General features: G+C 44.4%; 62 protein-coding genes. 43 read left to right on the forward strand and 19 right to left on the reverse strand.

Annotation, left to right across the window (positions count from 1 at the left end; all coding sequences use genetic code 11):
- Positions 1–80 precede the first annotated feature (80 nt).
- From AB4138_RS17690 to AB4138_RS17730, 9 genes are all read right to left on the reverse strand, one after another.
- Positions 81–1394, reverse strand: coding sequence for an HlyD family type I secretion periplasmic adaptor subunit (locus tag AB4138_RS17690; RefSeq protein ID WP_017061737.1), 1314 nt, complete (start codon positions 1392–1394; stop codon positions 81–83).
- Positions 1387–3639, reverse strand: a complete 2253-nt coding sequence (locus AB4138_RS17695; RefSeq protein ID WP_372307048.1) for an ABC transporter transmembrane domain-containing protein — start codon at positions 3637–3639, stop codon at positions 1387–1389. Before AB4138_RS17695 ends, AB4138_RS17690 begins: the two co-directional genes overlap by 8 nt.
- Positions 3636–5282: an ABC transporter ATP-binding protein gene (locus AB4138_RS17700; RefSeq protein ID WP_017066510.1), complete on the reverse strand. Its 1647-nt coding sequence runs from the start codon at positions 5280–5282 to the stop codon at positions 3636–3638. Before AB4138_RS17700 ends, AB4138_RS17695 begins: the two co-directional genes overlap by 4 nt.
- Positions 5283–5473: 191 nt before the next feature.
- Positions 5474–6109, reverse strand: a complete 636-nt coding sequence (locus AB4138_RS17705; RefSeq protein ID WP_017061734.1) for a CatB-related O-acetyltransferase — start codon at positions 6107–6109, stop codon at positions 5474–5476.
- A gap of 419 nt (positions 6110–6528) precedes the next feature.
- On the reverse strand, positions 6529–7641 hold the full coding sequence (locus tag AB4138_RS17710) for an NADH:flavin oxidoreductase (RefSeq protein ID WP_136982818.1): 1113 nt from the start codon (positions 7639–7641) through the stop codon (positions 6529–6531).
- A 287-nt stretch (positions 7642–7928) separates the two neighbouring features.
- Positions 7929–8618 (reverse strand): hypothetical protein, encoded by a 690-nt coding sequence (locus AB4138_RS17715; protein WP_017066672.1) that lies wholly within the window; start codon positions 8616–8618, stop codon positions 7929–7931.
- Positions 8618–9808, reverse strand: coding sequence for an OmpP1/FadL family transporter (locus AB4138_RS17720; protein ID WP_372307050.1), 1191 nt, complete (start codon positions 9806–9808; stop codon positions 8618–8620). The genes AB4138_RS17715 and AB4138_RS17720 overlap by 1 nt, the downstream gene beginning before the upstream one ends.
- Positions 9809–9901: 93 nt before the next feature.
- The gene (locus AB4138_RS17725) at positions 9902–10714 is read right to left on the reverse strand and encodes a crotonase/enoyl-CoA hydratase family protein (protein WP_017061730.1); all 813 of its coding nucleotides are present in this window, start codon (positions 10712–10714) and stop codon (positions 9902–9904) included.
- Between the two features lie 478 nt (positions 10715–11192).
- Entirely contained in the window at positions 11193–12386 is a 1194-nt protein-coding gene (locus tag AB4138_RS17730; protein ID WP_136976044.1) for a multidrug effflux MFS transporter, read from the reverse strand.
- 270 nt (positions 12387–12656) lie between these two features.
- On the opposite strand from AB4138_RS17730, the gene AB4138_RS17735 reads away from it, so the two are divergent.
- The 3 genes from AB4138_RS17735 (at position 12657) to AB4138_RS17745 (ending at position 15782) form a co-directional block, all read left to right on the forward strand.
- Positions 12657–13742 carry a PQQ-dependent sugar dehydrogenase gene (locus AB4138_RS17735; RefSeq protein ID WP_017061728.1) on the forward strand — a complete coding sequence of 362 codons (1086 nt, stop codon included), beginning with the start codon at positions 12657–12659 and terminating at the stop codon, positions 13740–13742.
- A gap of 448 nt (positions 13743–14190) precedes the next feature.
- On the forward strand, positions 14191–14400 hold the full coding sequence (locus AB4138_RS17740) for a cold-shock protein (protein WP_010430417.1): 210 nt from the start codon (positions 14191–14193) through the stop codon (positions 14398–14400).
- A 326-nt stretch (positions 14401–14726) separates the two neighbouring features.
- A complete protein-coding gene (locus AB4138_RS17745; RefSeq protein ID WP_372307053.1) occupies positions 14727–15782 on the forward strand; it encodes a tyrosine-type recombinase/integrase in 1056 nt (351 codons plus the stop codon).
- 190 nt (positions 15783–15972) lie between these two features.
- On the opposite strand, the gene AB4138_RS17750 is transcribed toward AB4138_RS17745, so the two are convergent.
- From AB4138_RS17750 to AB4138_RS17760, 3 genes are all read right to left on the reverse strand, one after another.
- Positions 15973–18453, reverse strand: a complete 2481-nt coding sequence (locus AB4138_RS17750; RefSeq protein WP_372307057.1) for a DEAD/DEAH box helicase family protein — start codon at positions 18451–18453, stop codon at positions 15973–15975.
- Between the two features lie 273 nt (positions 18454–18726).
- Positions 18727–18999, reverse strand: coding sequence for a hypothetical protein (locus AB4138_RS17755; RefSeq protein WP_017109438.1), 273 nt, complete (start codon positions 18997–18999; stop codon positions 18727–18729).
- 322 nt (positions 19000–19321) lie between these two features.
- Positions 19322–20146, reverse strand: coding sequence for a S24 family peptidase (locus AB4138_RS17760; RefSeq protein WP_029223346.1), 825 nt, complete (start codon positions 20144–20146; stop codon positions 19322–19324).
- A gap of 182 nt (positions 20147–20328) precedes the next feature.
- Between AB4138_RS17760 and AB4138_RS17765 the strand changes: the two genes are divergently transcribed.
- From AB4138_RS17765 to AB4138_RS17875, 23 genes are all read left to right on the forward strand, one after another.
- Positions 20329–20616 carry a pyocin activator PrtN family protein gene (locus AB4138_RS17765; protein WP_017109436.1) on the forward strand — a complete coding sequence of 96 codons (288 nt, stop codon included), beginning with the start codon at positions 20329–20331 and terminating at the stop codon, positions 20614–20616.
- A 50-nt stretch (positions 20617–20666) separates the two neighbouring features.
- The gene (locus tag AB4138_RS17770) at positions 20667–21209 is read left to right on the forward strand and encodes a phage regulatory CII family protein (RefSeq protein ID WP_017109435.1); all 543 of its coding nucleotides are present in this window, start codon (positions 20667–20669) and stop codon (positions 21207–21209) included.
- Between the two features lie 15 nt (positions 21210–21224).
- Complete coding sequence (locus tag AB4138_RS17775; RefSeq protein ID WP_017109434.1) at positions 21225–21440, forward strand: hypothetical protein; 216 nt, start codon at positions 21225–21227, stop codon at positions 21438–21440.
- On the forward strand, positions 21437–21694 hold the full coding sequence (locus AB4138_RS17780) for a hypothetical protein (RefSeq protein ID WP_372307062.1): 258 nt from the start codon (positions 21437–21439) through the stop codon (positions 21692–21694). Before AB4138_RS17775 ends, AB4138_RS17780 begins: the two co-directional genes overlap by 4 nt.
- Positions 21695–21715: 21 nt before the next feature.
- The gene (locus tag AB4138_RS17785) at positions 21716–22123 is read left to right on the forward strand and encodes a hypothetical protein (RefSeq protein ID WP_372307064.1); all 408 of its coding nucleotides are present in this window, start codon (positions 21716–21718) and stop codon (positions 22121–22123) included.
- Positions 22123–22353 carry a hypothetical protein gene (locus AB4138_RS17790; RefSeq protein ID WP_017109431.1) on the forward strand — a complete coding sequence of 77 codons (231 nt, stop codon included), beginning with the start codon at positions 22123–22125 and terminating at the stop codon, positions 22351–22353. Before AB4138_RS17785 ends, AB4138_RS17790 begins: the two co-directional genes overlap by 1 nt.
- Positions 22350–22628, forward strand: coding sequence for a hypothetical protein (locus AB4138_RS17795; RefSeq protein WP_016785360.1), 279 nt, complete (start codon positions 22350–22352; stop codon positions 22626–22628). Before AB4138_RS17790 ends, AB4138_RS17795 begins: the two co-directional genes overlap by 4 nt.
- A 3-nt stretch (positions 22629–22631) precedes the next feature.
- The gene (locus AB4138_RS17800; RefSeq protein WP_372307066.1) at positions 22632–24551 is read left to right on the forward strand and encodes a hypothetical protein; all 1920 of its coding nucleotides are present in this window, start codon (positions 22632–22634) and stop codon (positions 24549–24551) included.
- A complete protein-coding gene (locus AB4138_RS17805; RefSeq protein WP_372307068.1) occupies positions 24551–24802 on the forward strand; it encodes an ogr/Delta-like zinc finger family protein in 252 nt (83 codons plus the stop codon). The genes AB4138_RS17800 and AB4138_RS17805 overlap by 1 nt, the downstream gene beginning before the upstream one ends.
- A gap of 34 nt (positions 24803–24836) precedes the next feature.
- Positions 24837–25058, forward strand: coding sequence for a hypothetical protein (locus tag AB4138_RS17810; RefSeq protein ID WP_372307071.1), 222 nt, complete (start codon positions 24837–24839; stop codon positions 25056–25058).
- A gap of 17 nt (positions 25059–25075) precedes the next feature.
- Positions 25076–25417: a terminase large subunit domain-containing protein gene (locus tag AB4138_RS17815; protein ID WP_102499818.1), complete on the forward strand. Its 342-nt coding sequence runs from the start codon at positions 25076–25078 to the stop codon at positions 25415–25417.
- A gap of 37 nt (positions 25418–25454) precedes the next feature.
- Positions 25455–25955, forward strand: coding sequence for a hypothetical protein (locus AB4138_RS17820; protein WP_372307074.1), 501 nt, complete (start codon positions 25455–25457; stop codon positions 25953–25955).
- Positions 25956–26777: 822 nt separating this feature from the next.
- Entirely contained in the window at positions 26778–27968 is a 1191-nt protein-coding gene (locus AB4138_RS17825; RefSeq protein WP_136974500.1) for a DNA circularization N-terminal domain-containing protein, read from the forward strand.
- A complete protein-coding gene (locus AB4138_RS17830; protein WP_372307077.1) occupies positions 27965–28903 on the forward strand; it encodes a phage tail protein in 939 nt (312 codons plus the stop codon). Before AB4138_RS17825 ends, AB4138_RS17830 begins: the two co-directional genes overlap by 4 nt.
- Positions 28896–29495 (forward strand): phage baseplate assembly protein V, encoded by a 600-nt coding sequence (locus AB4138_RS17835; protein WP_372307079.1) that lies wholly within the window; start codon positions 28896–28898, stop codon positions 29493–29495. Before AB4138_RS17830 ends, AB4138_RS17835 begins: the two co-directional genes overlap by 8 nt.
- Positions 29492–29893: a phage GP46 family protein gene (locus AB4138_RS17840; RefSeq protein WP_102371038.1), complete on the forward strand. Its 402-nt coding sequence runs from the start codon at positions 29492–29494 to the stop codon at positions 29891–29893. Before AB4138_RS17835 ends, AB4138_RS17840 begins: the two co-directional genes overlap by 4 nt.
- Positions 29890–30933, forward strand: a complete 1044-nt coding sequence (locus AB4138_RS17845; RefSeq protein ID WP_108086271.1) for a baseplate J/gp47 family protein — start codon at positions 29890–29892, stop codon at positions 30931–30933. The genes AB4138_RS17840 and AB4138_RS17845 overlap by 4 nt, the downstream gene beginning before the upstream one ends.
- Positions 30915–31394 carry a hypothetical protein gene (locus AB4138_RS17850; RefSeq protein WP_372307082.1) on the forward strand — a complete coding sequence of 160 codons (480 nt, stop codon included), beginning with the start codon at positions 30915–30917 and terminating at the stop codon, positions 31392–31394. Before AB4138_RS17845 ends, AB4138_RS17850 begins: the two co-directional genes overlap by 19 nt.
- On the forward strand, positions 31391–32476 hold the full coding sequence (locus AB4138_RS17855; protein WP_372307085.1) for a tail fiber protein: 1086 nt from the start codon (positions 31391–31393) through the stop codon (positions 32474–32476). The genes AB4138_RS17850 and AB4138_RS17855 overlap by 4 nt, the downstream gene beginning before the upstream one ends.
- Positions 32476–33411, forward strand: a complete 936-nt coding sequence (locus AB4138_RS17860) for a hypothetical protein (protein ID WP_372307088.1) — start codon at positions 32476–32478, stop codon at positions 33409–33411. The genes AB4138_RS17855 and AB4138_RS17860 overlap by 1 nt, the downstream gene beginning before the upstream one ends.
- A 151-nt stretch (positions 33412–33562) precedes the next feature.
- Positions 33563–33805, forward strand: coding sequence for a hypothetical protein (locus AB4138_RS17865; protein ID WP_102371042.1), 243 nt, complete (start codon positions 33563–33565; stop codon positions 33803–33805).
- Entirely contained in the window at positions 33802–34338 is a 537-nt protein-coding gene (locus AB4138_RS17870) for a lysozyme (protein WP_372307091.1), read from the forward strand. Before AB4138_RS17865 ends, AB4138_RS17870 begins: the two co-directional genes overlap by 4 nt.
- A gap of 2 nt (positions 34339–34340) precedes the next feature.
- Positions 34341–34862, forward strand: a complete 522-nt coding sequence (locus tag AB4138_RS17875; RefSeq protein ID WP_102371044.1) for a hypothetical protein — start codon at positions 34341–34343, stop codon at positions 34860–34862.
- Positions 34863–34886: 24 nt separating this feature from the next.
- Here AB4138_RS17875 and AB4138_RS17880 read toward each other — a convergent pair whose 3' ends face one another.
- Both AB4138_RS17880 and AB4138_RS17885 read right to left on the reverse strand, forming a co-directional pair.
- The gene (locus tag AB4138_RS17880; protein WP_372307094.1) at positions 34887–35855 is read right to left on the reverse strand and encodes a phage portal protein; all 969 of its coding nucleotides are present in this window, start codon (positions 35853–35855) and stop codon (positions 34887–34889) included.
- Between the two features lie 20 nt (positions 35856–35875).
- Positions 35876–37627 (reverse strand): terminase large subunit domain-containing protein, encoded by a 1752-nt coding sequence (locus AB4138_RS17885; RefSeq protein WP_372307096.1) that lies wholly within the window; start codon positions 37625–37627, stop codon positions 35876–35878.
- A gap of 134 nt (positions 37628–37761) precedes the next feature.
- On the opposite strand from AB4138_RS17885, the gene AB4138_RS17890 reads away from it, so the two are divergent.
- From AB4138_RS17890 to AB4138_RS17945, 12 genes are all read left to right on the forward strand, one after another.
- Positions 37762–38595: a GPO family capsid scaffolding protein gene (locus AB4138_RS17890; RefSeq protein ID WP_372307098.1), complete on the forward strand. Its 834-nt coding sequence runs from the start codon at positions 37762–37764 to the stop codon at positions 38593–38595.
- Positions 38596–38641: 46 nt separating this feature from the next.
- On the forward strand, positions 38642–39679 hold the full coding sequence (locus AB4138_RS17895; RefSeq protein WP_372307101.1) for a phage major capsid protein, P2 family: 1038 nt from the start codon (positions 38642–38644) through the stop codon (positions 39677–39679).
- A gap of 121 nt (positions 39680–39800) precedes the next feature.
- Positions 39801–40250 carry a head completion/stabilization protein gene (locus AB4138_RS17900; protein WP_372307104.1) on the forward strand — a complete coding sequence of 150 codons (450 nt, stop codon included), beginning with the start codon at positions 39801–39803 and terminating at the stop codon, positions 40248–40250.
- A complete protein-coding gene (locus AB4138_RS17905; protein WP_108086261.1) occupies positions 40250–40714 on the forward strand; it encodes a phage tail protein in 465 nt (154 codons plus the stop codon). The genes AB4138_RS17900 and AB4138_RS17905 overlap by 1 nt, the downstream gene beginning before the upstream one ends.
- A complete protein-coding gene (locus AB4138_RS17910; protein WP_372307107.1) occupies positions 40711–41250 on the forward strand; it encodes a phage virion morphogenesis protein in 540 nt (179 codons plus the stop codon). The genes AB4138_RS17905 and AB4138_RS17910 overlap by 4 nt, the downstream gene beginning before the upstream one ends.
- Positions 41250–41468, forward strand: a complete 219-nt coding sequence (locus tag AB4138_RS17915) for a DUF2635 domain-containing protein (RefSeq protein ID WP_372307110.1) — start codon at positions 41250–41252, stop codon at positions 41466–41468. Before AB4138_RS17910 ends, AB4138_RS17915 begins: the two co-directional genes overlap by 1 nt.
- Entirely contained in the window at positions 41468–42604 is a 1137-nt protein-coding gene (locus AB4138_RS17920; RefSeq protein WP_372307113.1) for a phage tail sheath subtilisin-like domain-containing protein, read from the forward strand. The genes AB4138_RS17915 and AB4138_RS17920 overlap by 1 nt, the downstream gene beginning before the upstream one ends.
- 3 nt (positions 42605–42607) lie before the next feature.
- Entirely contained in the window at positions 42608–42973 is a 366-nt protein-coding gene (locus AB4138_RS17925) for a phage tail tube protein (RefSeq protein WP_372307116.1), read from the forward strand.
- 11 nt (positions 42974–42984) lie between these two features.
- Positions 42985–43710, forward strand: coding sequence for a phage terminase small subunit (gene gpM, locus AB4138_RS17930; RefSeq protein ID WP_372307119.1), 726 nt, complete (start codon positions 42985–42987; stop codon positions 43708–43710).
- A complete protein-coding gene (locus AB4138_RS17935) occupies positions 43694–43978 on the forward strand; it encodes a phage tail assembly protein (RefSeq protein ID WP_102550667.1) in 285 nt (94 codons plus the stop codon). Before gpM ends, AB4138_RS17935 begins: the two co-directional genes overlap by 17 nt.
- Positions 43979–44010: 32 nt before the next feature.
- On the forward strand, positions 44011–44130 hold the full coding sequence (locus AB4138_RS17940) for a GpE family phage tail protein (protein ID WP_258185419.1): 120 nt from the start codon (positions 44011–44013) through the stop codon (positions 44128–44130).
- Positions 44131–44166: 36 nt separating this feature from the next.
- Positions 44167–46062: a hypothetical protein gene (locus AB4138_RS17945; RefSeq protein ID WP_372307122.1), complete on the forward strand. Its 1896-nt coding sequence runs from the start codon at positions 44167–44169 to the stop codon at positions 46060–46062.
- 196 nt (positions 46063–46258) lie between these two features.
- Here AB4138_RS17945 and AB4138_RS17950 read toward each other — a convergent pair whose 3' ends face one another.
- Both AB4138_RS17950 and AB4138_RS17955 read right to left on the reverse strand, forming a co-directional pair.
- Complete coding sequence (locus AB4138_RS17950; RefSeq protein WP_372307125.1) at positions 46259–47764, reverse strand: P-loop ATPase, Sll1717 family; 1506 nt, start codon at positions 47762–47764, stop codon at positions 46259–46261.
- Between the two features lie 425 nt (positions 47765–48189).
- Positions 48190–48558, reverse strand: a complete 369-nt coding sequence (locus AB4138_RS17955; protein WP_372307128.1) for a regulator — start codon at positions 48556–48558, stop codon at positions 48190–48192.
- A gap of 188 nt (positions 48559–48746) precedes the next feature.
- Between AB4138_RS17955 and AB4138_RS17960 the strand changes: the two genes are divergently transcribed.
- From AB4138_RS17960 to AB4138_RS17970, 3 genes are all read left to right on the forward strand, one after another.
- On the forward strand, positions 48747–49031 hold the full coding sequence (locus tag AB4138_RS17960; RefSeq protein ID WP_372307131.1) for a hypothetical protein: 285 nt from the start codon (positions 48747–48749) through the stop codon (positions 49029–49031).
- 181 nt (positions 49032–49212) lie between these two features.
- The gene (locus AB4138_RS17965) at positions 49213–49752 is read left to right on the forward strand and encodes a YaeQ family protein (RefSeq protein WP_017061727.1); all 540 of its coding nucleotides are present in this window, start codon (positions 49213–49215) and stop codon (positions 49750–49752) included.
- Positions 49745–50398 carry a hypothetical protein gene (locus AB4138_RS17970; protein ID WP_229648331.1) on the forward strand — a complete coding sequence of 218 codons (654 nt, stop codon included), beginning with the start codon at positions 49745–49747 and terminating at the stop codon, positions 50396–50398. Before AB4138_RS17965 ends, AB4138_RS17970 begins: the two co-directional genes overlap by 8 nt.
- A 301-nt stretch (positions 50399–50699) precedes the next feature.
- On the opposite strand, the gene folE is transcribed toward AB4138_RS17970, so the two are convergent.
- Positions 50700–51353: a GTP cyclohydrolase I FolE gene (gene folE / locus AB4138_RS17975; protein WP_017061725.1), complete on the reverse strand. Its 654-nt coding sequence runs from the start codon at positions 51351–51353 to the stop codon at positions 50700–50702.
- Between the two features lie 215 nt (positions 51354–51568).
- Between folE and moeA the strand changes: the two genes are divergently transcribed.
- Complete coding sequence (gene moeA, locus AB4138_RS17980) at positions 51569–52804, forward strand: molybdopterin molybdotransferase MoeA (RefSeq protein ID WP_017061724.1); 1236 nt, start codon at positions 51569–51571, stop codon at positions 52802–52804.
- 12 nt (positions 52805–52816) lie between these two features.
- Positions 52817–53569: a molybdopterin-synthase adenylyltransferase MoeB gene (gene moeB / locus AB4138_RS17985; RefSeq protein WP_065583719.1), complete on the forward strand. Its 753-nt coding sequence runs from the start codon at positions 52817–52819 to the stop codon at positions 53567–53569.
- A 54-nt stretch (positions 53570–53623) separates the two neighbouring features.
- On the opposite strand, the gene AB4138_RS17990 is transcribed toward moeB, so the two are convergent.
- Positions 53624–54826 (reverse strand): EAL domain-containing protein, encoded by a 1203-nt coding sequence (locus AB4138_RS17990; RefSeq protein WP_017061722.1) that lies wholly within the window; start codon positions 54824–54826, stop codon positions 53624–53626.
- The gene (locus tag AB4138_RS17995) at positions 54819–55679 is read right to left on the reverse strand and encodes a helix-turn-helix transcriptional regulator (protein WP_372074863.1); all 861 of its coding nucleotides are present in this window, start codon (positions 55677–55679) and stop codon (positions 54819–54821) included. The genes AB4138_RS17990 and AB4138_RS17995 overlap by 8 nt, the downstream gene beginning before the upstream one ends.
- Positions 55680–55866: the final 187 nt, after the last annotated feature.

The following is a 55866-nucleotide window of genomic DNA, read 5'->3' on the forward strand; positions in this document are numbered from 1 at the left end:
CACATTTCAGGACGGGACAGTTAGATAAAAAAAGGAGCACGGCATGTGCTCCTTTTTTATGCAAGCCAGAGTGGAGGACTTTACCTCTCTCCAAACGCCACGCTAACATTGGTATAAATCGGTTTCCATAAGTATTGGAACACCGACTTCTCGCCAGTTGTGATGTCTACTTCACCCGTCATACCCGGCAGTATGGAAAAGCTTTCAGGGTTATCACGGAAGTAAGGCGTATCAACCGACACTACAACTTCATAATAGATCTCGCCACGTTCGCTTTGACTTGTGGTCGGTGAAATACTCTCTACCGCCCCTTTTAAAGCCCCAAAGCGGCTGTAATCAAACGCATCAATCTTGACTCGAGTGGGCTGCCCAACACTCACAAAACCAATATCTCTTGGGGACAAACGTGCTTTGAAGTCAGCGTTCCCTCCGACAGGCACAATTTCAACTACCGTGCCACCTGGCTGAATAACACCACCATCCTGCGTGCTTGGTATGCTTTGCACCAAGCCTTGTAGCGGTGACACTAACATAGTGTTCGTCAATTTAGCTTGGCTTGAACGAACTCTAGCATTCAATGCTGATAAGTCAGATACGGCTTTAGAACGATCATCGCTCACTTTAGCTTTCGCTTCCGCCAGAAGCTGTATGATTTTTTGGTCATTACTGTCAGCTTGTCTAATCAATACCGACTTCTTACCACGAGCTTCTTCGATTTTCTGTTCGATACTGGCCAATTTTTGTCGCATTTCAAGCACACGTAAACGTGAAATGTTACCCGCTTTATAACCCTTCTCCAGTATGTTCAACTCTTGCTTAGTCGCATTTAACTCTTTCTCATAACTCGGCAAGGCCTTTTCTACGCTACGAAGCTGCTCTGCAATTTGCTCGCTCTCTTTCTCAAGCACCACACGCTTTTGGAAGTAGAGGGCTTTTTGCGCGTTCAGCTGCGCTTTTTGCTGGCTGACGATCTCTGGGTAATCGACCTCAAACTCAGCAAGGTTAGGCTCACGTTGCTCAAGCAGCGCATTCATACGTTCCACACTGGCTAGAAGCGTCACTTGTTGGGACTTTAGCTCTTCAAGGGCGGTACGCTGGAAAGTGGCATCAAACTCAACAAGCGGCTGGCCTTTCTCTACCAACTGGCCTTCTTTAACAAGAATTTGCTTTAACTTACCGCCAATCGCACTTTGTAATACTTGCTTCTCGCCTTCCGGAATCACAGCACCTTTGGCTTTGGCGATTTCATCAACTTGAGTGACTACAGACCAAGTGGCAAAAGCAATAACACATAAGGCAACCGACCATGTGGCCAGCGCCAATGTACGAGCCGTATTTTGTGATTCAACAAGCTCACCGTAGCGCTTGCCCTTCTCGATAGATTGTTTAGTCATTAGCGACTCCTTGCTTAGACTCTGATTGTTCTTGTTGGGCTGCATTTTGTTGAGCAGACGCCTCTTGAGTTGACGGCTGTAGCTCTTGAGATAACGGTTGCTCAGATAACTGCGGTTCTTGAGAAGCTTGAGGCTCTGAAGGCTGTTCCTGCTTCGAAGACTGCTCCGGCTCTAATGGACCGGCATAAACCACTGCACCTTCATTTAATACCACCACTTTATCGGCAAGCTTGATTAAATCCGGATCGTGGGACGTGTAAATCACCGTTGCTTTTCCTTTTTTCGACTGCACAAACTCAGCAAATATACGTTTAGCATTTGGGTGAGCATCAGGCACAGGATTATCCATTAAGAACATTGGGTAGTCATAAACCAGCGCTTTTGCATCAATTAGGATCTGCGCGACGCTGCCAGACAACATGTCAAAAAGGCTGTCCGGCTGAATACTGCTGATGGAAGTATCGAGCCCACCTGATAATGTCTCGAACCAACGCTTTCCGCCGACCATTTCAATTGCAGAGATCATTTTCTGATCTTCGACTTTGTGACCGTCGTTTAGCCACTCTCGAATACTCAGCGTAAGCAAATCAGGATATGCGGCTCGAATGAAACACCAGTGGCGATAAAGCTGCGGGTCGTATTGAACGAGGTTAACGCCTTCAAGCTCGACCATGCCATTTTGGATAGGCTGCAAGCCAGACAGCACTTCAATTAATGTTGATTTACCGCTCCCAGAAGGGCCGGTAATCGCGACAACTTCACCGGCTTCAATATCAAAACTCACACCATTCAAAGCGGGGCGACTCTGTTTGGGATAGCGCAGCGTCACTTGGTCTAATTTCAAGTTAGGCGCTACCACGGGTAACGGGTGATGCTGGTAACTGAATTCACGCTCAGACGGCTGAGACAAAATACGGTTCACTTGCAGCTTGGATTGATTAAAGCTATTAAAACGCATCGCGCTGTTTGCCAACACCTGAGCAGGACCCGTCACCTTAGATATCAACATCATTGAAGCAATCAAACCACCGGGCGTCATCACTTGTTCAAAAATAAGTCCTATGCCTAACCCCATCACGGCGAGTGTCGAGCCCACACCAATGAAATAGTAAATCGAGGTGTACCGACTCTGGAGAACCGATTGATTAAAGGTCACTGTTGAAGCAAGAAGATTGGCCTTTTTGAAGCGTTGAATCCAGTGCTCTGAGAATCCAGCACTGCGAATAAAGGCAAGCTTGGATGACAGCTCATTAGTCATGTTTTGACGATTCGTACCTGCCACTGTCGATTGCATCGAGCGCTTGCTGCTAGAGCGTATCGAACGTTTTGCTAGCAAGTAATAAAGGATTAAAGAGACGACTGGAACCAGTACCAACCATCCGCCTAAAACACCTATCGCAAGTACAAAAATAAGAATGAATGGTAGGTCAAATAACGCATTTCCTAATGGCCCCGATAGCACACCTGAAATACGCTCTGACAACATCACTTGGTTTTGCTGACTAGAAGAAGCTGTTTGCTGATTTTGAGCATAGCTATTACGAAGCAGACGCTGCACGAGGGATTGAGAAATCTCACGACTTACTCGGTTCGAAACTGAAGCAAACACGCGGCTACGTAATGTTCTCAACCAACCCATCATCACAAACAACAACGCCGCGCCAATGGCGATACCTTGCAACTCATGCCCTGCATCACCACCAATCACATGGTCATAAATCGACATCGTGATGAAAGGAACGGCAAGCGCAAATAAGTTAGTGATAAAGCTGACCAACAACAATTTAGGAATGATGGGACGAAACGCATGTAACCTTTCGCCAACCCAATCAGGAGAGGCCTTCTCTAATGGTGGCCCTTCGATAACGATGCAAAACTGTGGGATCTGGGTAATGTCGTCATTGGCATTAAAGGCAACAAATTGCTTGGATTCTAAATGACCAGAGACCAGCTCATGTTCACCAAGTACCAGTAAGACCAATTTATGTTCACCAACTTCATCTAGGTTGGCAACCAAGCGATAAGGCAGTGCAAGCCTGTCGAACAAGGCAAACATATCGTCGATTGATTCAATGCCATTTTCATCGACCCATTGATGTGCGAACAACTGGATATTAGCATTAACTTCCAACTGCTTAAGAACGGAAAGGCTCTCGGTTTCTAAATGATTCATCACCTCTTGTCGACCGCTGGTATCTGCACGGTTGTTCGTACCTGAAGGGTTACCAATATCTAAACGATTCATACGACGGCCTCCTGATTGCTCTCGCTGTCGACCGTAATAGCTCGACTTTCCACTGTAATGATTCGATTAGCAAATTCGCGAAGCTTCGAATGGTAGCTCACCATCAGTATCGTGCGTCCTGCCGTTACTTCTTCTTCCAACACCTTAGCTAGATTCCCAAGGGCGTCTAAATCAAGTGAAGAATCCGGCCTTTCCAACATGATTATGGGTTTATCACTTGCCAATTGAGCCGCGATATTGAGCATTTTCACGTTACCCATACTCAACAAAGAAGCACTCGTATGGCCAATTTGTGTCTCTAGTCCATCGGGTAATCGAGTAATCTCTTTGGTTAAACCCAAACGCTTTGCATAGTCACTGGCGCTTTGCGTTTTCTCAGGGTCAAACCCGCACAAGTTGTCGAGAATAGTACCCGACACCAACTGCCCTTTAACGCCACAGTAGGCAGCAATATTGGTTACGGATGCGATTGAAACTGCAGCTCCGTTAATGAAGCACTCACCCGCTTTTAGATCATCAATACCTGCAATCGACGACAATAAATGACTGTTGGTGTGGCGATCCTCACTCTCTAACAAAACCAACTCACCTTTATTCAGTGTGACATCTGCATGAGAGAGTTCACCATATCTTTCAACGGTCGCTTGCTTGATTTCCAACGTCTCAAAGTCAGATAAGTGGTTCTCAACTTGCTCAGAATCTGAAGATTCCGATAATGATAAGTCACTCAATTTTTCTATTGCCTGATTGGCACTGTGTATTGAATTAAGCTTGATTCTAACCCCAACCAGAGCACTCAAAGGCGCAACCGCTCTGCCAGATAAGATAGAACATGCCGCCAAGCCACCAGTAGTTAACTGACCATCCAACACCCACAAGCTCCCCGTAATTACGAGTAAAACTGACGTGGCTAATGCGGCAAGCTGAATACATTCTTGGGCAAAGGCGTTCTGTTCTTCTTCTCTCGCTTTAGACTGAGAGCGAACGTTATTGAGGGATTTAAACTGATTGAAGATTCGAGACTCAACAGCCTGACGTTTGATTCCTTGAATGGTTTGGCTCAGTAAAATCAAGAACGCTTTTCGCTCCTGCTCATCTTGGGAAGCTTCTTCACTTAAGCTTTTAACGCGAATAGAAGATAACCAAACGATTCCGAGAGTAATCAGCCAAACTGCCAAAGGTATCGCCACCAGCTCACCGCCGATGTAAGCCACCAAGCCCAAGAAGATCAAGGCAAAAGGCAAATCAATAAAGCCTGCAATCACACCACCGGAATACCAATCTTTGACTTTGGATACAGAACCAAGCCCCTCTTCCACGCCGCCAACACCAATGTGGCGGAGATGGCCTGATGAAGCCGTTGTTACTCTTTCAACCAAAGTTTGATAGGTCGCTTTCTCGGTATTGCTGGCCGCGGCTGACAAAAGCCAAGTACGCACAAACCGGATCAATGCTTCCATGGCAACAGCCAACGCTGCACCCGCCAACAACAAAGTGGCAGTACCGTAACTTTGGTTAGGTAAAATACGATCGTAAATTTGCAAAACCGTTAACGGAACGGCGAGAGAGAGAAGATTTATGAGTAAAGAAGGCAGTAAGACTTTCCCCACCACCCCTTTGTTTTTCATTGAACTTGCGGGCATACACAATCCTTATCCATGCTTATGAAATAAGATTGGTACACCATGTTGAGTATTGCAAGGTAACGGACTGATTTAACGTGTTTTTCAATATAAATATGACACAGATCTTTCTACACAAATCTGTGGCTATACCCGTACCTTAAAAACGCTCCTTACAAACGCTCGTTACAAGTGCTCGTTACAAGTGCTCCTTACAAACAATTGTCGTAATCCGTTATCGCCTGCTTTAACTTTGAAAAGTCTGAGTTACATAAATACGGTTTCAGCGCTTCAAATTTATCTGAGGGCCACTCGTATATTTTGAATGACATGAGTTCGTCAATAACGGACTCATCAAAGCGGTATTTGACGACTTTAGCTGGAGAACCACCGACAATGCTGTATGGAGCGACGTCTTTAGTCACCACACTATTCGCTGCAACCACAGCGCCTTCGCCAATCGTCACACCGGGCATCACCATCGCTCTCATGCCTAACCACACCCCATCTTCAATGTGAGTGTCACCTTTGCCAATGTAGGCATCGTCGATTACATCCATAAATGGATACAGCGAAAACCAATCAACTCTGTGGGTATGGTTGCCACCCATTAAAATCACAACCTCTGCGCCAATGCAGACATAATCGCCGATATGGAGTTCGTCGATTTCCCATCGAGGCTCCCACTGGCGGCTGACTTCGTCGCCATGTAAATAACGGACGACAGATTGCTCGAACCCATTATCCCAGCAATCGCTGTAATAACTGTGTTGACCTTTTACGTGAATATTGGGGTTGGTTACGACTTCATGCAGCAACTCGAATTTGGACCAATGCTTCTTTTGCATTTTTACCTCTGAATGATCTATTAAGTTTTATTCGTTAACTATCAAAATGTTCGACGATGCAAATCCAAGGTGCACAAACTAACGCCCTATAAACACAGGGTTCACTGGGATGAATAGTGAGTATCACGCTTAAATCATAGCAATATCGCTAAAACTAAAGAGACGTCAGTGGATTCGAGGTTGCTTAAGAAGAGGAAGTAGTTTCAAAGTTTGCTCAGTTTTTATCGATAACTTGGTTGGATAATTTACAGGCGTAGTGTAACTGTTTAGTCGCGCCAATTTGACAGGAAGATGTGATTAATAAGGTTTCAAATTTCGTTTCGTGGAATACGGAATGAACAAGAGCCTGCGCGATTACACAGGCTCAAACTTAGACTCAGCTATAAACTTCGGAGCTCGCTTGGAGCTGGGCTCAGCGACTACATGCGTGCAAGCTGTACTTTTCTGTCTTTATTCACCACGCAGAAGTTACCGCGCTTAGTACGACACTTAGAGCATCGTTCGCATTCAACAGGGCTTCTATCCCCTTCCTTCCAACGCTTCACTAAATGGGGTTCAGAAAGCAGCGGTCTTGAAAGCGCGAAGTACTCAATGCCCGTGTTGTTTGCAATCGCTTCGATAGCATCAAAATCCGTTAGACCACCAACCGTGATCACTGGGATATTAACGTCTTGGCTAATCGCGTGACCATACTCATGGAAGTAGCCTTCAGCTTGAATGGTAAAACCATCGTGCGACTCGCCAATCATAGTGTCTGCTTTGCCATGAATATTGCCTGACACGACAATGCCATCCACACCCACTTGTTCAAGCTTTTTACAGACAATACGTGTTTCCTCAAAGGTGACGCCACCTTCAAAAAACTCCGAAGCTGTAAGCTTAACCAAGATAGGGAAATCATCTCCCACCAACTTACGCGTCGCGGTATAGATCTCTAACAAGAATCTCATGCGGTTTTCTAAGCTACCGCCGTATTCATCTTCACGTTGGTTGTAGTAAGGGCTTAAGAACTGATTAATCAGGTAAGTGTGAGCGGCATGAATTTCAACGCCATCAAAGCCTGACTTTTGTGCTCTCAAAGACGCTTGAGCAAACGCATCAACAATGTAGTCGATCTCGTCTGTGGTCATCGCTTTACCTAGTGTTTGAGTGCCTTTTTCTGGAACCTCACTTGGTGCGTAGATCACTCGTTCGCCAAGATCATGCGTGGTTTTGGTGCCACCATAAGCTAATTGCATCACGATTTTAGAGTCGTTGTCGTGCACCAGTTGAGTCAGCTTTTGATACTCTTCAATGAATGAGTCGTTATACATACCCATCATGCCTGCATTCGGCTTTTCTTCTTCAACAATGTTCGCGTAGCCCGTCACGATCAGGCCGACTTCACCTTGAGCCAACTCTTCATAGATAGCGTACAGTTTATCTGTCATATGCCCATCTTCGGTGGCCATATTTTCCCACGTTGCACTTCTCATGAAGCGATTCTTTAGTGTCATCTTGCCAATGTGGGTTTCTGTAAACAAAGTGCTCAAGTGTCTTCCTCTCAAAATCGTGTTACGCAAGTTACCCATTAAGCATGGGCACTGATTCAGGCGGATACTACAGAGAATAAGGCAGCGAAAACTTAATCTAGATTAAGAGAGCGGCACTCTCATGTGAGAAAGATATAGAAAGCATCAAAAAGAGATAAAAAAGATTGGAGAAATGGTAACAAAAGAAAGTCGCTAAGTTTTAATAAGCGACTTTGTTCAATTTAATCTGGACTAAGTCAATGGTTCTTACGAGAGGTGTCCACCTGCGAATTTCTGCCTGCTAACAGTTATTTGAACTCATAGGTGTAAGACGCGCCAACACTGTTATTTTCACCGAAATCGTCCTCAGCAAAAATAGTGAAGAAGTTGAATGATTGAGCGTCACTCAACTTGTAGCTAGCACCGACGCCTGCCCAATACCCTGAATAATCATCAGACCCCATTGAACCGCCACCGAAGCCCATGATAGACCATTCATCAGTAATCGTTTTTAAACCAAACGCACCAATGTAGCCACCGTGTGTTGAGCTCGACATCAATACATAGTCAGAACCAACATTATCATCATCGAAAACCGCTACTTCGCCGTCATTATAGCTGTAACCAGCCATAGGGAAGATTTGCCAACCGAACGGCTCAATATCGAAATAACTCAGTGGTATAAACGTACCAATACTGTAGTTGTTCTTATAAGCATCGTTGTCGTATTCAGAGCGGCTAAAGTTGAAATTGACGATCCCCATAGGCAACAACCATGAACCGCCTACTCGCCACTCTTCACCGTCAGCATTAACACGAGCGTTGATCATTCGCGCTTCATCAAGCCCAATAGACCCAGAGAACTGCAGATCTTCGTTATAAGCAACGCCAGCTTTGGTTACGATTTTAGTCGGATCATCAGGGTGCTTCTCTTCAGCAAAAGCACCCGTTGAAAATAAAGACACTAAAGTAATGATTAGTAGATTACGTAATGTCATTAGAAGGTCGCGCTAACACCAACAAAGTGGATACGGCCATCGAATGAACCATTCAACAGATTAACTTGACCAAATCGACCATATCGATCCATCTTAACTGAACCCAAATCAGCGTATTCATAGAACACATCAATTAAGATGTCGTCCCAGTAGGTAGATGCGCCAACTGAGTAGCGGTACTGTTCACCCACAGGAAGGTCAACCCATTGCATTGACGGATCGTCTTGCGGAGAAGTTTCGTAAGAGAAGCCAGCTTTCAAACGCCAGTCTGAATTCAATTGATAATCCGCACCTACCGCAAATTTCCAAACGTCATCCCAGTCACGCTCAATCGGAACACCATTAATTGGACTTCCTGCTATTCCAAAATCAAGAACGGTTGTATCCCATTCACTCCAACGGTGGAACTGAATACTAGCAAGCAGGTCAAGTTGAGAGTTCAAAGCATAGCTCGCACTGACATCGATGATTTCAGGTAAAGCAATATCAGTTGATAATGAATTCAATACGCCTTGGTTAATAACGCCATTTACATCATTGTTAAACTCATGCTCTAGCTTAGAACGGAAACTTGCGCCCAGCTTAAGTTTATCTGTCGGTGTGTACATTACGCCAAGGTTATAGCCGTATGCCCAGTCAGTATCTTGCTTCGCAGTAAGCATTGACGTTGTTTGTTGGAATGCAGCCCAACTTAATTGTACACCCGCCCCAACCGACCACTGGTCATTCAGTTGGTAACTCAGTGATGGGTTCACTTGCATTGCAGTAAGAGTGATATCTTCTAGAAGTGCAGCACCCGCCCAATCACTGCCGTAATCAAGGCTAGAGCCGCCAACAGCGCCAAGCGCGATACCAAGGTGTAATTTGTCTGTGACTTGATGAGCGTGGAAGGCACCAAATGACGGCATTACGGAATGAGCTTTACCATCTGGATTACCACCGTTATCTTGATACTTCATTTCAAGATCGAATGCCATGGTGTTGATGGTCGTTTTGCTTTCGCCCATGTGAGACATAGTGGCAGGGTTTGTCCACATCGCCGCTGCAGATCGAGTGTAAACACCATCACCAGCGCCAGTAGTACCAGCGTTGGCAACGACAGCTTCTTGCAAAAACAGGCCACTTGCGAATGCATTTAAGCTCGTAAAAATTGCAGTGGCAGCTAGAGAGTAAGTAAAAGTTTTGTTCATCAGAGCGCTCATTTAGCCTTAGACATTAAATTGCTCTAAGGTTACCGCAAAGCTCAATAAACAAAGGGAATATCCATTATTCCTGTACAAGCGCTATTTAAACTTTCTGGCGACGTAAGGGCGTGGTTTGTCTCGATGAATTTCACGTTGAGCAGCAATCGCCCTGTTCTTACCTAACCCAACCTTTATCTGATACCAAGTTTCGCAGAATACAGCCATGCCCGGGCTTGACCACCAAGTCTTGTTGTAGAGCTTCTTGTTAGCAGCGACGACATCTGGCGACCGATTCGCACACTCAAGTGCCAACGCATAGGCTTCAGCGTAAGGATCTTCGGCAATCTTGGTCACCAACCCATATTCTTTAGCGGTTTCACAGTCGATCACTTTGGCCGTCATCGCCATTTCAAGGGTGTGATCTTTACGCATCAGCTCTCTAAAAGCGATAGCGCCTCCCATGTCTGGAATCAGACCCCACTTTGCTTCCAATATAGAGAAGTTCGCATCCGGGCTAGCAATTCTAAAATCACCCCCACTGACCAATTGCAGGCCGCCTCCCCAACAACGACCATGAATCGCAAAAATGACAGGGCATGGAATATCTCGCCAACCCAATGAAAAGCGTTGTGCAGCGTTAGGCAATGTCGGTAGCCATTTAAACAAGAGCTTCATCGCCCCAGATTTACTGGTTAATAGGGACTTAACATCAAGCCCTGAACAAAAATCAGAACCCTCACCTTTTACTATTACGGCACGAATCTCGGTGTTCTTTTTCAGCTGAGTCACCATGTTATTCACGCCTTGAAACATTGCCATATCAATAGCATTGAGCTTATCGGGTCGATTCAACACAACCGTCGCAATTTGGTTTTTATCGATAGAACAAGTAATACGATCGAGGTTTGGCATGGTGGCTACCTTATCAGTGGTCAGACCTTTAGGTTATACATTTTATTAACATATGCCAAACTTGCACATTAAGAAGCGAGACCTGTGTTGCTTAACGTCTTTCCCTTTACACAAACGACATCAACAAAAAAGCAGTGATGGATCGCTCCATTCACTGCTTTTCATCCGTAGCTTTTATCGCCAATGGCTTTGATTGCCAGTAGCTTTGATTAGCAATGGCTTTCGGTCATGAGCAAAACCTATGTTCTTCGAGATTTCAGTAGCAAGAAGATAAAGTAGCTGCCAGCAATAATGGAAACTAACGTCCCTGCCGCAAGCTGCGCTCGGAACACTACCACTTGCCCTAAGCAGTCAGAAAATAGCATATATTCTGGTAACTTAAACCAAAGCGCTGAACATTAAAAAGGCCATTGAAATTCATCATTTCAATGGCCTTCTCGTTCCTACTAGCCAGGCAGCTAGCTAATTACCTAAGCAACTAACTGAGCTGAGACTCTCTCGCTTCTTGGCTACTGAAACCACGCAAAATGTTAAACAGGGTAATCAATGTGAACAGCATGATAACGAGCGATAAATGCCACGCTTCCCCTAACCCTAACTGAACCAGGCCCATACTCACCATTGAAGACACCACCATCTGCCCGCCACCAGACATCGCAGCCGCCGCGCCAGCGTTCTTCTTATAAGGCAACATCACTAACGCCTGAGCACAAGGTAACGCAATACCATTACCAAGGATCATCAAGAACTGGCCAAGCATGAGATACAAAGGTTCGAGTGGACAGAAGAACAGCCACAAGGCCGCAGCAACGTGCAATACAGGTGTGCATAACAGAGTTTTCTTGTTACCCAGCATAGGGCGAATACGGTTACATAAGCCTGTTCCGCCAAGCATGCCTAATGCTGGAATCACCGCCCACATCGCGTATTCATCTGACGTCATGCCAATCTGATTTTGCATGATAAATGGCATCACTGATACGGTGGTGATCATCAAGCTAAAGTTAAGCCAGCCAATACTCGCAAAGCTCATAAAATAACGAGAAGTGAGTAACTCTTTATATTGAGAAACCATTCTCTTAGGCGAAGGGATCGCCGAAACCTGAGTGACGGTTTCCTTAAATTTGAACGCTAACACCACCCAAGCTAATGAGACATAGCCAAGTAGCGAGATAAACACCATGCTCCAGCCAAAATGGAAGTTAATGAATCCACCGATAACGGGCGCGATCAAAGGTGTTATAGACGCAACCATAGCAATGTAAGACATCGCCAAAGGCAAGTCTGCCCCACTGAATCTGTCTCGCGTAGAAGCACGAGCAAGTACCGCGCAACAACCGGTTCCTAAGCCTTGCAGGAATCGCCCCATCACCATGCTAGTAAACGAATGGCTGAAGAAGATGATCATCAATAACCCAAGCATGGCAATCAACAAACCGCTTAGAAGTACCTTCTTGCGTCCCAAAGCATCGGAAATAGGGCCATAAATAAACTGGGAAGGGCCAAAGCCTAATAAATACACACTCACCAAAAGCTGGGCTTGCTCTAGCGAGACATCAAAATCTTTTGCGATCCAAGGCAAAGAAGGAAACACCAAGCCCATACTGAGCTGGCCGATACTGATGACCAAACACGCAAGTAAGATCGATTTAAAATCAAATCCACGACTCATCGTTTAATAGGTCCGTTCGAAGAAAAATCGTGCGTATCTAACTCACAACATAAAAACTGAGAAAATAGCGAAAATGCTGCTGGTGAGTTGTTCATAATGCTCCGACGGGATCAAATAGAGAAAGGCACAGTAAACATACGTGAGCTTGTATAATCATACAATAGGCGTTCAACTAAATATGTGAATAGTCACTTTTCAGCAACCTCGGCTTTCCGCCAATCGGTCACAAGCGCTAGACTAACACTAGATGCTCATAATCAAGGGATTTCAATGAACACTCATCACCGTATTTTTTCATGTGCTTTGGCGCTGCTTGCCTCTGGTCCTATAACGTCAGCCTTTGCATGGCAGGCAGAGAAGATCACCGACGGACTCGTGATCCCTTGGGGGCTGGCTTATGTCAACGATAAGTCCATGCTAGTCACAGAAAAATCAGGCGTCATTAAACATGTCGATTTAAAAACAGGCGATCAACACACACTGTTCAGGCTGCCCAATGTATGGGCTAAAGGCCAAGGTGGATTATTGGATATCGCACTTTCCCCTTTTGAAAACGAAAAGTTCTACGTCACTTACAGTAAAGACGTCGATGGTGAAGGCGTAACGACACTGGCTTCTGCTAATTACAGCAATAATGAAGTTACCAATTGGACAGACGTTTTTGTGTCGAAATCTAGAACGGACACCGGACGTCACTTTGGTAGCCGTATCACCTTTGATGATAGCCACCTGTATTTTTCAATCGGTGACCGTGGTGATCGAGACAACGGTCAAGACACCATGACTCATGCTGGCTCAATATTACGACTGAATGCCGATGGGAGCACACCAAGCGACAACCCATTCGCGGATAACAACAAGGTGCTCAATGAAATTTGGAGCTTTGGCCATCGCAATCCACAAGGTCTGTATTACGATTTCCCGACTCAAAAGCTTTGGTCGATTGAACATGGTCCTCGCGGTGGTGATGAAATTAACCTAATAAAAGCAGGTGCCAACTATGGGTGGCCAGTCACCTCACACGGAAAAGAGTATTGGGGCCCTATCAGCGTTGGCGAATTTGAAACCAAAGATGGTATTGAAGCGCCAAAAAAAGTCTATGTTCCTTCAATCGCTCCGGGCAGTTTGATTGTTTACCAAGGAGACAAATACCCAGAGCTGAAAGGCAAACTGCTGGCTGGCGCACTAAAACTTACTCACATCAATATTGTGACAGTCAATGAACAAGGTGAGGCAATCGAGGAAGAACGCATTTTAGAGGACTTGGGCGAAAGGATAAGAGACATCGAAACTTCACCAAACGGAGACATCTTCTTCAGCACTGATAATGGCAACCTGTACCGCTTGAAAAAGTAGCCGAGACCTCGTTCAAGTAAAGGCACTTACCTTACAACGACATTTATAAATATAAGCCGTTAAAAGTGGGCTCAACGCCCAGTTAGCGGCTTTAAATTTGCAAAAATGAATGCGCTAAAACAGTGCATTTACTCCAAATTCGTCATCAATTTCGACCACCTTTTTCACAAAAACTACAACAAATCACCATACAACTGTAACTCCATGATATTTAAGGAATGCAAAGTTTGACTACCCCCAAGTTTCTGCAACCTTTCCCTATGTATTCGATTGACTATCCCCTGATTTGATTTAGACTCGTTGCCGGCTAGAAAGAAAGTTCTTTGTATATAAACATTTCGTTGGATTACTAGTAACCCCGTTGTGTTGTACGCAATAGCAATAAACTTTTCCACGCTATCAGTGCCACAATTGGCTCAAAATAAAAATTTAATTTTAGGATATCATCATGTCTAACACAGTTACTGGTACAGTAAAATGGTTCAACGAAACTAAAGGCTTCGGCTTCATTCAACAAGAAAACGGCCCAGACGTATTCGCACACTTCTCTGCTATCACTGGCGACGGTTTCAAAACTCTTGCTGAAGGCCAAAAAGTTGAGTTCGTAGTATCTCAAGGTCAAAAAGGCCCACAAGCTGACAGCATCAAAGTACTTTAATCTAGTATTTTAAAGCTTTCTAAAAATAGCCAGCCTCTGCTGGCTATTTTTTTACCCGCTATTCAGAGATTTAAGGTAATATTCCCCTTCACTATTTCTACCTAAGACACCCTCTCAATGGCTCTTAAACCGACAATCTATAAGTTTCACTAAAATACGCCACTCCCCGCCCTACTTGGCACTAGCCACATACACCATTACTTTCAAACACTTAATGTAAATAACAACCTAGAAGAACTTTAATAAACTGCTATAATCTCTGAACCTTGGTACACCTTTTGTACCCCTTAAATCACCCTTTTGGTACACCTCAGAGGCACACGTTCATGGCATCTTATAGTATTGAAAAGCGAACTCTAGCGAGCGGTGAATCTCGCTACAAAGCCACCGTTACCGTGAAACATCGAAGCAAAATTGCTCAACGTTTTTCCAAAACTCATAAGAAGAAAACGCTCGCTACTGCCTGGGCAAAAAATGAAGTCCGAAAGATAGAAGAAGGTGAAACTCAAGACCGTTCTGTGCCCATTGGCCAGCTGCTAGACATGTTCATTGAAAACAAAAACCTCTGGGACAATACTGGCCGATCGAAACAAACCGTCTTAAAAATGCTCCGCGATTGTGACATAGCAAAAATCTATTCCGATGAGCTAACAACTAAAGACTTGATTGAGCACTGCCAAAATAGATGCAGTACGGGAACCAAGCCCTCTACCGTCTATTCCGACATCTATTTTTTACGTTCAGTATTCAAACGAGCTAAACCTGTATTCAACGTTGCCGCGAACGTGAACACATTCTTAGAAGCAACACCTATTCTGTATGAAATGAAACTCATCGGTAAATCAGAGAAACGAACAAGACGACCTACTACCGATGAAATTGACCTGTTAAAAGAAGCACTAGAAGAACGCGAGCAACGCAGAGAAAACAAAATCCCCTACTCCATGCTTCTAGACTTCAGCATCCTGAGCTGTATGAGGGTAAGTGAAGTGTGTGGTATTCGATGGGAAGACTTAAACGAAGAACTTAGAACAGTTATCGTACGTGACCGAAAAGACCCACGTAAGAAAGAAGGCAACCATATGGTCGTTCCTTTGCTTGGTGAAGCATTCGATATTGTAATGAGGCAAGAGCGTAAAGGTGAGTTGATCTTCCCTTACAACCCACGCTCAGTTGGACGAGGTTTTGTTGAAGTGTGTCAAAAGGTTGGGGTTGATAATCTACGCTATCATGACCTACGCCGTGAAGGTGCAAGCCGTTTGTTCGAGAAAGGCTTTACTATTGAGGAAGTTGCTCAAGTAACTGGTCATAGGAACCTAAATACCTTGTGGCAGGTTTACACCCAACTGTTCCCACATAAATTGCATGAACGTAAAATATAAAAGCGGTTAATGGTTTGTAGTAAAAAGTGTTCACTCAAAGGGACCTATTTGCGACCACAAGTACCCCATTTACCAATAGCAAACAAAAGACAAGCCTAAAACCTATCAATATTCTTGACTGTTCTGTGTCAGAAACCTCGTGAGTGACATAAAAAAGGGGAGCTATTACTCCCCTTAAATACCATGGATGTTATGCTTTAAAAGGGACAGTGTAGCATTCCACAATATCCTGACCTCGAAGCTTGTAAGTTGCTAACTTCTCACGTATCGCATCGACATTATTAATTTCGTTATTTGTAGAAATAGCTTCAAAGAAACTAAGAGCGTTTTGACGAAGCTCCTGCAGCTTTTGCTCATTAATAATACGAATAGTCGGCTTAGGTGAAGATGCGTATTCAAACTTAACAGAAGGATGAACCATTATCGGAGTGTGCTGACTTGTAAAATCATACTGGTTTTCAAACCAAGTAGAAGAACCATTTAGCTGGTTACAGTAGCTTTTATTTATTGTGTCAGAGGTAGCTTCATTTTTACACTCAATAACCAAATATTGTTGATTGCCAATAGACCAAAGGTTATCTGGCCCCTTGTTATACGCAAGTTCTGGCCTTTGACTATTGAAGCCCAACATTTTTGCTAAATCATTCATCGCAGCTTCAAACTTGTTTGCTGACTTAGGTTTGAAAAATAAGTCGTCTATCATGGCATTTGCAGCAATGATCATCTTGTTTTTTACCAAGAACTTACTATTCAAGTAGCTTGAACATTGCTCAGCCTGTTCTTGAGTTAAGTCATTAATTTTAGAATAGTTAAGCCCAGAAAGTGGCTTTAAAAGCCTCTGGTTATAGGTGTTTGCATTCAGTAATATTAATTGTGCCTGAGTTTCATCGTTGATATTCGTATATTCAGCTAATACTTGCTTTAGATATCCTTTTAAAGCGTTATCTTCACAAGCATTAGCTGTAGCTTCAATGATGCGACATGCATTATTTACATCACCACGAGTAGCAGACAAATAAGCATCATAAAGTGATAGCTTAATTGGTTTACTGTCGGCTCGTTCATCATAAGTCAACTGGGCAAGTTGACCTTTGCTAAACCCTACCCATTGCGGATTTTGAAGTAAACAGTAGTCCATCAGCAGCTCTAACTCTGAAGCTGGTTTATCTGTTACTTGTGTAGCAACGCTCTCCGATATATTCATTTGAGCACGTGTGGCTGGTGAAAAGTTTTCAATAGCATTATCTGTATAGATAGTGCTGGTTAGCCCTTTTCCTGTAAGTAGAACTACGCAATAGTCATCGCTTGAACGGACACCACGTCCCATTCCTTGCTCAATCCGTTGGATTTTCTCAACATTGTCATAGTTACTCGACATCAGCGAAGATTGCTTCACTCGATCGATCAAGTTTCTAGCATCCGGTAATCCATCGATAACCAGAAGCCTACATGCTGTTTGAGGTAAATCAATACCATCGTAACGATTATTCAACACGACTAAACCTACATGTTGAGTTTTCAAACGAGCAACGCCTTCACTGATGTTGCTTGAGTTCAATGTGAGATCGGATACGTTTTCCCACTGCTTAGCTCGATATGTTGAAGGAGTGATAACTACTACATTATGCTTTTTAGACACGCTCTTACATAGCTGCTGGATATCTTCGTCTGTTATTTTTGGGTTAATAACCTGAGGTAATAAGATCATACGGTCACCGACATCTCCAGCGCTATCGGGAGTTATCGGGTTAGATAGTTCATTAGGGTTAACACCAAAATGGCTTGAAAGGATGCTGTCATCTGCAAGTGTTGCAGTCATAAAAATTTTACGTGTTGCTTGTACTAACGCAGGTATAACAGAGATAGGAATGAAATGAGGAGAGATCTCTACTTTACTTGCACTAAACACGCAATTTGCCAACTGCAGGTGACTCTTAAGCAACGGGTACGAGAACTCGATAACACGATCACCTTTGTATTTCACAAGTGTTTGAGTCACAACTGCTTGTTGTTTTTGCCAACTCCAAAAAGGTACCTGTAAGAAAGCACTTGTATCACCGCTTAAGATCTCATGGTATTTGGCATAACTCTGCTTTTCCAGCACGCTGTCAAAAGTAGAGCGAAGTTCGTTATACAAAGGAGAGGCACTTGGAATTTCCATCGTGAACTGTTGATCTACGGTGTCTAAACACGCATGAGCATCATCAATGATAATGCTTCCAATAGGCACTTTGATGCCTTCATCATCTACACCAAAAACAGACCGACCATTAACAAGCTTATGGATATTAATAACAAGTATGCTATTACCTGATAAGTACCGATGATCATGTGGGTTTTTAGTAGTTTCAATACCAAGTTCTTTGGCTTCCAATATAACTTGATCAACAAGGTAATTATCAGGTACTACGTAAACTGCAGGTCCTTTCTTTTCATTTAAGCAACTCTTTAGCACGAGTAAACCTACTGACGTTTTACCACCGCCAGTATTCATCTTGATCACTAAGTTGTTCGTATCCCTTCTTTCATACCATTTCGCCCAAACTTGACTTTGGACATCACGTGGATACTGAAACTTCCCGCCTACCTTAGGAAGAGCCTGAAAAACCTCCCGTGGATTAAAAGAACTATCAACAGGGTTGGTTCCGCCAAGCTGACTAAAATCAAGCATTTTTTATCCTTATTATATTTAAGTGTTTAGCCAACTATATGTATACATGTGAATTTGCACAACAACCTATTTCACAATAGATCCAATTAATATGAGTTCTAAACAGATGATGACTAAGAAGTTTTTCTAAAGCTGCATGACTAGATGAACTGCCCGTACTAGTCATAACTAACTTTGGGGCATTTCGTGTTGCAGATCGATAAAAGAAGCAATTAAAACCCCAGGGCGTGGGGTTATTCATAGGGCTCTTGCTATAGTGAGTCTAAAGTGAACTTACTTAATTAAATCCCATTCGCTTTTGCCACAATCCGGACAATCAAACCGCTCTGAGAGCCACTTGGTTATTTGATCAGAAAACGCAAGCATTGCTACCCCTCCTCCAACAATCGCAATACAAATCACGAGAGCAAAGCCTGTACCCGCGAATAGGTATGCAATCCAAGCATATCCTCCAAACCCAACCATCCCGCCGCCCAGGACTTTAAAGAAAAATTCCTTATTCGCTTCTTCTTGGTAACCACAGCATTTGCATTTTATATCTGGCATACATTCATTTCCTAAATAACACAATATATGCGCATAGTATCACTGCATACCAACCAAAAAGTAGATCTTAATTCCAAATTTATGAGCTACGCTTTCTATAACCCGCGGTGAAAGATTGAGCTTTGGAGGAATTTATCCCCGAAATATCTAAAGAGGGTTGACTGCCAGCAATGCTATAAGAATCGATAACTTGAATGCCAATAACAAACTTCAGATAGGCGCTTAAAAATAGCCATCGGAATCATTGAAAGCCAATGCAGTAATATGCACTACCATCAGTACCAATAAAAAAAAAGGCACCCCGTAGGGTGCCTTCGCTTTTCTAAATCACCGCCTTCATGACGGTGGTAACAACTTTCCCGATTACCGCGAACTCGTCGAGTTTCTCCTCATTCACGATAAACGAATCATATTCTTCTTTGTTGTCTGAGATGACTTTATAGCCCTCAGCCATGATGTCGTATTTCAGACGTTTTATGTAAACGTGCTTACCAATACGAACAACATAGACACCGTGCTTTACGGGGTGATCGAGTTCTCGGGTATCGACTAATACTTCATCGCCGTCGCTCAAAGTGTCTTCCATTGAGTCGCCGTGGCAAATGATGATACGAGCATCTTCTTCTGTCAGGCCGAAACGTCTTAACCATAAGCATGGTAGGAATTCAGTTCTGAGTTGGTACTCGGTATCGTTTTGAGAACCAAATCCACAAGACGCATAAACGTTGTACACAGGTACGGCACACATATCGCCTATTTGAGAAGTGGCTTTCACAGACTTAACATTCGAAATCTCTGTGACATTGTCATCAGTATTGCGAGAAGTTCGACTAGCAACCTGCTGGTTAGTTTGCCCGCTACCAATATCAACTTGCCCTACAGACATATCTATTGGCGTCGAAGTTTCGCTAGGTGCTGATGCAGTTAATAGATATTTCGCTTCATCAAGATCCGTGACGTATTTCTCAATCAGCTGTTTTTTTACATCTGGGTGAAAATTGGAAATATGGTACTCCAAAGCCCGAGTACCTTCTTTAGAGCCTCGACTTAACCAATTGTTTCTCCTAGCTTTTTGAGCCACGCCTGAAGAAGAGTTAGCCATTCCATCTAACCCCACGAGTTCAGTACTCAGAAACCATTCCTTCATAAAACCACCAAAAGCACACATAAAAACACTAGACACACGAGCAGCAAGGTCGTAGCATAAGAACATATAAACACACTATAAACACAGTTTAAGTTCGATGTTGTAAGAGATTAACGAAGATAAACTGCAACTAACTAATAACTATATCACGTCAGTGGCGTAGTGGAAACGAGGCTAACCCTATGAATACTCAATATGCGTTGCATGCTGTATTTGGTTCCCCAGTAGTAAAACTTTCTGAGATTTCTGAACAATATTTTGGAATGAAGTACGCGACAGCCAAAGGCAAAGTAAGTGCGAATGAGTTCCCTATCCCCACCTTTCGACTTCATGAAGAAACAGAAACGAACAAAGGCACCAAAGCTCCTCTGTTTGTTTCTATTGATGATTTAGCTTTCTACATTGACCGCAAGCAAGCTGAAGCTAAGCGCGAGTGGGAATCGGTCTATGGCAAATTCGGCCACCATTAAGCCAGCTTAAAGCTAACCACTTTTCTTATGTTTCATAGTGAGTATCAGACATGGAAGTGAACCAGACAATGTGCGTCTTTTTAGCGGATGTACAAGAACAGTACAACGAAGCATGCAGCTTGTTTCGAGCACGACACCGTAACGAGCTAACAGACATAGCCAAAGCTTGTGGCCTTCGTTCAAACATGTTGCGTAACAAGCTTAATACAGAGCAACCGCACGTACTTTCTTTACCTGAAATGATGACAATTTCTAAAGCTACGGATGACTACGTAATTTTAGAAGTTGTACTGCGTCAGTTAGGGCTCGTGACCGCTCATATTCCTGAAGGTGAAAGAGAAACGTTTATTAAACGTGCTCTAGACAACTCTGTGATTGCTGGAGAAATCTCTCAACTTGCGTTAGACACGGCAGGCAAAAGAGTCCTGCCTCGCTCAACTCGAAACTCAATCATTAAAACGGCACAAGCTGGCATTAGCAACTTGGTGCTGCTCATTAACGACCTAGAAGACCGCACAAGTGGTGCACACCCTTTCTTATGTATGGGTGTGGACTTGCTAGCCAATGGTGCGCCTTTACCCGGTCTTACTTAATTACGGGGTGTAATTATGAAAAAACCATTTATCGCGATTCAAATCAACTCATTAGAAGAAGCACTCAACATCGAGAATGTTGCGGCACTCACTATCACCAAATATCAAGAGAACGAAGTCGAAGGCCAAGAGCAACTTCAAAATAACTTGATCGCAATGTGGCGTGGCATTCACAAGCAAGCGGGTGATGCTCTCGACCAGTTCAAGGTTTGCCAGAAGGAATCAGTATGAGAGTTCTACTCAAAACCATCACTTCAGGTGAAGACAATATTTATGTTTACGACGCTGGATATGTAGAAGGTGTGAAAGCTGCTGAAGCTTATTTAGCAGGCCCTGACGGATGGGGAGCTTCTATGTACTTCCCTTTGTATAAGGTCGAAGACTTCGCTCAAAACCAAACTCAAATTGCCAAGTTCCTTGAGCTTGCCAAAGAGAAACTCGGGATGGAGAAAGAACCATGCAATACGAACCTCACCCACAACTAATTTTTTAGGAGCAATGACGCCATGAGTAATCTCGAAAATCACCTTTTTGAACAATCATTTGAACTCATTGCACAGCGCTTTAGTTCAAGTAGCACAGAACAACAGCATGAATTGCTATGCCAATTAGATGCAATTTCTAAGAAGCAAACACCCATTGAAACACATCGTTCTCAAGCTGATGTATTAGCCGATATTAAAGAGGCAATGGACGGTGAACGTGCTCGTTTGTTTTTCGGGCATTCATTTCCTAGTTGGTATCGTAACGGTTCGATCGAACAAGTTTCACAGCTTCACCACTGGACGAGCTTAGATATGGGTAACCGCCACCTGTTTCTTGAAATGCTTGGTCTACGTGACTTAGGCCACTTTGATGATGAAGCGTTATATCAATTCGAACAGTTTTGTTTGTCAGCTGTGGGGGTGAACTGATGCTGAGTTATATAGCGGTAACCTTGAACAGCGGTGGCGGCGTGGTTCGTCACGCTGAAACCAATGAAGTAATGAGCCTTCACTTAGGCGAGTTTGATACGCCAAAACTTGCTATCGAGTCAGCCTGCGAGGCGTTGAACTGCGAACACGTTATGAATGGCGTGATCATAAAAGGCAATCACACTGGTGGTCACATGATTATGGACACACAGGAGTTTAGCGAATTATGAGTGACGTTACTTTTAGACCTGCTAAATCGACGGCTGACTTGCCTATCACTTCTCCAATACACAAGCCCTGCCCTGATATGGCGGGAATGGAGAACCCAGATCCAAAGAAACGAGAGCGAGCGCGCTTTTTAGTGTCGAAGTTGCGCGAAAAACACGGCATTAAAAAGCGTGTTAAGGGCAACTCTCAACCAATGAATTATGTGTGTAGTGAAAACGGGTGCGCTGAACCTTGGGGCTCGGTAAGTAATGCTAATCCAGGGGATGTGAAGCAATAAGCGATGAAGATTGAAACTCTGTACCATGTGGCCGGAGCCGTCCGGCCTATTGATGAAGTTAAAATTGCTAATGCCAGCTATGAAGCTGGTTTTTTAGGTTCCAAAATTCCTCACTACACAGAATACGAGCAGCAATTGCTCGATTCTGGTGTGGTTAAATCTCTTCCTGTTTACGACCGTGTTTTTAATCAAAAATCAAAACACGTTACAGATGTTAAGTTGGCAACTGAACATTTCAAAAGGCTAAATTCAAACTCCAAACCCAACCGCGAAGCGGTGGCCGAAAGGCCGGAGACACTAGGCTTGTCCAAGGGCGCAAAAGTCCGACACGAGAAACAGCGCTTAAAGTTGGCTCGAATCAACAAGCGTGTGAAGGTTATTGGGCAGCCCATTGGCACCAAGACAGAGCTTGATAGCCGAATGGGCCATGAAAGCTTTGATGCGTTATACGCAAGTACAGAGCGAAATACCGCGCGAGTATTGCCACTGAAGCATGAGAAAAGGCCCCCTTTCGAGAGGAAGCTCTCCCCTATCTCTCTTCAACTGCAAAAACGAGACTGGTCTGGGCAAATGCGCGCTCAAATTGTTACCCAGACGCCCGCAGGAAATGCACCCGAGGCTAATTCGGGTACTCGTTATACGGAAAAGCTAACACCAAAGAGCGTTTCTAACATGTTCGAGAGCGGTGCATATGTTGCCCAATGCCATGAAGGGTTTACTACATTTCTGACTTTGACTTTTACACCGGCACAACGTCACGCCATTTTTGGCGCGATGGATGAAGGTATCGATGCTGACGGCCCGTTTACTCCAGTAGAGTTTGAACGAGATACCGGTGATCTTATTCCTGGCAAAGATGGCTTGTATACGCGGCTACCAAAACAACCTTTCAAAATCATTAAACCACTCGATACCAGTATTGGGCGCGAAACTTCCCGCTTTCTCGATGGCAGCAAAAAGATGTTTCACCGAGGTTGGTACACAGAAGATGGTGACTACGTTTCTGGGCAGTTCAAAGCGAAGCCTTCACCCTTCGGCCCTGATAGAGAGAAAGCAGATTTTCATTATATGTGGGTAGCCGAAAGCCCCATGAATGAAGACGGCGAACCCAACCCACACGTTCACCTGTTGTTGAAGTGGACGGTCGATAAAAAGCATTTCAAAGATTGGGCTAAACGTTTGGAATCGCTATGGGGTCACGGCATGGCCCACATCGAAAGAATTAGACAGCCGAAAGCAGCCAGTACTTATCTCATTAAAGCGGTTGGTTATGCGGCCAAAGGTAACAATGCTGACCAAGGTTTGATTAAGGGGAATCGTTACAGCATAGCGAAAGTCTCACGCGCACCAAGTTGGGAAACACTCGCATCGTTTGAAGCCGACAATATCACAGCGGTTATCCGTGAATTGGGTTACAAGCTTGAACAGTGGAAAAAGCCTTTGCTGCGAACAATCTCACGTATCAATAAGCAAAAAGCTCAAACCGTGAAAGCGTCGAGTATCGCCAAGCAACAAGGCAAGCCTGAAGACCATCTCAAAAAACTGCAGTCACGAATTATTCGCTTAGAACATGCGGCCAATAAAACCACACAGCAAATGAAGTCCCGGCAAATGCACGCTTCTAGTGGTAACCGGTTCTCGATAACTTTTGACGGCGATGAGGCCAAAGAACGGATGGATAACTTCTTGATGTGGGCAGCTGGAGCCAGAGGTTGGTCGATGACTTGTCGTGATATCGATTGTAGCGATTTAAAGCAAGAAGCCGATGAAACTTATCAAGCGCAATATCACCACTTTTTAGAACGGCGGGCTTATTGGCGGTCGGTTCTTGGCGAACCTTACATACCCGAAGAACCCGATGAGGATGAAGTGAGTTATTGGCAAAGTGCCAAAGCGGATTATTTAGAAGGGAGATTACAATAATGCTAGTGACATGCCCAAAATGTGAAAGCAAAACTCGTATTGCAACCTCGCGTTCCATCAGTTCAGAAACGCGAGAGCTTTACTGCCAATGTTTAAACCTGAATTGCGGAAAAGTATTTGTAGCGCATACGTCGTTCTCGCATTTCATTGAACCAACAGGACAAAAGCCAAGCTCAGAGCTACAGCCCGAGTTGTGCAAAGGTGATGTGAACCAAATCGATATCTTTGAAGCAGAACAAGCAAGCACTTAAAACAAGCAGTCTAGACTACGGGTATTTTGAATAAATGAACCTTATTCCCAAAAAACGCCTTGATGCTTTGCTTGAAGTGATCTCAAAAAGAGATATGCCAGAACAAACTCGTAAAGCAGTGAAACTTGTGTTCGAGTCTGGCTATTCTTATGAATTGGCTTCGAAAAGAACAGGAGTATCGAGCAAGCGCGTGTCATTGGCTGTGCGCAAGCTGAACCAAATGGATGAGATTTTACTGAAGGCATATAGGGTGTGATGATGAATAGAAACTCAATGGATTTATATTTTGCTCAAGAAGCACTGAACGATGCTATGCAAACAAGCGAGAACCAGATTTTCTTATCCGCTTCGACCTGTGATAGCGAAAGAATCCGCAACCATGTTATTGATCTAGGGAGTTCACAAGAACTGAGCTTATCTGGTAACCCGTTAGCGCTACCGAATGGCGCGATGTTGACATTCCTACTTACTGATAGCCAAGTATCGGGTGGACACTCTGGCAATGCATATGTAATTAATTGCTTTGATGAAACGAATTATTCTTATATAAATGAGTTGGTTTCTTCATGGACACTGCTGAAAAAGCACAAGGCAGTCTTTTTCTCTGTCGACTGAAACCTATTAATACTCACTTATAAAGTTAGGTTTAACGATGGAACGCATTCAGCTTTTGAGAAAAGAAGCACTATCACTTCGCTATGCTATGGAGTTGTGCAGTAAAGGTCCTTCCACATATCCAACCCCAAACTTCCCAATAATGAACTGTAAGTTTGCGTCACTATTATTAACCTACCATTATTTTCAACTACTGGATGACGTTGAAATTACCATGGTCACTGGCTTCGGTGAAAAGATGGTTTCCCATGTCTGGCTAGAGATTGACGGCCATGTGTTTGATGTGACAGGTGACCAGTACAACCTTATTGAAGACTACCAGCTCTACTCCAAAATCATTGAAAAAAGACCCTACTCAAGCGTTCATATTGAAGAGCGCTCACAAAGTTACCTTTATCAAATCTTTGATCGCACTGAAAGAATGCCTCTCGAACGAAGCTATACAGCGTTCAAGCCTCGCTTTGTTAATCAGATGGCAGAGTCATATGAATACTTAAAACAAAGTATGGCCAATTCTAATAGAAAGCAAAAAACCTAAACTATGGGTTTACCATTATTCAACTTAAATAACATACTACGAAGGTTAAAATGTCTGTTAATTCAAAATTATCAATTACATTGTTCCTAGCGAAATGTGCCTATCTATTTGTACATATTGGCGTTGGGCTTGTATACATCTATATTTTCTTTGATTTGGCACAGACTGCTTACCCTGAGCTAAAAAACGATATCCTAACAACGGTAAGCTTTGCATCTATTACAGCTATTTGGTGCTCTTGGGGATGGGATGTAAAAAATAGCTTAAAGAGCACGACAACTAGCTACGAATTCCTATGCTTAAAAGTATCTGGTCTATTTGAATGTTATACCCTTCTTCTGTTATTTATCTTCCCATTAGTAGTTTCTATTACCACTGATATGAGCTTCTCTGATACGTTCAATTTTGCTATCACTGATAGTTTTGCTATTGGACTATCATTATGTATTTTTTCATTCAGGCCATTTATGAGGGATATGTTTGCCCACCCCCATGAGCTCGCAAGCAGATAAGGTTAAACTATTTAATGTGGTGCGAGGGGGTGTAATCTCTACGATCACTTCTTTCTAAAAAACGAACAAAAACGATCTCGGACGATCTCTAAATCCCCCATCTAAAACAGCCCCCGATGTAGATACATCCGGGGCTGTGTTCCAATACAACTACCGAAATAAAATGCGGTTCTAAGATCGCATAATTGCAGTGTGGAATTTTGGTGTGGAGGGGTGGGTGAGTCCGAACAGGGCCTGAGCGCCCTACTCCATCACTAATTCTATTCTCACTGCCTAGTTCTGATTTTCTTCTGTAGTTGGTGGCTTTTTGATGTGGGAACGACAGTACGAGCACGCTAGATGGAATGGGCTTAAGCTCAACATCCTCTCGACCGCCTTTGATGGTGGTAAGCGCTTGCAAGTGAGCGAAATCCCCTACTCTGACCTACCACACATCAAAGTCATGGGAACAAAAGCCCGTACCTACACAATTGAAGCGGTATTCGTTGGTTCCAGTTCTCTGGCTGATGCTAATACCCTCATTGAAAACCTAGAAGCAACACCAACTGGCGATCTAGAGCATCCTTGGTTGGGTGAGCTGCCGCTTGTCTTTGAAGACGTATCCCAAAGCATCAGTACCAAGAAAGGCTTAGTCACGCTGAGCCTGAAGTTTGCTCGTGCTGGCTCTTCCCCTTCAATCACTGCACCGACTTCCGTTCGTACAAAAACGCAGGCCAACATAGTCGAGAGCTTGTCGAAACGTTCTTTCGTAAAAGAAGTAAACGGCTTGGATGTATCGGACATTCACAGGGTTCAAAGTGATGTCACCAGCGCATTGAACGTGTTGGTCGACATCACCAACCGTTTGAACCTTGAAGATGAAAACCTTCAAGACATTAACTACGCCATCAATAAAGCATTTTCGGCAGTGAGTAGCCTCAGCACCAACCCAACTGAGTTCGCTGACCTATTTTCTGCGTCAGTGAATGCGGTGGCCGATGGTGTTCAAGCTGAGCCTAATTCAAGTAATGAAGCAGTAGACAACTCGCGCAGTGCTCAAGCTTTACTACTAGGTGAAGTGAAACCGGACACGCCAACTCAGCACCACAATGTACAAATGGTGACGGGCGCAGTGAAGATGAACAAAGACATCACACACCTAGAGAAAGGCGACCGTTTTGATATTACGCAGTCGGCTAAGCAGCCTGAAACCATCAATAATGATCTATCTACGTTGATTGTCGGTATCGATGAGCGCATCAAAGAGACCACCCAAGTATCGACGCTTGAAAGCATTGAGTTGTTCGACGCAGTCACGACATTAAAAAGTAATGTAAAGGTTCAGCAGGATAAGGTGGTCAGCGGCACTGCGCCTCATAGAACGGTGCAATCACCACGCTTTCAATCCGCGCTGACGATTGCGCACGATGAGTTCACTCAAGAAAAAATCATCACCAAAATGAATGCGCTGCAGCACCCGCTCTTCATTCGTGGTGATATTGCCGTGAGGGATGTGTCATGAATACGCTAACGATGCACATTGATGGCAAGCCGCGCACCTTCTATCAAGCGAATATCAACTACTCCATTGAACAGCTGGCCCACACGTTCAGCTGCTCAATTGAGCCTATGAGTATTGAAAGCCCGTTATCGGTCGAGTTCTTCCTTAACGACAAGTCGATTCTGATTGGTCAGATTGATGGTGTGTATCCCAATACCGATCCAAGCGCTCACGCTGTTTCCATTTCTGGCCGCTCGAAGAGTGCCAACATGATTGATTCACGCATCACGATGGATGCACTTTATAACTTGAACGTGGAAGAGCTACTTCGCCATGTCGCCAAGCCATATGGTTTGAAAGTGAAAAGCCTGGTGAAGAGTATGCCGGTCATCCCCGAGTTTCAGATAAATGCCGAATCACCGGTAGAGAACGTGGCGCAGCTCATTCGAGAGCAAGGCTTTATGTTGGTTGAGCGCAATGGCATGTTGATCATTGAAAACACCGCGCATGCAACTATCAGCAACATTGGCCTAGAAACGGGCAACAACATCGACAGCCTGAACATCAAGCGCACCTTCAATCAGCAATTTCACACCATTGATGTGCAAGGCCAGTGGGATGACGCAAGCTCACAGGTCATCAATCCAAACGTCGATAGCTCACGCACCATGGTGATCACCTGTGACCAATTACAAAACCGAGAAGCTTGCCTGTCTCGTGCTAAGTATGAGCGCAACCTCGCCATTGCTCAAAGCCTGACAGCATCAAGCACAATTGCCGACATATTCCCTGAGTTGGCCATTGATGGATTAAACCGAGTGATTCGAGTCGCTGACCAAGAGCAAAGCTTCAGTGAGATGTTGGTGATCAAGTCGCTTGGCCTATCAGTGTCTGAAAGCTCTACAGAAACATCGGTTGAGCTGTTTAGGCCGTTTAAGGAGCAAAGCTATGTCTAGTGCTCTGCAGCAACAACAGCGATTAATGGCCAGAATCAAAAACGTAATTGGTACCGGCACTGTCACAGGGGCAACCACAGGCCGGCTACAAATCAAAACCGCGACAGGCCGAACCAACGACAAGATAAAACGCGTGCACAACTACGGGTTTATGAGCCGTCCATTACCAGGGGCGAAAACTTACAACCTGTTCATTGGTGGAACCACATCTCGCGGCATTACCGTGAACGTAGAAGACGAACGTCACCAAATAGAGTTGCAGCCTGGTGAAGTCGCGATACTTGACGACAAAGGCAACCTTGTTCATTTCACGCAGCAAGGCATCAAGATACACGCCTGCGCAAAATTAGAAGTGATATCGGCGCAAGAAACCACAGTGAACGCAACGGCTGTGAACGTTACCGCACCTAAATCCACGTTTTCCGGTGATGTAGAAATCGGCGGTAATCTGAAAGTCACCAAGAACGCTGATGTGACCGGTTCTGTGGGTGGCGCGTCCGGTAAGTTCGGCGGTGTCAAAGTTGAAAAGCATGACCACGACTACACCGACGATGGGACAACAAGAATAACCAAGGGGCCAAATAAAGGATGAGTCATTTCAACTTAACCGCCCTGACAGCGCCGCTCAGCTCTACAGAGGGATTAACCCACGCCGTTCTGCAGAGTGTTTATAACTACGCCGAATCCACTCAAAACGATCGCGCCCGTATGGCAAGCAATAAGCGTGGCGGCACTTGGAGCAATGAGTTGATAAACGTGGTCGGCTCTCGTGATTGGACGCTCAAGCGAGCAAAGCTGACAGACGAAACGCTCAGCCTCGCTAAACGGTTTTGTGAAGAGTCGCTCGCTTGGCTCATTACAGACGGCCACGCTAAAGCGGTTGAGGTTTCAGTATGGCGAGAGAAGCCAAATCAGATGGGGCGTAATGTGATGATCACCTTAGCCGATGGCTCTCAGTTTGATGTTCCACTTTCAAAGGTTAACCAATGAGTACACAACGAAGCCTAGACAGTTTAATTGCACGCGCAGAAGCTAATCTGGTATCTACTACAGGGCAAAACAACCCCGCAACCAAAGCGATAGCCGCGGCCATTGCAGGCGTTAGCTATGGACAATATGGTTATCAAGATTTGCTTTTCAGGCAACTGCATCCAGAGACCTGCTCTGAAGAGTGGTTATACCTACACGCCAATCGCCATAAAGCCCCTCGATTGTTGCCCACGTTCGCAACGGGCCGAGTACAGTTCATTGAGCTTGATGGCACGGTGGTGATCAAGAAAGGCACCCGTTTAACACATGCTAATCATGAGTACGAAACCACCAAAGAACAATACAGCAACGTCCCCGTTGATGTCATTGCTCTTGAATCTGGCGTGGAGAGTAATCTTTCCGAAGGCGCAGTGCTTACGCTAAGCGAAGGGTTGAGCGGTATTGACCCAAACCATGTGCTTTCACTTGGCATTGGCGGAGGCGCCAATATTGAAGAACTAGAGCACTGGCGAGTGCGTGTCATCGTTGCCTTTGAAAAGAACGAACTGATTGGCAAAGCGGCAGATTACGAAGTGTGGGCGGTATCGGCTCACTCGGATGTGGATTTTGCTTGGGCGCTTGATAACACCCCACAACGAGGCATGGTTGAAGTGTATATCGGTGCGCGAGACAACGACCCAACGTTAAGCGGTGAAGTGGTCAACTTAGTGCAAGACACCTTTGAAGACAATCGACTCGCAGGTTGTCACCCATTGGCTCACCTACCAGAGCAAGTCCCAATCAATATCGAGATCCAAGGTATTGAAGACCAAGTGGTGCGTGACGATGTGGTCACTGCACTCGAAAACTTAGTGAAAGAGAAAATGGGCAACATCGACCCGACAACCCAAAAGCCGGAGTCCATCACCAACACTGAAATTGTTTTAACTATTTCTACCGTGACCAACAACTTTATTGTTCGCTCTCCGGTTGGAGAAGTCGCCATTAACAACAATCAAATACATGTATTAGGAGGTGTGACGTGGACACCTCCGACTTAATTATTGAATACAGTGCCGGTGATTTTGAAGGCGCCTATCAAGGGTTATTACCCAAAGGCGAATATTGGCAAGACACCGAGAACCTAGAGCTTGCCAGCACCATTAAAGGCATTGCCAAAGACTTCAAGCAAACCCATGACGAGATTGAGTTGTCGCTATTAACTGAGTTTGAAGAGCAACAATTTGGTTGGAAAGTGTCGGACTATCAAAGTTTGTTAAACACCACGGCTGGCCAGCAAAGTGGTTTGGTGTTTGATGAGGTTAGCGAACCTAATCTTATTTATGGCTCTTTGTACGATTCGTTTCGGCACTTGAGCATTCAAGAATGGCAAGCATTTGAAAAGTACCGTTTGCCACACACTGAAGTAATTTGGATATATCACTCAGCCTTTGTTGCTCATCACCAAATGGCGAACTATCGACATATTAGAAACCTGCACAAATACGAGGTAACACAATGAGTTTATTGATTACTGATGCGGGTATCGCAGCTTCAATTCGAGCTGGCGAGCTTGGCATTAGTTACAAAATAGCAGAAATCAGTATTGGCACTGAGGGCTATACGCCTACAGCAGACCAAATCAATCTACGCAATGAAGTACAACGCAAAGCCATTACTCGCGGAGAGGTTGCGGCGTTAGGTCGACTGCATTTCGAAACCGTGTGGGATGGAACAGAAGCCTTCGAAGGTAAGGAGCTCGGTTACTGGCTCGATGACGGAACCCTTTTCGCCGTTGATAGCCGCGATGGTGAAGTCATTACTTATAAACAGAAAGATACGGTTGTTATCGAAGCGTGTGAGCTTAACTTAGCCGCGTCCACCATTGATAACATCTCGGTGGAGTTACTTGAGGCTTATAGTGCTACAGAAGAGCGCTCGGGTGTTGCAAAGATTGTGACGATGAACCAAGTGGATGAAGGTGAGGATGACCATTCAATTTTAACGGTTAAGAAGTTCTTGTATTCGTTAGGTGTTCCCCATGTTGTTGATAAACTGACTAGCGCTTTATGGTTAAAGCTTTCGGCTAAAATATTTCCCGTTGGTGCGGCTATCCCGTGGTTTACGGATGTTGCTCCAGATGGCTTTGCCATAATGAAAAATCAAGCGTTTGATATCAATATATACCCCGAATTAGCCAAAGTATTCACTAACGGGGTTATCCCAGATATGCGTGGTTGTGGCGTAATGGGGAAAGAAGATGGTGATCATGTTGGCGCTTTCGAAGCGGGTGAAGTTAAATCTCATGGACATCCTAACTCTACGGTCAAATCAACGAATTTAGGCAGCAAAAGCACGTCATCAGACACTCACTACCATAAGGTTGATTATAGTACTCGCGCGACCGCTGAAAATGCCTCCAATGATACTGGTGGATGGAATTATATGTTTGATGATGGCACAACAAGGAATACCCCATCCGATACGCACAATCACTCGGTGACTATTGGCTCTCATGCTCATACCGTTGCTATTGCACTGTTTGGTGCACTCAAAAATACAATAGATCACCGAAAAGTAAATTGGATAGTGAGGACAGCATAATGACATTATTTTTTGCCCAATCTCAAACAGTTGAAGTATCTCGTTTATCGCGTGATGGTTGGTGGCTAGAAAACACTTCTGAACATGTTGTCAAAGGAACAGCGTTAGGAGAGGACTTTACCCAAGATATCTATACCCCGTCGAGCAAAGGCATGATCGCTCAATATGACCGGGGAAACAAAACTTGGTCTGAAGAGATTGAGGATATGACATGGAAAACGTTTTGGGATAAAAATGGGAATGACTTTGTTATCGGTAAGCCTAATGGTGACTATCCCCAATGGGTTATCAAAGACATGCCACCTGAGTATAACAAGGACACTCAAACGGTGCTTCATTCAGATAAAATGGGATGGGTAGTACATGAAATCCTGCTTGGTCGTTGTTTTTATGATAAGTGGGGCAATGAGTTTTTAGTTTCTGATTACAACTTCGAATTGCCGAGTGAGCACTCTTGGGAAGGACCACCTAAACCTGAAGAAGGCCGAGCTTTTAAACTGGTGCATGGGGAGTGGGTATCGTTTGCTGACCATCGTGAAAAAATGGCCTACGCCAAGGACCGTGATAATAACTATGTGAGTGACTATCAAATTGATGAATTAGGCGAATTACCTAACACGCATACTTTACTCGAGTATGGTCCTTATGATTCGTGGTCAGGTGATAAGTCTGGTTGGCAGTACGATATAACTCGTCACCGTCCATATAAAGCTGATATTGAAAAAGTATGGCGTGACGCTGAGTTCAGTCGCGTCCTCAACCGCATCGACCAATACGAGAGAGACCAAAACTACCCTTCGGAATTACGAACGTCACCATTGACTATTGAGCAATACAATTTGTTGCTCTTAGACCGTAAGTTACTTAGTGACTACCCGAATATCGAAGGTTTCCCGTTTTGTGAGCGGCCAAGGCTATCAGGACTTGCGACTTAACCTTATCAAACCCAGCTCCATGCTGGGTTTTCTCTTCCTGCTCTCTGAACTTCTATATCTCGACACTAGAAATGCCATCAGTCCCCTTTAAAACTCAACGAGATACACTGCTTATGGGGGAACGAATCAACTAGCCACAAGAGAGAAATCAATGAATGAATCAGAGGCAAAGGCACTCGTCGTATCACTACTCGATGTCACTGGCCTAAAGAAAATCTTAGCCTCCGTTAGTGCAACCCTAATCAGTTTTGGCGTGAATGACGCACTCCAAATTTTGTCTGTTGCGGTCGGTATTGGCGCAGGCATTATGGCTATTCGTCACTACGCTATTGCAACCAAACTCAGCCAAGCGCAGCTGGACAAGTTGAACTCAAAAAAAGAGGGTTCAGCATGAGCATAAAAACCAAAGCAGTACAGACTGTGGTGTGCTCTGTTGCCTCCGTTCTTGCCATTGTTTTTACCATTGATTCAGAGCTTACTACCAGTGAGCAAGGCCTCAGCCATGTCGCGAATGAAGAAGGTTGCAGGCTCAAACCCTACCAATGCAGTGCCGATGTGTGGACTGCGGGGCTTGGGCATACAAGCGGCGTCACACCAGAGATGGTGTTTACCGAGCAACAAGCGGCTGAGTATTTTGTTGAAGATATCTCAGCTGCCGAACAAGTGGTAAACAAACACATCACCCAAACCGCTAGCCAGGGCGAATACGACATGATGGTGAGCTTTGTCTTTAACCTTGGCGCCGGCAATTTCACGCGTTCGACCTTACTGAAGAAGTTTAACCAAGGTGATCATCAAGGCGCTTGTAAGGAGTACCCAAGATGGGTGTTTGTGAATGGTAAAGACTGCCGACTCAAGCAAAGCAACTGTGCCGGCATTCCTAAACGCCGAACCAAAGAACAACACGTTTGTTTGAATGGGTGGTGATCATGCTAAATCAATATCTAACTTTGTTTAAAGCCATTGCCTTTGCTGCCGTCCTTAGCGGTGTCGCTTATTGTTCGTATGACTACGGCGTAACCACCACTGAGGTCAAAGCCTTAAAAGCACAAAATGCCCTATGGGACAAAGTAGAGCAAAAACAAAACGAGGCTTTTCAGCTCGCCGTGAAGCTCGCGAACCAAAAGCCAGATATTCGAATTGAGTTTCGAGAGATAGAAAAAGAGGTGATCAAGTATGCTCAAAAGAGCAGTGATAAGCAGTGCGTTGTTAACGATCCTGACTGGATGCACATCCGCGCCCAATCAGTGCGAGCGCATAATCGAGCAATCGGTATTCAGCAACCCTCCACCATCCCTGATGGTGCCGCCAAAACCGCTACAGGTTACGAGCGAGACGCCGAAGTCTTAGCGGAAGATGTGGCGAACCTGCAAACCTGTGCTGAAAATGCTCAGAAGCTCTTATCGCTACAAACTTGGATAAGGGCGCAGCTTCTAGACGAGCTGCAGTAAAGATAAACCTATCAGTACTCGATACTAAGCCGCATCCAAACGTTTATATTCTTTAGGGGTGATGACCGGTTGCCCCACAACATCATTCAACTCTTGCATCATATCAATGAGCGGTAGCAGTTCGTTCTTGTGGAACAGCCAATCCACTTTGTTCAAATCCAGTGACGTAATACTCTCGCGTCGAATGCTCATCAACTCGATTGGCACACGGTGAACCGAAAGCACCTCGTTCATGGTTTGGTTCTTCACTTCTTTGTATGAGTCTTTAGCTTCTACTTGACCAATTGGCTTAAGTTCTGGAGCTTTGGTGTCTTTACCTTTGGCATTTACAAATAAGTTTTTAAACGCCATGCCTTCTTGAGCCTGCAGTTGTTTTTTTATGGCCTTTTCTTGTTTCTCTGTCATGGTTGGCTCATTCATATACAGCAAGTAACCTGCATGGTTACCGTTACGGTAGTACTGACGACGAAACAAGGTGGCATCATCGTTCAACCAGATAGAAGTCAAAGAGCTAATGTGACTAGGCAAACCATACAGCTCTTGCGCTACATCGTAATCGCCCAAGTGGAACACTTGGCCTTTCTTGTAGTCGATACGCCCGTCATCATCGTAAGCTCTTGGCTTATACGTCCAACCTAAGTCTTCACGTCTACGCATATACAAAGCAGGTATGTGTTTGAGCTTAATAGGCTCACCCAGCCCTCCATAGCCTCGAATGACCTGTAAGTAGGCATTGCCAAAGGTTAAGTAGTCTTGAATAAAGCGCTTTGCATCTTGGCGTGAAAGCAATCCACTCAGCTCAATGGCATGCATTAACGTATTGCGCTTAAACTCAATCGCACTCGAATGCATCGGGTTCGTGCGCAGTGCTTTGGCTAAGGTATCGAGCGCAATCGGTGGTTCGTATAAACCATCAACCAACGCCACTTCTAAATAGCTGAGAATGTCGCTGTTCATCACGCTCACGGGGTTAGAAAATTCAATCTCAATCACTTGGCCTCTCCAAAATTAGGCTAGAAGAACTCGACACTGGTGTTGGTGTCATTGTTTATATCAATCGGCTCCCAACGCATCACATGCATCGAAGCCCAGGCTAAATCGGCATGAGAGCCAATTTTGCTGCGGTTAGAAACAAAGGTAATTTGGTTACTCACCTTAGTGGTTTGCTGGCGGATCATTAAGAACGAGTGAACGAGATCATCCCATTCAGCTTCGAACTGTAAGCGGCCACTGTTAATGATTTCTCTCGACTTGTAGGCCATTAGTCGCTTCACTTCGGGTGAGTAATCCAGCTCGACCAGAGCTGGGTAAAACTTACGAACCAGCTCAGCGGTAGCCGAGCCCACGCCACTGGTATCCATGGCCATGTACACCACATTGTATTTCTCAGTAATGCCGCGAATGGTGTCAGCCTGTTGCTCATAGCTGGAGCCTTTAAGGCGAACCCGCTCAATAAATCGGAACACGCCGCCTTTACGTCTAGGCTTTAACGCCACCACTAAGCCTGCATCATCCGAGCTTTCACCCGTACCGCCACCTCTTGGGTCATAACCGACCAATACTTCTGCGTTACCCACTGGCCTTGCTTTCTCGTGGTCGACATCTTTCCAAAGTGAACTGTCTGCCTTACAGGCCAGTAGCGCCTTAAGAGAGAAGAATGAAGCGCTGTCGTCCAAAAACTTACAACGCAACAGGTTGTCGAAAATTTCTTTAACCGGATATTTGCGCTTGAGCTTATCCATGTTGAAGAAGGTCGCGCCTTTCTTAATCGCATCATCCACTGTGATCATTTGACGGAAGATAAAATCAACACCCAAAGCACCGGCTTTTAGCGCCTTGTGGCTAATATCAATGCCGTGCTCTTTCTTGCCTTGCCATTTGGAGTAGGCTTCATGGGCCATAGTGGAAGGTGTCGAAATGTAAGTGGTACGGAACTGCGATTGCATCGACATACCGCCAGCGTAATTATCTAAATCTGCAAAGCCGGGGATCCAGAACACCTCATCCCAATACATGTGGCCGTTAAAGCCTTGAGAGGTCGCTACGTTGGTGGACATAAAACCGAGGTTCGCGCCGTTGCTGAGCTCGATATCGTCCTTACCTTTTAGGTCAACTTCACCAATCTCTAGCGCAAACTTACGAATGTAGTTTTTGAAGATATACGACTGCTTTTTCGACGCAGAGATAAACACCTGGTTGTCGCCAGTCAGCACCGCATCTTCAAACGCTTCAAAGGCAAAATAGAACGTAAGACCAATCTGCCGCGACTTAAGATAAAAGCGCACTTCATTGATCTCATCGTTTTGCTTATGGCCATGAATGTCCTTTTGGTATTCGAAGAAGGTTTTCTCTCGATACTCGTCCAACATCTCTTTGGTGATGTGGGATACATCGTTCTTCGTCTTATTTGGCTTGCGACCACGCTTATTCTCGCCATCACTTCGGCCAGCTGGTCGGTTGCGCCTTTGCTCAGCTTCATCACGTTTGAATTGCTGTTCGAGTAACATCTTGAGCTCACGCTCTTGGCTCTCAAGCTTTTGATCAACCCACATCAAGTAAGCAATGCGCTGTCTCATCATTAATTCGACGGGCGCGTCATCCCTCAGCGTTTTCCAATCAAACTGAGTTATCCATTTTTGAACCGTGCGTGTGGCTACGCTAACCGTTTCTGCAATTTCAGCAGGCTTACGTTGGCGTAAAAACAGTCCCAAAGCTTTCGTTTGGTCGGCGGTATAGAGCGGTTCGCTAACAACATTATTTTCCATGTTTGCATAGTGCTACAGCGCCGGTGATTACTCAGCTTGAACGATTTCTATATCAAGCGTTTAGAACTAGGACAAATACAAAAAGGCGGAGGCATTGGGTAAATTGGAATCATCGAATTTAGGAGAGTTTAGGCATGTTCCAATCAGAGCTAATTTGTATTTTACAGGCAGGAGCAACCATTGATGGTCGAGTCATTGAGCAAAAAATCATTGATGAGATTGCAGAAACTTACAACCCAGACATCTATACAGCTCGAATTAATGCAGACCATTACCCATGGAGCAACAAGTACGGCTCTGTCCTCTCTGTCGAAAAGAAAGAAGACAAGCTATTCGCCGTACTGAAACCAAATTCAATGCTTTTGCGTATGGCTGAGCAAGGACAGCTTTTACATACCTCATGTGAGTTCTATGAAAAGTTTGCAGACACAGGGAAAGCCTATCTGACCGGATTGGCCCTGACTGATGAGCCTGCATCGTTAGGTACGACCCAGATTCAACTGTCTGCCAGCAACAAAGATAAAGCGTGCGTCCCAACGAGCTTTCAAATTACCCCAGAACAACTCTCGAAAGACACCGAGGAAGAAGCCTCGATGTTCCATACATTTAAACGCTGGCTTAAGGGCGAAGGTGAACTTGAGCAGCTCTCACAACAACAGGAAGAAGACGACATGAGTAAAGAACTTGAAGAGCTACTCAAGCAAAGCATTGAGCAAGGTAAACAAAATCAGCAACAACTCAGCCAGTTAAATGAGCAAGTTGAAAAGTTAAACACCAATGGTAAGCCGCCCGAGCAACCCGCTGAACCTGAAGACAGTACGGATGTCACCGAACTAAAAGACCAGGTAGAGACTTTGTCTTCACAGGTAGAAAACCTAACTGGCCAAATTGAAAAGTTCAGTAAGTTAACCGATGAAGAGCAGCGCAAGTTAGCCGGCGAAGGTAATGACGAAGAGCGCTACTTATAGGCTTCGACACGCCCTCAACCCATAACGAATTGAATTAGGTAAGAACATGCAAAAGCAGACCAAAATAAAACTCAGCGCCTACGTGAAAGCCGTGGCAGCGCAAAACGATGTGGATGATGCAACCGAGAAGTTTAACGTGAGCCCGAATGGTACTCAGCGCATTATCGCGGCTATCCGTGAAAGCAACTGGTTCCTAGGCAAAATCAACATCATCTCAGTGAAAAATCAAAAAGGTGAATCCATTGGTCTTGGCGCTACGGGCATGATTGCCAGTCGTACCGATACATCGGGTTCGGGCAACCGTACACCGAAAGATCACTCAAGCATGGGGGCGATGCCTTACATGTGTGAGCAAACAAACTTTGATACCGCGCTTCGTTACGCAAAACTGGACGCGTGGGCGCACCATAAAAACTTCAACGCCTTGATAAGTAAAGCAACCCGAGAGCAGATTGACGCCAATAAAATCACGATTGGTTGGTATGGCGTAAGTGTCGCTAAAAATACCGATGCTAGCGCTAATCCGAACGGTGAAGATGTGAATAAAGGTTGGTTCCAAGCCATGCGTGATCATAACGAAGATCGCTTAATCACCACGGGACAAAAAGCGGATGGTGAAATTCGTATCGGTGAAGGTGGTGACTTCATCAACCTAGACCTAGCCGTGCTTGAAACGAAAAACCTACTGCATGACGCCTGTGAAAATGATTCAAACCTTGTGGCCATCATCGGCTCTGACTTGCTTGCTTATGACAAAGCCAAGTTCTACGAAGCGCACGGTAATACGCCAAGCGAAAAAGGCAAAATTCAAGAACTGCAAGTCATCGGTACCTATGGCGGTCTGCCTGCAGTGAAAGTACCAGGCTTCCCTTCTACGGGCATCATGGTGACCAGTTACGACAACTTATCCATCTACATTCAAGAAGGTTCAGTTCGCCGCTCTGCAGGTAAGAAGAACGACGAAAAAGACCAAATTGAAAACTTTGAGTCGATGAACATGGCTTACGTGCTCGAAGAAGTTGGCAAAGCCGCAGCCATTGAATTCAAAAACGTGAAGCTTTGGATTAACGGTGCTTGGCATTAAGCCAACCGCTAGAAACTAACACCCCCTCAATGCAGGCTCTATTGCTGTTTCAGATGCGCTTTGGTGCTAACTGTTATTCGCGATTGTCGGCCTGCATTCCCTAACCCTGTAAGGATACATCATGGAATTTGTCGGTGATAAAAACGAGCGCTATGAATCTGAGTTGCCAGCCACGGACAAATATCCAGCCCTGAAGATTTCAGAGTTTCAGTCTCTGTTCCATTTCCAAAGTAATGAAACAGAGGCAGGTATTCTGCATCACGCTACGGTGTCACGCATCAAAGTGCATTCTGAACTTAAAGACACCTTAGTGCCTTTTGCTAGTTTGACGGAGTTATCGCAAGAACGCTTTGGTAATGATGACTCGGCCGAAACACTTTATAAGCAGGCCGTATTCGCACTAACCGCCGCTCAACTAATCAGTGTGCAAATGAGTGGTGACACCACCGCCGAAGCGGCAGACAGACAAGAAGCGCTCACCAGTAAGAAAGAAGAGTGCGAAGTGCAGTACCGCCAAGCCATAGACATGTTGATTCACGCAGAAGAAACCTACTGCTTTGAGAGGGTGTAATGAAAGCGCTGCAAAGCTTAACTGACCTATTCAAAAGCCATGTCACTGACGCGGCCAAAATGGATGTATGGGCGGAGGATGGCGCCTTATTTTGTGGTCAGGGTGCCGATGTCGATGGGTTTGAAATTGAATATACCGCCATCGTTTTCTTGCAAAGCGCCAAGTTAGAGCCGCAAGTGTTGTTTATGCATTTAGTCAGCTGGCTCAATAAGTACGACCCAGAGCGAGCGGAAAAAGGCTTGCCCATGCCGACGTTCGCCCTAGAGCCTCTCGATAAAGGTGCGTTTGATCTCAAGCTGAAAATTGATATTCGTGAAGAGTTCGACCTTCAAGAAAACGAACAAGGCAATTGGAAGCAAGGTGATACCCGTTATGAATGTGTCAGTGGATTCGAAGCGCGAGCCGATGAGGACCAACTCGGTGAATTGGTCTACTTTGTCGGCCACTTAGATGATTTGCCATGAGTGAATTAACACTCGTGACGCCTGAGCAATTGACTCAGGTTGTGGAAAGTTTAGTGCTGACGGCCAGTGATAAGTTTGAGCTGAATAAGCGCATGGCCAACCGAGCACGGCAGTTCTTTCGTCAGCAAATTCGAGCTCAGCGAGATATAGACAACAACCCGTACCAAAGCCGAACGCGGCGAAAGGCAACCCAACTATGGGATGGCACTCAAGCGCAGAACACCGTGAACAACAAAAACATGTTGCTGGGTTTTGGCAAGGCGTTAAGAACTCACATTACAGAAGAGAGCTTTGAGGTTGGCCTAAAAGGCGTCGCAGGTCGCATTGGCCAAGAGCACAACCAAGGCGCTCAAGTGTCGTTTACGACTCGCGTTAATGGTCACTACAACAGCAAAACAGGTCAATGGGCAGGTGGCGTGAAAACTAAGCGCAATTATCAAATGCCTAAACGAACCTTCATTGGTTGGACGCCTGCTCTAGAGCGAGAGTTACTCGCCATGGCAGCGGAACACTTTGCATTAGAGGATGCAGCGTAATGGATAAACAACAAGTAGAGAAAACAGCGCTACCCACTTTCAAGATTAAGCCAGCGAAAACAAGTTTGATCGTGAAAGACCCAACAACCCGAGAGCCATTGAAAGCGGCAGGTGAAGATAAACCCCGTAACGCTTACTGGCTACGTCGACTCGCTGAAAAAAGTATCGTGGTCATCGATAAAACAGCCAAGCCCACAGCCAAGAAGGAAACTAAATAATGAGTATTGGTTTTGCTGAAGTACCCAGCACCGCTCGCGTTCCCGGTGTCTACATTGAAATTGATAATAGCCTGGCAAACAGCGCAGAAGACCTGCAAATTATCTTAGCTATCGGTAATGCGGTTAGTGACGCAACGGTCGCGCCAAACAAGGTCACGCTTTGTATGGATGAGACGATTGCTGCAGCTTCGTTTGGTGCCAATAGCGACATAGTGGAAATGATCACCTATTTCCGTAAGCAAGATAAGACCATGCCTATCTTTGCGGTCAGTGTTGAAGATAGTGATACCGCAAGCGCCTTAGCCGTGTTGGGTGACGTTCAGTATCACCACATCATGTGCTCATTGAACGACAGCACCACCATTCGTGAGTTAGGGGCTTTTCTTGAAGAGCGATATGGCGCATTAGAGCAAGTACCAGGCATCGCGTATCTACCTAAGAAAGGCACACACGCAGAGCTCATCACCTTTGCACCAACAAGCAATTGCGCGTTAATCAACTTTCTGCCCATCAATAACTTGGAGGATTCTGCAGAAGCGCCATTGTCTGACGCGGCAGCGATTGGCGCATGGGTTGGTCAAATCGCCCCGTCATTGGCCATCGACCCTTGTAGGCCCCTGCAAACGCTCAAGTTAAACGGTGTTTACTCATTGGCAGCACAAGAGTGGGACTGGGCTGAACGTAACCTCTTTTTGTATGAAGGGTTAAGTACCTACACTGTGAACTCAGCGAATGAAGTGTTAGTCGAGCGCGCCGTTACCGCTTACACCGAAAACGCAGCTGGCGTAACGGACAACAGTTACCTTGATGTCATGACGCCGGCAACCGCCATGTATTTTCGTCAGAAACAGCGTTCGTTGATCTTAAGTGTCTACCCTCGCCATAAAGTCGCGAAAGACGGAACCAAGTTCGCCAAAGGTCAGCCGATAGTGACGCCAACCATGTTCAAAGCCAAGCTGTTGACCTTGTATCGAGATTTGGAATACCAAGGCATCGTGCAAGATTTCGATGGCTACAAAAAGTCGCTCATTGTCGAGCTCGATGAAACCAACAAGCAGCGCGTCAACTACCAAGATTCACCGCAGTTCGTGAACGGTTTGATTATCGTTGCAGGCAAAATTCAATTTAGGAAGTAAGTCATGGGAACAAAAATCACTAGCCGTGCAGTCCTCAACGCCGGCTCATTAGGGCGCCTACCCATCAAAGAAGGGGCGGAATATGGCCTCGGCAACATGAAGCGCGAAACCATAATGGGAGACGATGGCCCTTTGGGTTTCTCGGAACAGTTCTCGGATGCGCCTTTCGTCAAATGCACCATCATTCACGCTCAAGACACCGATGAGAAAGCCATTGCTGATTTTGTGGGTGAAGACATCACTTTAGAAACGAACACGAACCGCGCTTACACCTTGAAAGGCGCATGGACAGTCGACCCGCTTACGGTTGCGATAAAAGATGGTCAGCTTGAAGTACTCTTCAACGGTGACGAACTCATCCCGCAGTAAGGAGAAAGACCATGTTATCCATACTGATGAAACGAGAGGCTCAGAAGGCAAAGCCAGAACCGGTTGAAGCCTTTGAAGCTATCGACAGTGTTGACGTTATGAACGAGTCAACAGTAAGCCAAGCCGTTCGCACCGCTTTTGCTGATAAGCCCTGGGAAGAAACGCAACTCGTGTTTAAGCAAGACCAAAGCTACTTGCGCACCTTGTCGGGTTCGAAAGAGAAAGATCCGTACAAGCAAGAGCTCATTAACAAGTACCGACCATTGGTTGAAAAGCTACTGAACACTCACAAAGGCGACTACGGCAACCTCGATGTGATGTGGTGCTTTTATATGTGGCACTTTGACCTTGGCCAGTTTGAAGAGATCCACGATGACTTTCGAGCGGCCATCGATGGCGGATTAGAAACACCGGCTAATTTCAAAGTGAATGGTCAAACGGGCTTCTGTGATTACGTATTTAAGTACACGCACAAAGCGCACACCGAAAAGAAAGAGTACAAGCGCGAATACCTGCTTAAAGCCGTCAATGATTTACTGGCGGGTGAGCTTGCTACTAACGCCCCACTTAAAGTGAAAATGTTCCGCCTTGTCGGTGACTGGCACTTTGAAGCAGGCGACAAAGAAAAGGCGCACAACCTGTTTGAGATAGTGATGAAGCTAGATCCAAACAAAGGCGGTGTGAAGAAGAAACTTGAAGCATTACAAAAGGAGCTTGGCTATGACCAACCCCATTAAAGACGAGTCACAAGTCAAGGTCGCGGAGTTGGCCTCGCCTATTGAAAAAGACGGCAAAGCGCTTACGCATATTGATATCAGCAAGCCACACTCTGGGCATTTGCGCGGGTTGAGCTTGATAGATGTGTGCGGAATGAAGTTTGACGCGGGACAAACCCTATTACCTCGAATCTCTTGCTTGAACGAGCGTGACATTATCAATATGCCTCCAGAGAACTGGGCGCCATTACTCACGACGCTTGCCTCTTTTTTCGTTGCGACGGAATAGTAATAGATCGAGTTGAAGACTATTACGCAGATATCGCCCTTGTGTTCCATTGGCCCCCAAGCGAAATAGACAAACTCAGCTACGACGATCTATTACTGTTTCGTGAGCTTGCCCGAGAGAGGCACGAACAAACACCACAAGAGAGCGAATGAGCTCTCTTTTTTTGTGTCAACAAAAGGCTATCCAGAATGAAAATGAAACTGTCTGTTCTCATGGATATGAAAGATAAAACTTCAGCCGTTCTCAAAGGGATGAGTGGCGAGAGCGATTATTACGCCAAATCTATCAAGAAGGTACAGAAGACACAGGCTGATGACTCGGCCGCAATGGGGATGATTGACTCTTTAAAAACGTCACGAAAAGCGATGGACAAGAACGCTATTGCGGTTGCTGCGGTCAGCGAGAAGCTTGAGGAGTTAAAAGAAAAAGCAGCAGGCGTTGAATCCCCAAGCGCTGCGCTAACTGAAAAAATTACAAAGCAGCAAGCCAAGCTGAGCAAACTGAATACCGAGCAAGAGGGTTACAAATCCCATTTAGAGAAGCTCGATAGCCAGTTAAAAAAGACAGGAGTAAATACAGGGAATCTCGATGATGAGTACGACCGACTGAATCGAAGTTATAAGAAACACGGTAAGGAGATAGGAAGACTCAGTAAGCGTTATACCACCTTACAAAGAGTCATGAGCCCGATTCAAAAGCTGAACCGTTCCATCAAGTTTCCCAAAGTCGGCGCTGCAGCGGCAGGAAAAGGAGCCGCGCTGTTAAGTGGTTTAAGCTTTGCGGGGTTAGTGACGCAAGTGAATGGTGCTGCAGGTGAAATGGACAACCTGGCAAAGACATCGGCGACCCTAACCCTACCCATTCAAGAACTCCAAGCCATGCAATCCCAAGCTGAACATGCAGGGGTAAGCTCTGACGCATTGTCTAACTCAATGCTTCGCTTTACCAAACGACTTGGCGTGCTGCAAAAAACGGGTTCAGGTGCGCTAGGCTCTTACCTCAAGAAGAGTGAGAACGCGCTGCATAAAGACTTACAGGGAGCAAAAGACACCAAGCAGGCTTATGAGATGCTCCTTGAAGAGTTCTCTCAGCTTGAAACGCCGCAAGAGCAAATGGCCTTTGCCGATGCGGCCTTTGGCCAAGACGGTCGCAAAATGCTGATCATGTTGCGTGAAGGCACTGAAGGATTAACGGCGGCGAGAAAAGAACTCAATGCATTGGGTGGCGGTGCGACTGCAGAAGATGCGGCGAAAGCGGAAGCCTACAATGATGCTCTGCAAAAAATCGAAGAAAGCGTTCGCTCTATGAAGTTTGCAGCACTTGCCCCCATCATGGAAAAAGCAACCAAAGCATTCACTCAGTTTTCTGAGAAATTTAAGAACGCAGCCTGGCGAACCGATTTTATCGAAAAGCTTATCCAAACCGTGGACGGTCTTTATCAAGGTTTTGAACTGCTAGGTAAAGGGCTTATTTGGTTAGCGCAAAACTTTAAAGGGATTCTGGCGACGGTCGCCATTTTGAAAGTGGCTCTGATTGCTTTAAATGCGGCGGTTCTGGCAAACCCTATCGGACTCATGGTGGCCGCTGTTGCTGCTGCAGTAATCGCGATTACTTATTTAATCGATAAGTTCATTGGCTTAGACAAAGTCATTAAATGGATTGGTGACGGCATTGGCTGGTTATGGGGTAAATTCAAAGCGCTGATCAACAAACTGCCAGATGCGCTCATCCCCGATGGGTGGAAAATTCAAACTGATGAAGCTGGTCAAGAAGTCGATAACTTAGCCGCTAAACTCAACCGTATTGAAGACAAGAGCGCAACACTTGGCATTACGACCAATGAAACCCAAAACAAAACTGAGCGAACCCAAACCGAGCAGGGATACCACGCTTATCAAGCTGGAGGGGTTCAGCCTATTAAGCAAAGAACAGCTTATAGTCCTCTAGGTAACCAAACCGTGAAAAGTAAATCTGAAGTGTCACTCACCATCAAATCGGATAAGCCAGTCGCTATTGATAAAGCGAAGGCAGAAAAAGGCACAGATTTGAATTTAGATGTGGGGAATATGGCGACAAGCTTTTAGCTTCCATGTTTGAGATAAATAAGAAATCTCTTACTGATCAGATTAAGTAGCATCGGTTCATGACCGTTTGCCTTACTCAAAGTTATCCACTTTTCGAATGCAGTTCGCTGTAAATCCCCGTGTTGTATCACGGGGGTAAATTCGACCAAGCTATCCGCGATCATATTTCCGCACTTCTAAATGGCTAGATGCTTTGTTAATGGAACCTGTTCTTAGGCGGCTTAATCTGTAGAACATTCCAGAGACCAACATGAATCTCGAATTGAGTCGAATCATCAATCAGCAATTGATAATCTTCTGTCAAATAAGAGTGATATCTTTGGTCCCTTCCACCTTGGACACTGTTTTTCTTGAGATGACAAATTGCACCTACTTTAAATAGCCCATGTAACACTCTATCCACTGTCAATTTATACTCTGTAAGCATCTCATCATCAAAGAAGCCTAAAATAGCGTATTTAGTAAAGCATCGTTTTTGTATTCTTGTAATCACACTAAAAATAAAATCAATCTGAGCTTGGTTAAAATGCCCAATCATTTCATTCTTCACTTCCTTTAATAAATACTTTGAGTACTCGTTTTCAACCGTGTTAAACAAATGACTATTAAACTTGTCACACGCTGGATAACGATTAGAAACTAACGATAGCATTTTAATGACATCTCTAGGTCTACCTAAACTACGGTGCAAAATGTAAGCTCGAGATGGCTCATTGCATATTTTATCATCAACCATTTCGTCGAATATGATATCAGGCTCTTTTGATTTTAACTTACCTTTGAGGTACGGCTTAATCTTGTGTATTACCATAGGGAAAATTTCGGTCTCAGATGTACAATGAGCATCCCAATTTAGGCGAATAGCGTTTCCTTCCAAAATCTGATTTAAGTTTGGGGCTGATAGTACATCGAAGATGTCAGCTCTAAATAGAGTAACAATTTTCGATTCTATTTTTTCATCAATAAATCTGTAATTAAGTTCACTAGCAGCTGAGAGGTAACTCAAAATGCCATCTTTATAAGCATCTGAATTTTCAAAACGTATATCTAGATCATCATAAAAGACCGTAAACCGAACATCTGAATCAACTAGTAAGTTAACGATAAAGTCTTCTAATTCCTCGATACAATCGATATATGTTCGTTTTTCTTCTTTAGCCGACTCAACATCGTCACTTCCCAAACTGATAATTCTGAAGAACCCTGCCGACGCTTTTTTTGAGAAAGTAGTTGTTTTTTCAACAATTTTCTGAGGTCGTAACTGTCTCATATTGAAGCCAAAGCATTTTAAAAAATGGTCTAAAACATCAACAGCCTCGTGTCTCTCTTCGCTAAAAGCATTCCGATGCTTGATCAATGTTTTGGATACATTAATTAGTAGCATCCACCTAAACAGTTGTGAGTACTTTTTTGATGAAACTTCATCAGTCCCATAGTGGTATAACTCGTGAAATTCTATATCTTGGAGGCTCTCAACAGAAGATATGTGCCTTTCAGTAGTTAACGATTTTGCAAGACAATGAGCTAAAAGTGTTTTCCCTGTACCTTTACGGCCAAGAACCACATTAATCAGCTTGTCATTTTTGATACTGTCCGTAATAGAATTGAGGTCATAAAAATACTTTTCAAAGTCATCTCGCTCTCTAACTTCATTTGCCGCATATACATGCCCAAAGTTTAGGTCACCTAGTTTTGGTCTCATACTAATCTCTTTTCGAGTTTATATTGTTTTTAAAATTTTTTTGAAGTCTAACAGAGCCACAGTTTTTTATTATGTTTAACTTCTGATATCTATCAAACAATCAGTAACTTGATGACTTTTTTCCTCTATTTTATGTCGAAAAGTCAATACGTTAATGATATGGGATAAAACTCAATCGAAATTGCTAATATTGTTATTAATATGTAAATTATCAATATCATATAACCTAAATACAATTGTTAAAAAGCCGAACTCAATGAGTCCGGCTTCTTTCTCCTTGATATGACCAAAAAGGAGGACTGGTTCATCCCAGAAAGGTAGTTTCCTGCCCAGTCGTAGTAACTTTAACAAGTAATCAGCTCATCATAGAATACGATAACCATAGCTCTTAGTGGTAAGTCTGAAAGAACCATACTTTTCTAATCCTATTTCTTGATGTTCGCTATAGCTCTAGCAAGTCCAAGTAGGTGTGTTGAAGTCTTAATCTCTAACTCAGACTGAATCCCCAAAAGCGCAATCCCTGCTAAGATTTGTTGCGGCCTCACCACTTGGCCTGTCGGCAGATCCATACTGTCGTATAACATTTTGAACTGTATCCAGTCTTCACTAATGCTTAGTTCTCGACCTTTTGCCATTCTCATTAGCCTTTTGCACTCAGGCGGTATTGGTTTTCCTTCATCCCAACCCGTGACCGTTATCACAGTTTTAAAACACAGTTCGGCCACTTCTTCTTTGGTCATTTGGCACTCTAACTCTCGAAAAATGTAATTCTTACTCATTTCGCGATACTTCAATGATAAAACCTCTAAATACAAGAGGTTGCACTAATTCAAGGATATATGCACGATTGAACATAAGCAGACAAAGTACGCACTGTACTAAGGCTCGACCTTTGTTAAGTCACTCGCCTCATCGAATAGATGCGCTTGCGAATTTTCAATGCCCATTTAAGAATGAAACTAAATTAATATGAGGAGCTAGAATGGTCGTTAACCCTCCAGAATTAGAACCGTTTTTCCATTTCGTTCGTGTATCTATTGTTAGAGCACTCGGAGGCGATGAAGAGGCGTACTGTTCGAACGAAACACTAGAGCAATATATAAACGCAACCAATAGCAATATCACTCCGTTACTCTATGACTTCTTCGTAAAATTCGATTACTTGTACACGCTGCAGCAAGCAAACGCGCCACTAAGTACCGAAGAATCCGAAGTGCTACTTTCAGCCCAAGACTTGATTGACGAAGTACACCTTACTGTCATGTGATCCCCTTCTTGTTAGTTCGCCATAAGTGCTTAAAATAATTGGGGTGTACCGAAAGCCTCATCTTGCTAGCTAACTGCTCTACTTCGTTTATACTAGGCACAACTTACCTATAGGCTGTGATTTCAAAAAACTCATTGGTACACCTATAGTACACCTCATCCGATTGGAACCCTTACATCACATGGCTCTCAAACCCACAATCTACAAGTTTCGTATCTCTTTAACCGATATGAATCGCGACTATTACGACTCTTTCAATCTAACGGTTGCACAACACCCTTCTGAAACAGAACAGCGAATGATGGCTCGAATCATGGCTTTCTGTATCAATGCGTCTCCTGAACTTGAGTTCACTAAAGGGTTGTCTAGCATTGAAGAACCCGATTTATGGCAGAAGTCGTTAGACGATCAAATCCTAGAATGGGTCGATGTGGGCGAACCCGATCCAGAGCGTGTTAAGAAGGCAACTCGCCTATCTAAATCAGTACGCGTATTCAGCTTCAACACTAAATCAAACGTTTGGTGGGAGCAGAACAAAGGTAAATTCGGCTACCTAAAAGCTCAGATCGTTCGTCTAGACAACGATGGTATTGAGCAGCTAGCGGCGATGACACAACGTACGATGGATCTTTCAGTCATGCTGACGGGTAACTCTGCTTTCATTAACAGCGATACTCAATCGGCAGAAGTAACGTGGGAAGAGCTACAGAGTAATGACTGAGCGTCCAACCCCGAATAATTCGCAAACAGCAGCTAGCCAGCTAGAAGAAGCCAAGCAACAAGCCGACGCGCAGCAAGAAATCAAAGCTAAACAACAAGCTAGAACCAAGCTTCACCAGTGTTTAAAAGAAGCAGGTTTAGGTTCAGTCAAAGCGCTCTCGACAGGCTACGAGAAAGAGCTGTCGTCATTTATTGATGAAAACCACGCTTTGTTTAAACACGCTTGCGAGAACAAGCCGGAGAACTCTGCACGTCAGACGTTGCTTGGCTTGCTAACCAAGGTACATATCGATGCAAGCTATCGCTTTGAAAGCAATAAAGAAGCGAATGAGGCGATGCAAAATGTATTCGATAATACAGTGGGAACTGAGCACAGCGACAAGTTACAAAACTCTAACGCTCAACAGTTAAAACTAGTCACGCATTTGTGGTTGTTCATTCAAGGACGACTAGGAATGGATTACAGCCTAGCCAATGATCACGCAGCTGTAGCCGCTACGCTACTGTCTCGTATATCGAGAAGCAGTGATGATGAGATTCGCGTAGAGTTCATGGCGAGTTTTTACGATGGTTTGAGCATCTATCAAGCCGAGAACAAGCCATCCGGTATTGTTCACCACTTAAAGCGTTTGTTTAACCTTTCTTAAGCACTCCACCAGCGACTGATTCTAGTTACGCTCTATATGCTTTCAACAAACGTTAAGATATAGAGCGTGCTTTTTCTGCTTGGCCGCAACAGATTCCCTATTACGTTCATTCCTCACTTTAGGGAATGGCGAAAGTGAATAAGTCGCTCATTCTTCACTTTAGGGAATAACAGCATTCTCAGCCATTACAGTTGACTTCATTGCAGGCGTAAAAAAGCCCCGCATAAAGCGAGGCTTAGAATATTTTCAACGAACTTCAATTTACAAAGGCTAAATCACGTGCATCCAATAACGAAACGTATTAACGCAGGCCGTGTAAGAATTCGTGGCGCGTTGCTGGGTTTGATCTGAAGATACCGCCCAGAGCTGTTGTTGTCGTTTCGCTAGTCGCGTCCATTACACCGCGTGATTTCACGCAGTAGTGAACCGCATCCATGGTGACAGCAACGTCATCAGTTTCGAGTAGCGTTTGCAGTGCAACAAGGATCTGCTGCGTCATACGTTCTTGAACTTGTGGGCGCTGAGCAAAGAATCGAACAATACGGTTAATCTTTGAAAGGCCGATGATTTTCCCACGAGGGATATAAGCGACCGCAGTCTTACCATCAATCGTCACTAAGTGGTGCTCACAAGTACTGGTCACGGTAATGTCTTTTACTCGTACCATCTCACGAACGCCCATCTTGTTTTCGATTACCGTAATTTTAGGGAAATTGGCGTAATCCAAACCAGAGAAAATTTCATCCACGTACATTTTAGCAATACGTTGCGGTGTTTCTTCCAGACTATCGTCCGTAAGATCAAGTTCAAGGAGAGTGAGAATCTCACGCATATGGTGTTCGATTCGTTCCTTTTTCTCTTCTCGGCTAACCTGGTTTGGACTCATTGGTGTCTCTAAACCACGGCTTGCTAGCGCATCTTTAACCAACTTCGCTGATTCGCTAAGACCTGACATTGAACTTCCTCTTTTATTACCCCTTCTGGATGGCAAACAAGGATACTCGGAATTTTGAATAAATACACCCATATTTTAAGGGAGGTCATTATTTACGGGGCTTAAACTGTGCTAGAGTGGCTAGAATTTCGTTGGCGAACCAGGTGTTCTGATCATTATTTAACCACCATTGCCAACCACAAAACCAAAACAATAACGATCAAAGGATTTCAATTATGGGCTGTTGCGACGCTCCGGGCTTGATGCCAATTGAAGAAGCACTAGATAAGCTGCTATCGCCAATTCAACCTATTCGAACGACCTTATCACTGCCATTGGCAGAAGCATTGGGTTACGTACTTGCTGAAGATATTCTATCCCCTATTTTCGTACCTCCTTTTGATAACTCAGCAATGGACGGCTATGCACTGCGCTTAGCAGACCTAGAGAACAGTAAAGTGCTGCCTTTAGCGGGCAAGTCCTTTGCAGGTCAACCTTTTGAAGGTGAATGGCCAGCAAACACCTGTATTCGCATTATGACTGGCGCAAAGATCCCGGAAGGTTGTGACGTCGTAATCATGCAAGAAAACACTGCTGAAACTGACGCTGGCATTGAGATTCAGCAAGACGACATCAAGCTGAACAATAACATTCGCCCTACCGGTGACGACATCAAGCAAGGCGATATCGTTCTTAGCCGTGGCGAACGTTTAACACCTCGTGACATTCCAATGATTGCTTCGCTCGGTGTGAGTCATGTAACTGTGGCACACAAACCTAAAGTCGCTTTCTTCTCTACTGGCGATGAGCTCAAGCCATTAGGTCAGCCTCTTGAAGATGGTCAGATCTACGACAGCAACCGCTACGGTATCAAACCGCTGATTGAAGCGTTTGGTTGTGAAGCGATTGACCTAGGCATCATCCCTGATTGCCCTGCAACGCTTAAAGAAACCTTTGTAAAAGCGCAAGAACTGGCAGACGTAGTTGTCACTTCTGGTGGCGTAAGTGTCGGCGAAGCTGATTACACCAAAGACATTCTTGAAGAGCTTGGCGAAATCGGCTTTTGGAAACTAGCAATCAAACCAGGTAAACCATTCGCATTTGGTGAGCTAGACAACGCTTGGTTCTGTGGCCTACCGGGTAACCCAGTGTCTGCAATGATGACTATGTATGTGTTAGTTCAACCTATGCTGGCTAAACTTGCCGGTCACACTGCGTGGACAGCACCAGAATCGATTCCTGCGATCACTAAATCTGCATTCAAAAAAGGCCCAGGCCGTACTGATTATCAACGTGGTATTTACTCGATTGAAAACGGTAAGTTTGTAGTAGAAACAACAGGTAACCAAAGCTCTGGCGCTTTCCGCTCAATGAGCTTAGCAAACTGCTTTGTGGTACTAGAGCGCGAACGTGGCCGTGTTGAAGTCGGTGAAACGGTTCAGATTCAACTGTTTAACTCCACGCTTTACTAACGAGGCTTGCTGATGGAAATACTGTCTGACGCAGAGATGCTTCGCTATAACCGCCAGATCATTCTCAAGCAGTTTGATTTTGAGGGTCAAGAAGCGCTGAAACAGAGCTCGATTTTGGTGTTAGGTGCGGGTGGTTTAGGCTGTGCCTCTGCTCAATACCTTGCGACTGCGGGTATTGGTAAGCTAATGCTGATCGACGACGATGTTGTCGAGCTTTCAAACTTGCAACGACAAGTGCTTCACACCGATGCTGATATTGGTAAGAAGAAAGTCGTTTCAGCCGCTGAATCATTACAGGTGTTAAACCCACACCTTAGAGTTGAAACGGTCGACCACAGACTTGATGACGAGGCACTAGCAAAGCTCATTGAAGCGCATTCGTTAGTACTTGATGCCAGCGACAACGTTGAAACGCGCAATCAACTTAACCGTTTGTGTTACGCCTCAAAAACGCCACTTGTATCGGGCGCTGCGATTCGCATGGAAGGTCAGATTAGTGTCTTCACTTATCAAGATGCTGACGCACCCTGTTACCAGTGTTTAAGCGCTCTATTTGGCAACGCTGCTCTAAGCTGTGTTGAAGCCGGTGTGATGGCACCTGTTGTTGGCATGGTAGGCGCGGCTCAGGCTTTGGAAGCTATCAAGGTTATTGCCAAGTTTGGACAACCAAAGCAAGGCAAACTTTTGATTCTCGATGCCATGTCTCACAGCTGGCGTGAAATGAATTTAATAAAGATGCCTAATTGTTCGGTGTGTGGTAAGTAATAAAAAGAGCCAAAGCCCATTGAGTTGGCTTTGGCTCGTTACCCTAATACGTTGTTAATGATTAGAAGTATATTCAGAAGCGACGTAATCTAGCTCCTTTTGCTCTGCGAGCATCTCAACTACAATTTCAGGTAGTGATGGAACCCCATGAAGAAAACCTTGTTGGTTAAAGCCGCCTAGAGCTTCCAGAAATGCACAGGTGTCTTTATTTTCAACACCCTCATAGATAATACGTGCGTTTTTTACCGAAACGAGCTTCTTAACTTCATCGATTTTTTGCATGTAATCAATGTTATGGCAAAGTCCCCATGTAATGGTTTTATCTATTTTTATCTCACTAATAGGCAGTTTGACAATACGTTCAATATTCGATGCTTCCATCCCAAAGTCATCTATAGAGATCTCAAAACCATTCAACCTTAGCCGTAAAATATTTGCCAACAATTCTTTTTCAATATTGCCTGAAAGCCCCTTTTCAGTCAGCTCTACAACGATAGTATGCTCAATACCTTGCTTATAGATCTCGAGTAGATTATCGACAACAGATTCATCAGTCAGTAAATTAGGATCGATATTAATTGAGAACCTCAACGATTTATCAAGTTCACTGAAGTGGAGATGATAATCCTGAATGAATTTATTTATCACGATATTGGTAAAAACCTTTTGCTTTCCTAGCTCTTCAATTACTGGCAAAAAATAGCTCGGTGGAAGTAAGGTCCCGTTTTCATCAGACCATCGTGACAACACTTCAAACCCCGAAATAACATTTATATCCGAAACAACTTGCGGCTGATAAACCAGATTGATGGGAAAATCGTCATCGATGATTGTTGCACGGTTACCAAAGCCAAGCTCGCTTTTGGTTATGGTTTCAACTTCAAGTGCTTTATCAACCAACTCACTTATTTGGTTAGCCCAAATAGGCTTTTCTAGTGAAGCGACAACATTTAACTCATAGAGCTTTCCAAGCATACTCACCGAGCTAACAATGGATTTATCCAAACCTGAAATAATGATTATTTTAGACTCAACATTTTGTTGCGACATCATACTCAAGAGTTCAAATCCATCGCCATTGGGCATCATGATGTCCATAATCACCAAATCAAATGATGCGTTTTGCATTTTGCTCATTGCATCGAACGCATTTTCTGCAAACTGTACAGATGTTTTTTTATTAGATAAAGAGACCGCATTTTTAATGACCTCTCTCGATAGTTCAACATCGTCAACAATCAATACTGTGTTATTCATTCTCTTCACCTTTATAGTTTGCAATAATATCCATCCAAGTGCGTTGTGATTTCATTTTCTTTGAATCCAAGTTCATGACCTTCATTGATCTATCGTTACTTCTTACACTTCGATACTCGCAGCCCAATGAAAAAAACAGATCAAAAATCCTTTTGCTTTTCAGTAGTATATAAAACTCTTTATCTGGATTTAAGCTTTGTAGATACTTGTACGCCTCTCTGCCCATTGTGTCTGTAAATGACGAATAATGAGTGCAGTTAAAAGTAACAACTAAATGTGCTCTATCTTCTTTAGATACTAAGACTTGCTCCAAAAAATCTGCTGCAAGATTATAGTTAGCACTTAATAAGTGTCCGATTAATTGCCCATTAACCGTGACGAGCGTTAACTCTCCAGAATATTGATTTATTATTTTTTCAATAATTACCTTTCTACTCAGACCTAAATCTTCTAAATTACTGAGCATAACGTTATCCTCATATTCAAAGATGACATCAATTAACTTGGTAATCTTCCCAAGAAGGAATGAATTATTTGAGTTAATCACCGTAACTTCTGTTTGGACGTGCATGTTCATATCAATATAACCGTTATTATTAAATTTATTCGTTAACCCTGTGAGAACTGTTTGTGAGTCGTTTGCCTCCCAAACATCAAATATGTTGACTCCAATAAGGTCCAGTAACTCGTTTTGACGTTTTAAGTGGGGAGTTGTTACTCCTCTTTCCCAACGGCTTAGTGTCACAACGTCCAGGTTGTTAAAGTTAGAGTTACTTCTTTGAATCGCATCAACAAAATTAGTTTGAGACAAACCATTATTAACACGAAACGTACGTATAATATTTCCAAACATAGCTTTATTTTCTTATTCGTTATTGTGATTTAGCTTATTTTTAATTAAATACGAACAAAAGCTAAGGGCAAGCTGTGATTGAATAATTTGAAAATGCCCAGCTACTCTCAACACTTATTGGATGATAGTTATTTTCATAACAGTTTGGGCATTATCTTGATGACAATGCGGCTTTGTTTCCTAATTG

The sequence above is a fragment of the Vibrio sp. 10N.286.52.C3 genome (assembly GCF_041468865.1).
GTDB classification, from domain to species: Bacteria; Pseudomonadota; Gammaproteobacteria; order Enterobacterales; family Vibrionaceae; genus Vibrio; species Vibrio crassostreae_C.

What these genes read in the sequence shown, in the direction of transcription:
- AB4138_RS17760 (WP_029223346.1), bottom strand. Translation starts at nt 20,146, where the DNA reads ATGAAGGAATGGTTTCTGAGTACTGAACTCGTGGGGTTAGATGGAATG.
- AB4138_RS17730 (WP_136976044.1), bottom strand. Translation starts at nt 12,386, where the DNA reads ATGAGTCGTGGATTTGATTTTAAATCGATCTTACTTGCGTGTTTGGTC.
- AB4138_RS17945 (WP_372307122.1), top strand. Translation starts at nt 44,167, where the DNA reads ATGAAAATGAAACTGTCTGTTCTCATGGATATGAAAGATAAAACTTCA.
- AB4138_RS17695 (WP_372307048.1), bottom strand. Translation starts at nt 3,639, where the DNA reads ATGAATCGTTTAGATATTGGTAACCCTTCAGGTACGAACAACCGTGCA.
- AB4138_RS17900 (WP_372307104.1), top strand. Translation starts at nt 39,801, where the DNA reads ATGGAATTTGTCGGTGATAAAAACGAGCGCTATGAATCTGAGTTGCCA.
- folE (WP_017061725.1), bottom strand. Translation starts at nt 51,353, where the DNA reads ATGTCAGGTCTTAGCGAATCAGCGAAGTTGGTTAAAGATGCGCTAGCA.
- AB4138_RS17905 (WP_108086261.1), top strand. Translation starts at nt 40,250, where the DNA reads ATGAAAGCGCTGCAAAGCTTAACTGACCTATTCAAAAGCCATGTCACT.
- AB4138_RS17915 (WP_372307110.1), top strand. Translation starts at nt 41,250, where the DNA reads ATGGATAAACAACAAGTAGAGAAAACAGCGCTACCCACTTTCAAGATT.
- AB4138_RS17890 (WP_372307098.1), top strand. Translation starts at nt 37,762, where the DNA reads ATGTTCCAATCAGAGCTAATTTGTATTTTACAGGCAGGAGCAACCATT.
- AB4138_RS17725 (WP_017061730.1), bottom strand. Translation starts at nt 10,714, where the DNA reads ATGCCAAACCTCGATCGTATTACTTGTTCTATCGATAAAAACCAAATT.
- AB4138_RS17860 (WP_372307088.1), top strand. Translation starts at nt 32,476, where the DNA reads ATGACATTATTTTTTGCCCAATCTCAAACAGTTGAAGTATCTCGTTTA.
- AB4138_RS17790 (WP_017109431.1), top strand. Translation starts at nt 22,123, where the DNA reads ATGCTGAGTTATATAGCGGTAACCTTGAACAGCGGTGGCGGCGTGGTT.
- AB4138_RS17765 (WP_017109436.1), top strand. Translation starts at nt 20,329, where the DNA reads ATGAATACTCAATATGCGTTGCATGCTGTATTTGGTTCCCCAGTAGTA.
- AB4138_RS17780 (WP_372307062.1), top strand. Translation starts at nt 21,437, where the DNA reads ATGAGAGTTCTACTCAAAACCATCACTTCAGGTGAAGACAATATTTAT.
- AB4138_RS17770 (WP_017109435.1), top strand. Translation starts at nt 20,667, where the DNA reads ATGGAAGTGAACCAGACAATGTGCGTCTTTTTAGCGGATGTACAAGAA.
- AB4138_RS17805 (WP_372307068.1), top strand. Translation starts at nt 24,551, where the DNA reads ATGCTAGTGACATGCCCAAAATGTGAAAGCAAAACTCGTATTGCAACC.
- AB4138_RS17720 (WP_372307050.1), bottom strand. Translation starts at nt 9,808, where the DNA reads ATGAACAAAACTTTTACTTACTCTCTAGCTGCCACTGCAATTTTTACG.
- AB4138_RS17785 (WP_372307064.1), top strand. Translation starts at nt 21,716, where the DNA reads ATGAGTAATCTCGAAAATCACCTTTTTGAACAATCATTTGAACTCATT.
- AB4138_RS17835 (WP_372307079.1), top strand. Translation starts at nt 28,896, where the DNA reads ATGTCTAGTGCTCTGCAGCAACAACAGCGATTAATGGCCAGAATCAAA.
- AB4138_RS17690 (WP_017061737.1), bottom strand. Translation starts at nt 1,394, where the DNA reads ATGACTAAACAATCTATCGAGAAGGGCAAGCGCTACGGTGAGCTTGTT.
- AB4138_RS17830 (WP_372307077.1), top strand. Translation starts at nt 27,965, where the DNA reads ATGAATACGCTAACGATGCACATTGATGGCAAGCCGCGCACCTTCTAT.
- AB4138_RS17895 (WP_372307101.1), top strand. Translation starts at nt 38,642, where the DNA reads ATGCAAAAGCAGACCAAAATAAAACTCAGCGCCTACGTGAAAGCCGTG.
- AB4138_RS17845 (WP_108086271.1), top strand. Translation starts at nt 29,890, where the DNA reads ATGAGTACACAACGAAGCCTAGACAGTTTAATTGCACGCGCAGAAGCT.
- AB4138_RS17755 (WP_017109438.1), bottom strand. Translation starts at nt 18,999, where the DNA reads ATGCCAGATATAAAATGCAAATGCTGTGGTTACCAAGAAGAAGCGAAT.
- AB4138_RS17970 (WP_229648331.1), top strand. Translation starts at nt 49,745, where the DNA reads ATGACTGAGCGTCCAACCCCGAATAATTCGCAAACAGCAGCTAGCCAG.
- AB4138_RS17960 (WP_372307131.1), top strand. Translation starts at nt 48,747, where the DNA reads ATGGTCGTTAACCCTCCAGAATTAGAACCGTTTTTCCATTTCGTTCGT.
- AB4138_RS17910 (WP_372307107.1), top strand. Translation starts at nt 40,711, where the DNA reads ATGAGTGAATTAACACTCGTGACGCCTGAGCAATTGACTCAGGTTGTG.
- AB4138_RS17865 (WP_102371042.1), top strand. Translation starts at nt 33,563, where the DNA reads ATGAATGAATCAGAGGCAAAGGCACTCGTCGTATCACTACTCGATGTC.
- AB4138_RS17800 (WP_372307066.1), top strand. Translation starts at nt 22,632, where the DNA reads ATGAAGATTGAAACTCTGTACCATGTGGCCGGAGCCGTCCGGCCTATT.
- AB4138_RS17995 (WP_372074863.1), bottom strand. Translation starts at nt 55,679, where the DNA reads ATGTTTGGAAATATTATACGTACGTTTCGTGTTAATAATGGTTTGTCT.
- gpM (WP_372307119.1), top strand. Translation starts at nt 42,985, where the DNA reads ATGTTATCCATACTGATGAAACGAGAGGCTCAGAAGGCAAAGCCAGAA.
- AB4138_RS17855 (WP_372307085.1), top strand. Translation starts at nt 31,391, where the DNA reads ATGAGTTTATTGATTACTGATGCGGGTATCGCAGCTTCAATTCGAGCT.
- AB4138_RS17825 (WP_136974500.1), top strand. Translation starts at nt 26,778, where the DNA reads ATGTGGGAACGACAGTACGAGCACGCTAGATGGAATGGGCTTAAGCTC.
- AB4138_RS17820 (WP_372307074.1), top strand. Translation starts at nt 25,455, where the DNA reads ATGGAACGCATTCAGCTTTTGAGAAAAGAAGCACTATCACTTCGCTAT.
- AB4138_RS17920 (WP_372307113.1), top strand. Translation starts at nt 41,468, where the DNA reads ATGAGTATTGGTTTTGCTGAAGTACCCAGCACCGCTCGCGTTCCCGGT.
- AB4138_RS17950 (WP_372307125.1), bottom strand. Translation starts at nt 47,764, where the DNA reads ATGAGACCAAAACTAGGTGACCTAAACTTTGGGCATGTATATGCGGCA.
- AB4138_RS17925 (WP_372307116.1), top strand. Translation starts at nt 42,608, where the DNA reads ATGGGAACAAAAATCACTAGCCGTGCAGTCCTCAACGCCGGCTCATTA.
- AB4138_RS17740 (WP_010430417.1), top strand. Translation starts at nt 14,191, where the DNA reads ATGTCTAACACAGTTACTGGTACAGTAAAATGGTTCAACGAAACTAAA.
- AB4138_RS17735 (WP_017061728.1), top strand. Translation starts at nt 12,657, where the DNA reads ATGAACACTCATCACCGTATTTTTTCATGTGCTTTGGCGCTGCTTGCC.
- AB4138_RS17705 (WP_017061734.1), bottom strand. Translation starts at nt 6,109, where the DNA reads ATGCAAAAGAAGCATTGGTCCAAATTCGAGTTGCTGCATGAAGTCGTA.
- AB4138_RS17810 (WP_372307071.1), top strand. Translation starts at nt 24,837, where the DNA reads ATGAACCTTATTCCCAAAAAACGCCTTGATGCTTTGCTTGAAGTGATC.
- AB4138_RS17870 (WP_372307091.1), top strand. Translation starts at nt 33,802, where the DNA reads ATGAGCATAAAAACCAAAGCAGTACAGACTGTGGTGTGCTCTGTTGCC.
- AB4138_RS17715 (WP_017066672.1), bottom strand. Translation starts at nt 8,618, where the DNA reads ATGACATTACGTAATCTACTAATCATTACTTTAGTGTCTTTATTTTCA.
- AB4138_RS17990 (WP_017061722.1), bottom strand. Translation starts at nt 54,826, where the DNA reads ATGAATAACACAGTATTGATTGTTGACGATGTTGAACTATCGAGAGAG.
- AB4138_RS17935 (WP_102550667.1), top strand. Translation starts at nt 43,694, where the DNA reads ATGACCAACCCCATTAAAGACGAGTCACAAGTCAAGGTCGCGGAGTTG.
- AB4138_RS17750 (WP_372307057.1), bottom strand. Translation starts at nt 18,453, where the DNA reads ATGCTTGATTTTAGTCAGCTTGGCGGAACCAACCCTGTTGATAGTTCT.
- AB4138_RS17745 (WP_372307053.1), top strand. Translation starts at nt 14,727, where the DNA reads ATGGCATCTTATAGTATTGAAAAGCGAACTCTAGCGAGCGGTGAATCT.
- AB4138_RS17795 (WP_016785360.1), top strand. Translation starts at nt 22,350, where the DNA reads ATGAGTGACGTTACTTTTAGACCTGCTAAATCGACGGCTGACTTGCCT.
- AB4138_RS17875 (WP_102371044.1), top strand. Translation starts at nt 34,341, where the DNA reads ATGCTAAATCAATATCTAACTTTGTTTAAAGCCATTGCCTTTGCTGCC.
- moeB (WP_065583719.1), top strand. Translation starts at nt 52,817, where the DNA reads ATGGAAATACTGTCTGACGCAGAGATGCTTCGCTATAACCGCCAGATC.
- AB4138_RS17885 (WP_372307096.1), bottom strand. Translation starts at nt 37,627, where the DNA reads ATGGAAAATAATGTTGTTAGCGAACCGCTCTATACCGCCGACCAAACG.
- AB4138_RS17700 (WP_017066510.1), bottom strand. Translation starts at nt 5,282, where the DNA reads ATGCCCGCAAGTTCAATGAAAAACAAAGGGGTGGTGGGGAAAGTCTTA.
- AB4138_RS17775 (WP_017109434.1), top strand. Translation starts at nt 21,225, where the DNA reads ATGAAAAAACCATTTATCGCGATTCAAATCAACTCATTAGAAGAAGCA.
- moeA (WP_017061724.1), top strand. Translation starts at nt 51,569, where the DNA reads ATGGGCTGTTGCGACGCTCCGGGCTTGATGCCAATTGAAGAAGCACTA.
- AB4138_RS17840 (WP_102371038.1), top strand. Translation starts at nt 29,492, where the DNA reads ATGAGTCATTTCAACTTAACCGCCCTGACAGCGCCGCTCAGCTCTACA.
- AB4138_RS17815 (WP_102499818.1), top strand. Translation starts at nt 25,076, where the DNA reads ATGGATTTATATTTTGCTCAAGAAGCACTGAACGATGCTATGCAAACA.
- AB4138_RS17965 (WP_017061727.1), top strand. Translation starts at nt 49,213, where the DNA reads ATGGCTCTCAAACCCACAATCTACAAGTTTCGTATCTCTTTAACCGAT.